Origin of the sequence: Myxococcus sp. AM011 (assembly GCF_013372595.1) — a bacterium.
In the GTDB taxonomy this organism is placed as follows: domain Bacteria; phylum Myxococcota; class Myxococcia; order Myxococcales; family Myxococcaceae; genus Myxococcus; species Myxococcus eversor.
Genome location: NZ_JABXEM010000032.1, coordinates 1 through 57,403, shown reverse-complemented (window position 1 = coordinate 57,403; position 57,403 = coordinate 1). Strand labels below are relative to the sequence as shown.

The following is a 57,403-nucleotide window of genomic DNA, read 5'->3' as shown; positions in this document are numbered from 1 at the left end:
TAAACCTATTAAGTCGTCGGCAGCGTCAGATGTGTATAAGTGACAGGGAGCACCCCGCCTCGCCCGCCGGTCAGGACTCCAACGCCGGGCGCACGGCGCGCGAGCACCCCGCCACGGCCATCGGCAAGGAGCGTGACGCACAACAAGACGACGCGCCCCGGAGGCGGCGACGGGCCCACGTGCCCTCGAGCACGGGCATCGTCGGCGTGGGCATCGCGGGGGCCGCGGCCTCCTCGTCCCGGCTGAACGCCACCGCCCGCGCCGAGCGCCGACGAGATGAGCCCGTGCCGCTGCTGGTGCGCCTGGGCGCGCAGACGGACTGGCTCAAGGATGGAGGCGCCATGAGCGTCTTCATGGCCATGGAGGGCCGGCGCATGGGGTTGGACACCCGCATCACCGGCATGACGCTCGACGCGGACGACGGCTCCGACAAGGTGGACCGAATCACGCTCCTGAGCGCGCGGGTGACGGCGGCCTTGTGGGCCAGCTCCCGGGGACGCATGCGCGTGGAAGCGGGCCTGACGAGCGCCCACGCCGCCAACATCATCTTCGTGGGCCCCAGCTTCGGCGCGTCCGTGGAGGCCTGCATCGGCGCCTCGCCGATTGACCTGGAGGCGCGTCTGAACGCCACGCCCTTTCCGCACCGCCAGGTGGACGCCCAGGCGGGCCTCGCCCTGCACCTGGGCACCTTCAACCTGCGCGGCGGCTGGCGCGCGCTGTACCTCAACGACGCCGGACACGTGGACGGCGTCGAACACGAGGAAGGCTTCGGCGGGCCGTACTTCGGCCTGGGCCTGACCTTCTAGCAACACGGCGGGCCGGAGCCGCCCACGACAGGGAGCCCCGGCCCTCCAGCTTCTACTCGTCAGATGCCGCGGCCATGGGGACCGAACCGCCCCCACCGCCAATGTCCGCCACCGTGGTGAGCCCCGAGGACGGCCGCTTGCCGGTGCCTCGGCGCTTGGGAGGCGGCGCCAGCTTCGGCTCCGAGCCGAACAACCGCTCGTACGTCTCCGGCCCGTTGATGTTCACAATCACGCCCGGGTCCTTCAGCGGCACCCGGCGCACCTTCATGTTCTTCAGCACCGCCTCGAGCTGCTCGCCCGACTCCGCGCGCAGCCGCTCCGCCGCCGCACGCGACAGCAACACCGGCCAGCCAGGTGCCCCTTCGAACTCCGGACGCAGCGCCTCCTCCGCTTCCCCCATCAACTTGAGCAACGACTTCACCGTGGTGGCGCGGAGCGCTGGCATGTCCACCGGATGCAGGAGCACGACGTCCGCTCCGGCCTCCATCGCCGCGTCCAACCCCACCTTCACCGAGACCATCTGGCTGTCCTTCCACTGCTCGGACTCCACCAGGTCCAGCCCCGGATGCTGCTCGCGCACGGCCTCAGCATCCTTCCCCACCACACCCAGCACACTGCATCCCGCCTTGCCAAAGGTCGACGCCAGCGACTGAAGGAAGCTCTTGTCGCCTTCGTGCAGGATGAGCGCCTTGGGGTGGGCCATCCGCCGGGCCTCGCCCGCTGCGAGGATGATCGCCACTGCCTTCATACCAAGCCTCCTCCGTCCCCCGGGGAATCGAGTGCCAGCTGGCCCGGGGCCACCGGGAACAGGCTGTGGCCTCCCCGGTGGTTTTTGAGCCCACCCCCCGGTGCTAGCCGTCAGCCGGTCCCCAGTCACTTCGCGAGCCTCCTGAGAGGAGCGCGAGGGCGCGCGAGCGGTGCCGGAAGGAGCACGGGCCGCCTGCTCGTTCGTACCACCCCGGAGGCTTGCCTCCTGTGTCCCCCGGCCACCTGCTCGCGCGCGGCTCAATGCAACCACCGTTGCGCGGGCGCGTGGAGCAGCAGCGCCGAGGCCGGTGTGGACACGGCGGTCTTTTCTTCCGTGCTCGCCAGCGCCTTGGCGGTCAGAATTTCAGCCAGCCGCGCCAGCGGCGCGAAGGCGGACAGGCGATGCAGCTCGTGCTGCGACACCTCGCCCAACCACGCTCCGTTGTGGCCATCCACCACGGGGAGCGCGTGCACCCCGTGACGGTGCATCACCTGAAGCGCCGAGAGGACGGTGTCCTCCGGGAAGAGCGTCACGGCATGGGCAACGAGCATCTCGAACTCAGGGCTGCGGCACATCGTCACGGAAGGCCTCCAGAAAAAGCAGGCGTCAGGCGCCTCTGATCCATCCCTAAGCAAGGGCCTTGCCGGGCCGATGCGACTTCCGAAAGGCGACACACAACCCGGGACGCCTCCCGCGCGATAATCCCCAGGCAGACCGCCACCCCCCTCGACGCGTCCCCCCGTGGAGCCTCCGCGATGAGCATCAAGACCCCGCCTTCCTCCACGCCGTCCGCCGCACCGCGTCGAGCCCCGGAGCCCGTGCAGCCGCAGAAGGCGGAGGCCCCCAAGCCCAACCTGCTCGAGCGGATGGGCCAGGGCCTGCAGAACGTCGCCCGCGCGGCCAACCAGGTGGTGGACCGGTTCGAGGCGAAGCTGCCGGACCTGTCCAAGCTGGGCCTGCCCCAGCTCGCCGGCACCGGCGGCAAGCCCTGGGAGGGCATCACCCTCACCGGCAAGCCGCTCCAGATTCCGCTCAACAAGCTGCTGGACGTGGACCTGGGCGACCTTCGCAAGGTCCTCGAGCGCGTCCTGCCCCCCAAGATTGACGACAAGCAGGGCAAGCAGCTCGTCGAGCAGACCCAGCAGTTCCGCGACACGCTGGGCCAGGTGCGCTCGCTGTCGGCGCAGCTGGACATGCTGCCCTCCACGCACCCGCGCTACGCGCAGGTGAAGGCGGCGCTGGAGAAGGCGGAAGGGGCGCTGACGCAGCAGACGGGCTACACGCGGACCACCGCGCCGCGCCCGGGCTCGCTCTGGTTGGACCCGCAGTTCCTGGCGAAGGAGCTTCCCAACGGCCAGGTCCACGCCAGCCGCTTCCCCACGGGCACGCCGGTGACGAAGCCGCCCGCGGCGCTGGACATCGTCGCGGGGGGCGACGCGAAGAAGGCCGCCGAGTACACCGCCTCCGTCGCCCAGAACCGCGCCGAGGCGGGCATGCCGGTGCAGGGCGGCGAGCCCATGGGCGTGCACCTGAGCCTGGAGGGCGGTGGCGGCAAGGGCAAGCGCTACGCCGCGATGCTGACGGAGATGCGCGAGATGGGCGTGGTGCCGGTGAGCCTCACGGGCACGTCCGCCGGCTCCATCGCCGCCGCGTTCGCCGCCACGGGCGCCACGCCGAAGCAGGTGGAGGACGTGGCCAAGGATCCGCGCCTGGGCAAGCTGTATGACCTCGACCTGGACATGAACGACGGTGGCCTGCTCAACGGCCAGGCCGCGTATGACCTCTTCGACCAGAAGCTGCGCGAGCTGACCGGAATCACCGACCGGCCCGTGACGTTCGCCGACCTCAAGATTCCCCTCCAGCTCGTCGCCGCCAAGGCCTACGACAGCGCCGTCCCCAACGGCGGCTTCAAGAGCGCGCAGGACCGCATCTTCGTCTTCAGCCAGGAGACGACGCCGGACACGCCCGTGGCGCTCGCCATGCGCGCCTCCATGGCCATCCCCGGCGTCTTCGAGCCCGTGCAACTGGTGGACCCCGTCACCGGTCGGCAGATGCACCTGGTGGACGGCGGCACGCTGGACAACCTGCCCATGGGCTACAACAAGAACGACCTGCCGCAGATTGGCGCGTCGCTCCAGACGCGCGGCGGCACGCACCCGTCCAACGGCACCGCCCAGCCCAAGCCCCTGCCCACCGGCCAGCTCGACACGGATGACGTGGTGTGGAACGGCTTCAACGGCCTGGCCCTGCTCAAGGACAACGCCACCGAGGCCCAGGACTGGCGCGACAAGGCGAAGCCGGGCGCCAACCAGTTCATGCTCAGCGTCCCCACGTGGAACCTGGACAACCCCAAGCAGTCCAACAGCGTGCTGGGCTTCGGCTACGACAACAAGGTGGACCCCATCCTGGATGGACAGACGCGCGAAGTGACGCGCGACTTCCTCCGCGAGTTCATGGACGACATGAAGGTCCCCGGCTCGCGCGGCACCAACATGGTGACGCAGGTCCCCAAGGACCTGAAGTTCAGCGAGCCCGTCGAAATCTGGGGCGAGAAGTTCCAGGTCACCTACAACGGCGGAGACACCGTCGTCGCCACCGCCGCCAATGGCAAACGTCACGAAGTGAAGCTCGGCCAGAAACAGATTGAGTCCATCTGGCTGGATGGCCAGGCGTTCAACGACTTCGGCGCCCAGCTGTCTCACACGCTGAGTGACGTGCGCAGCGTGCGTCCTTCCTGGTTCCCTTTCTGACACACCGTGCGGGGCTTGCGCCCCCGCTGCAAGGTTGAACCTCCAGACACCTTCACGCACCCGGGACGCCTTGAGGCGCACCCGGGTGTCGTCGTTACGGTGGCTCGCATACATCCCCCTGGGAGGTCTTGATGCAAGCGGAGCGAGGGCGGGCCTGGGTGCCCTGGCTGGTGACGGTGCTGGTGGTGCTGCTCGCGGGCGGAGTGCTGTACCTGGCGCACCGGGGCTCGGCGCAGGCGCAGGCCCAGGCGGAGGAAGCACGCAAGCTGGCGGACGAGGCCACGGCGCGCACGCGTGACGCGGAGGCCGCGCGCAAGCAACTGGAGGAGAAGTACGCCGCGCTGGAGGCGGAGCACGCGAAGCTGTCCTCGGAGAAGGAGCAGCTCAGCACGGAGAAGGAGCAGCTCTCCCAGACGGTGCAGGAGCAGGAGGCGGAGCTCGCCAAGCTCAAGGACACCTACGACGACCTGCAGGACAAGATGAAGGCCGAGATTGCCGAAGGCGCCATCAAGCTGTCTCAAGCCAAGGGCCGCATCCAGGTGGACCTGGTGGACAAGGTGCTCTTCGACTCCGGCGACGCGAGCATCAGCAAGCGCGGCCAGGAGGTCCTCAAGCGGCTGGGCGGCGTGCTGGCCAAGGTCGACGACAAGGCCATCCAGGTGTCGGGCCACACGGATGACTCGCCGCCGTCGCAGAAGCTTCAGGCCACCTTCCCCACCAACTGGGAGCTGTCCGTGGCGCGCGCCGTCAACGTGGTGCGCTTCCTGGAGGAACAGGGCGGCGTGCGCTCTCGCAGGATGATCGCCGCCGGCTACGGGGAGACGCGGCCGGTGTCCGCCAACGCCACCCCTCAGGGCCGCGCGCGAAACCGGCGCATCGAGGTGTTGCTGATTCCGGAGCTGCCCGCGAAGAAGGCCGCCCTCAAGACGGCCCGGGACACGCGCTAGCTACTTCTTCTTCACCGACTCCAGCAGCTTGCGGAAGGACTTCTCCGAGGCCGCCACCGTCTTCTCCGGGCCCGTCAGCTTGAAGAAGAGGGCGCCCTCGGGGCCCTCCACAATCGCCCCCAGCAGACGGAATCCGGGCTTCGGCGTGGAGGGGCCCATCATCGGCCCGCCGCCCATGTACGTGCCCTTCACGTCCACCGTCGTCACCGGCATCCCGTTGAGCTTCTCCGCCTTCGTCTTGGCGACCTTGTCCACCGGCTTGCCATCCGCCGTCTGGAACTGGCCCAGCCACCGCTTCACGTTGGCGTCCACCGCGCCGCCCTGCCCCTGCCCGAAGTAGAAGACCGCCAGCTCCCCGCCCTCCGCGTCCCCCTTCGCCGCCGGCAGCTTGTACGTCGCCGCGCGCATCGGTCGCTCACCCTGCGCCGCCCACTCCGCGGGCGCCGTCCACGCCAGTCCTCCGGCCTCCTCCGCGGACGCCGCCATCGCCATGCACATCACCAGCACACCCAGCAGTCGGTTCATCCGCTCAGCGTACCGGTGATTGGCGTCAGCGCAGTGTGTCAAAGACAGCCGGTGCCACTCGCGCGTACGCCGAAGCATGGGTGACACAACGCGTCAAGTCCCGTCGCTTCCGGCCAACCCAGGGACGTGGTACGCCACGCGACTGTCACCTAGTCCTGAAGTCCAAACTTGGACTCGGAGGGGGTTGTACCCATGAAAAAGGCGTTGTTCCTCGGGGCTCTGGCCCTGGGCACGGTAGCGTGTGATCCGGACATCATGCAGGACGACCCGCCGAATGCCGCGGACGTCGTCGTGGCGGAGTTCGACCCCTCGGCGTCTCCGGCTGTCGTGCCGTCTCCGAATGACTTGGCCATCGCCAAGTTGCCGGATGGCTCGAACATCGTCGCGGCGCCCATCAATCCGAATTCGCCTGCCGCCGAGCAGGAGTTCACTCGGGACTATCTCAATACGCTCAACGGCTTCCCGACGTCCGCCATCTCGACGACGACGGTGAAGGGCCTGAACGCGGAGACCGTCAACGCGACGACGGTCAAGTTCATCGACCTGTACGAAGGCACCCCGCTGGCGAAGCCCGTGACGCCGACCATCGGCTACCGCGAGGCCAGCAATCAAATCACCGTCATCCCGCCGCAGCCGCAGGGCTGGCCCAAGGGCGGCCGCTACGCGGTGGTCCTCGTCGGTGGCCAGAACGGCCTGAAGACGGCCGCGCCGAACAACAAGCCCATCATCGGCTCGGCCACGTGGTCCCTCGCCAGCTCGCGCCTGCCGCTCGTCAACTGTCCGGGCCAGGACCTGACGTCCCCCAACTGCACCCTCGCCACGGAGCTCATCCCCTCCACCAAGTCGGACCCGGCCGAGCGCCTGGCGGACCAGCTCAACAGCGCCAAGCGCCTGGAGCAGCTGCGCCTGGGCTACAAGGACGTCCTCGACCTGGCGGCGGCGAAGTTCTCCATCAACCGCGACGACATCGTCCTGGCGTGGACCTTCACCATCATGGGCCAGCCGGAGGCGACGTTCGACCCGGGCACCAGCACCATCCCCTTCCCCAACGACCTGCTGCGCGTGGCCGCGACGGGCACGACGCCCGCGCACCTGAACCTGCCCGTGCCCGCCGGCACCGGCACGGTGGTGGACCTCATCAAGGGCCTGAACACCCTGGATGGCTGGTCCACGACGGCGCCCATCATCTCCGAGAACAGCGTCACCCGCGGCGTCATCGACAATGACGCGAAGCTGGACATGAACACCGTCCGGCTGGGCCGCGAGCTGCTGTTCGTCAAGCTGACCCCGGGCGGCACCACGCCCAAGGTCAAGGTGTGCCTCAACTGCGCCTCCAGCACCAAGCGCGACGGCACCCCGGCGGACCCCGCGCCCCAGCAGTTGCAGATCATCCCCGAGGTTCCGCTCGACCCCGCCAGCCAGTACGCGGTGGTGCTGCTGCGCGGCGCCAAGGACGAGAAGGGCAACTTCGTCGCGCCCACCGGTCCCCAGGCCCTGCTGCGTCTGTCCGCGCCGCTGGCCATCGACGGCAAGAGCCAGGTCGCCGCCGTCCCGGACGGCAACGCCGTCGCGCTGGAGCCCATCCGCGCGGGCATGAAGCCCCTGTTCGACTCGCTGGAGGCCCAGCACATCGCGCGCAAGGACGTGCTGCTGGCGTGGGTCTTCACCACGCAGAGCACCCACTCCGTGCTCGGCGCGCTGAACCAGGCGCCCGCCCCGGTGCCGACCACGCCGCTTTACCTGGTGGACCAGACGCCCCAGCTCACCGGCGCCATGACGGCCAACGGCCTGGAGCACACCAACGTGGGCAAGGCCCTCGTCGGCGCGTTCCTGACGCCCAACCTCCTGGATGACACCAACGGCGCGCTCAACCCCGCGCGTCCCACCCGCCTGGACCACGTCCCGTTCTGGCTGTTCGTGCCCGCCTCGGCGCCTCCGGCCGGCGGCTACAAGGTCGTCGTCTTCGGTCACGGCCTGGGCAGCAACCGCACCTCCGTGCTCCCCATCGTCAACAAGCTCAACGAGGCGGGCTACGCGGTGGCCGCCATGGACACCGTGCTCCACGGCGAGCGCACCAGCTGCGCGGGCATCACCGCCGCGTCGGGCCTGGGCACCATCACCACTCCGGACCAGGCGTGCGCCGCCGGCTCCACCTGTGACGTGACGGTCAACAGCCCCACCTACGGCCGCTGTGTCGCTCCGGCGACGGCCAGCGCCTGCAACCCCGGGGCGGGTGGCGACCTGTCCTGCCAGGCGATGGGCCAGGGCGTGTGCAGCGTGACGACGGCCAAGTGCGAGGGCGGCGACTTCCTGCGCGCCAACGCGAACTCCCCGCCGGCCGTCTCCAGCTGGAACTTCCTCAACCTCACCAACCTGTTCGCCACGCGCGACAACTTCCGCCACCACGTGGTGGACTTCTCGCAGTTCACCCGCGTGCTGGCCAGCGACGGCCTGCGCACGCAGCTGGGCAACGTCGTCCCGGGCGCCACGCTCAACGCGGCCACCGTGGACTACGTGGGTCAGAGCCTGGGCGGCTTCCAGGGCGCGCTGTCCGCGTCCGTGAACACCCGCGTGCGCCGCACCGTCCTCAACGTCCCGGGCGGCGATCTGGTCGACGTGCTCCTGACGTCCGCCAACCCGACGTTCATCGCCCGCCGCGATGGCTTCCTGAACTTCCTGGGCACCGTGGGCCGCATCCCCGGCACCCCGGCGTTCGACGAGTTCATCGTGCTGGCTCGCACCATCCTGGACCCGGCCGCTCCTCGCAACTACGCCTGGAAGCTGGAGAACCTCGAGGGTGCTCCCGCCGAGCGCGAGGCGTTCATCCAGTACATCAAGGGTGACGAGGTGATTCCGAACCCGGTGACGCAGGGGCTCATCGCCGCGGCCAACCGCGACAGCACCCGCACGGTGCAGAACTACATGGCCGAGGTCGACCTGCTGCCCACGTCGACGCGGCACGTGTTCCTCCTCATCGCCGACCCGTCCGACCCGGGCAACCCGTTCCTGAAGTCCGTGCGCGACACGGCCCAGGCCCAGGTCGTCAGCTTCCTCAACACGGGCACCGCGGCCACTCCGTAACGGACAGGACTCAGGGGAATGACTCACATGAAGAAGACACTGTCCCTCGTAGCGCTGCTGGCCGCTGGCTCCTCCCAGGCCGCCGGCTTCCAGATCAACACCCAGAGCGCCCGCTCCACGGGCATGGGCAACGCGGCGGCCGCGTGGCTGGACGACTCGTCGGCCATCTACTCGAACGCCGCGAACATCCTGGGTGTGAACAAGCTGGACGTGCAGATTGGCGACACCGGCATCCTCCCCGGCATCAAGTTCACCCCGGTGAACGGCGCCGAGCAGGGTCAGAAGACGACGCTGTCGCCGCCTCCGCACCTGTTCGCCGTGTACAAGCCCTTCGACCGCTTCGCGGTGGGCGTGGGCGTGTACACGCCGTTCGGCGCGAACAGCCGCTGGGTGGATGACTTCGTGGGCCGCTTCAAGGCCCAGGAGTCGGCCATGGCCGTCTACAACATCAACCCCACCGCCGCGTTCCAGCTCCACGAGCGGTTCCGCGTCGGCGCGGGTCTGGACATCTACCGCGGCACGCTGGAGCTCAAGCGCGCGCTGGGCTTCGTCGAAAGCGAAGGCCAGGTGCACCTGGGCGGCGCGTCGTGGGGCATCGGCTACAACCTGGGCGTGCAGGCGGTGCTGCTGCCCAAGTACGTCACCATGGGCCTGCACTTCCGCAGCACCGCGGACCTGACCTTCAAGGGCAACGCGGACTTCCAGAACGTGCCCGCGGAGTTCCAGGCGCGTCTGCCCGACGGTCCGGTGGAGGGTGACGTCACGCTGCCCGCGACGGTGGCGTGGGGTATCGCCGTCACCCCGTTGGACAACCTGCGAATCGCCTTCGACGCCAACTGGGTGGACTGGTCCTCGTTCCAGGAGCTCGCCATCGAGTTCCCGGAGAACCCGGCCATCAACAACCCGCTGCCCAAGCGCTGGCGCGCGAAGTGGAACTACCACCTGGGCGCCGAGTACGGCGTGACGCCCGCCCTCCAGGTCCGCGCCGGCCTCATCCTGGACCCGGCCCCGGGTCCCGGTGGCACGCTGACCCCGGACCTCCCGGACGCGGACCGCTTCGGCGTCTCCGTGGGCGCGGGCTACCGCTTCGGCTCGGTGCGCGCTGACTTCGGCTACCAGTTCGTCAGCCTGGCCGACAACGAGAGCTCCGCGCCGGGCATCTCCGGCACGTACAACGGCTCCGCGCACGTGTTCGGCCTGACGCTCGGCTACTCGATGTAATCGCAGTCAAACGTCCGGCCCGCATTCATGCGGGTCGGATGTCCTCTTCGCCCGGGTCTCCCTCATGGGGGCCCGGGCGTCGTCGTTTCAGGGGTCCGGCTCAGACGCGCAAATCTCCATCATGCAGCACGCGGCCGGAGGCCAGCACGCGCGCGGAGTTCTGCAGCCGCTCCGTGCCCATGCGCATGAGCAGGCCCTTCGTGCCGGGCTGGCTGAGCAGGTGCTTCTCGAAGGCGGCGCGCGGCAGTTGCAGCACCACGCCCTTCACGTCGGCGCGCACCGTGGCGGACACCGGCTTGTCCAACAGGAGGGAGATTTCGCCGAAGACGTCCCCCTCGCGCAGCTCCGCCAGCGGCATGCGTCTGCCACCCGGCTGCTCCAACCACGGCGTGCACTTGCCACGCAGCAACACGTAGAAGGCATCCCCCGGCTGGCCCTGCGCCATCAGCACCTCGTCGGGCACCACGGCGCGCAGCCGGAAGTCGAGGGAGAGCGCCGCCTTCTGCTCCGCCGTCAGCCGACTGAGCAGCGGGTTGCTGCGGAGCAGGTTGTCCACCAGTCGGCGCCGGTAGAAGTCCTCCAGCACCTCGCCCACGCCAGGGTGACGCACCGCCACCGCCGTCAGGCTCGCGCGCGTCAACTCCAGCAGCACGGCGCGCTCGGTGGCGACGACGCTGGCCAGGCGCGGCCCTTCCGACACCAGCGCCAGCTCGCCGAAGAAGTCCCCGGGCACCACCGAGCCCACCACGCCGCGCTCGCCGTCCTCCAGCGCGCGCACCACCTCCGCGCGGCCTTCCACCAGCGCGAACATGGACGCGCCCGCCGCGCCCTCCTCCACCACCGCCTGTCCCGGGAAGAAGGCGCGCACCTCCAGCACTCCCACCAGGGCCACGAAGTCCTCGCGGCTCAGCCGGGAGAACAGCGGCACGGGGCGCTCCGCGACGACGCCAGGACACAGGGCGAAGCGCTCGGCCAGCGCCCGCGCGCAGCGCAGCCTCATGGCGTCGGTGGCGCCCAGCCGGGCGAGGGCGACACACGCGGCCACCGCGCGCAGGGGCTCATCCACCTTCGCCCACGCCAGCGCCGCCGTCTCGTGGGCCGCCGCGGCGTCGGCCTTCCTGCCCAGCCACTCCAGCAACTCCGCCACCCGCTGGTGCACGTCCGCGTCGTCCGGGGTGGACTTCGAGAGGCCCTGGTACTCGGCCAGCGCCTCCTCCAGCTTCCCCTGGCTCGCGAGCGTCACCGCCCGCTCCTTCCCCACGACGTGCATGTCCGCCATGCCGCCATCCTACCGCCACATGGAGTCCTACGCGCTCAACGCGCGCACCCGCTCCGCGAGGTTGTGGGTGAACAGCCGGTAGATGCGCAGGGCCGCGGCCTCGTGCGTGGCCAGGTAATGCTGGAAGTCCACGCGCGTCACCCTCAGCGCGCGGACGGACGAGCGTGAGCGCACGTGCGCGGACGTGGGTCCATCCAGGATGAGGGAGATTTCACCCAGCCAGGCGCCGGGCCCCAGCGTGTTGAGCTGGCGAGCGTCCAGCCCCGGCCCGGTGAATACGTCCACCGTGCCCTCCAGCAGCACCAGCAGGCCCGTGCCCCGCGCGCCCTTCTCCAGCACCGTGGTGTCCCCGGGGATGGCCACCTGCTGCGCCATGCGGAACAAGTCCTTCAAATCCTCCAGCGCCAGCTCGCCGAAGATGGGGATGGCCTTGAGGTACTCGTACCCGTCCGGCACGGCGCTCGCCACCGGCGCGGGCTCATGGAACGCGGACGTGCCGTCGCCCAGCCCCAGGTGGCGCAACAGGCGCAGGTGCTCGGCCTGGAGCACGTCGTCCTCGCGCGCGGCCGCCGACTCCTGCCGCGCATCCGCCAGCAGCACCAGCGCGCGCCAGGACTCTCCCTGCTCGTCGAGCAGCGCGCACATGCGCAGCACCGCCTCGCGACGCCGGGGATGCTCGGGCGGCACGCCGCGCAGCGCCTCCAGCTCCGCGTGCGCATAGCCCAGCGCGTGGTACAGCTCCGCGGCCTCCAGCGGGCGCTGCGAGCGCGTGAGGCACTGGGCCATGGACTCGCGCGCATGCAGCGCGCGGTACAGCTCCAGGGCCCGCTCCAACGCACCCGCGCTCTCGAAGGCCGCAGCCGCGCGGGCCCGCTCTCCGGCGCGCAGCCACGCCTCGGCCGCCAGCATCGGCGCGCCTGCCTGCTCATGCAGCGCCGCGGCTTCCGAGTCCGCGCCCTGCGCTTCCAGGAGCCGGGCCGCGCCCGCGAAGTCCCGCGCGCGCCGCAGCACGTCCACCAGCGCCGAGCGCGCCTGCGCGGGCACATTGCCGGACTCCTCCAGCACCCGCTCGCGCTGCACCGGGGACAGGTCCTCGTAGGACCGCACCGCCACGTCCACCGCACCCTGCATCAGTGCCTCCCACACCGCGCGGCCGGGGGCTCCCACGGGCACACCCCACCCCTTGGCGCCCTCATCCGGAATGAGGTCGGACACCTTCGCGGCCCCCGCCATGTCGTGCTCCCCCCTGCGGCAATGTCTCCCACGTCCGTAGCAGACCGGCCGCCAGGAGGCGAGCCCTCCGCGCGCGCCTCCTCCCGTCGACACGAAAGTGGTGGGTGCATGACCTTCCACGCACGGGATGTGGCGAAGCAACGCACCCGTGCTTCCACGCTCGCCGCTATATGTCGGCGGTCCAGGCGTTATCGTCCGGGATGGGCCGGCCCCCCACACCCCCTGGAGCCCGAATCATGACGACTCGCCACATGCGCCGCTGGAGCCTCGTCGCCACCCTGTGTGCCCTGGGTGTCGGAGGGACGGCGCGAGCGCACGCGGGCCTGCCAGAGACCTCCAACGTCACCCTGCGCCGAGGCCACCCGGAGGATTACTTCCTGGGCGCGACGTTCGGCGCGGTGATTTCGCGCGACAGCGGGAAGACGTTCCGGTGGATATGCCCGACGGCCATGGGCTACGGCGGCTGGAACCCCAACGCCTACCTGTGGCGTGAGGCGGGCGACATCCTCGCGGCCACCGGCAGCACGCTGCTCCGCTCGCCCGACGGCGGCTGCTCCTGGAACACCCACCCCTTCTTCAAGGACACCTGGGTGTCGGGGCTGGCCGCGCATCCCACCGACGACCGCATCCTCTACGTCGTCACCTCCCGGCACGGCAAACCCAACGGCGTCTATCGCTCCCTGGACGGCGGCGAGACGTGGGCCCCTTCTCCTCTCATGCGCCAGGGCCTGGTGCTCAACGCGGTGCGCGTGTCCCCGGCGAACCCCCAGCGCCTCTACGTGAGTGGCAAGGAGGAGAGCCGGTTGCTCCTGCTGCGCAGCGACGACGCGGGCGAGACGTGGACCGAGGTGGTCCACCCGCTGTCGGAGCTGCTCTTGCCGTACGACTTGCTCGTGGAGATGGCGGACCCGGTATCCGCGGACGTGCTGTGGGCGCGCGTGTCCTCCCAGGGCGCCACGTACCTGCTGCGCAGCGACGACGCGGGCCAGACGCTGAACATCGTCTCCACCATCAACGACGTCTTCATCAACATGGAGCTGTCCGCGGATGGGAAGAAGGCGTGGGTGGGGACGCTCAACCACTTCTTCCGGGGCCCTTCCACCGGACCGCTGGAGATGCTGTCGCTGCCCACGGGCAACGCGTGCGTGCTGCGCGACGGGCAGACGCTCTACGGCTGCGGCTCCACCTGGCTGCATGACTGGGCGCTGGCGCGCAGCACCGACGAGGGCAGCACCTGGCAGCCCCTGTTCGGCCTCTACGAAATCCAGGGCGCGCACCACTGCCCCCGAGGCACTCCCGTGCGAGAACTCTGCCCGGCCCAGTGGCCGCAGCTCGCGGAGCAGCTCGGGGCGCCGCTCTATCCGGCCGGCCCCGTCGAGGAGCCCCCCGTGGACGCGGGCACCCCCGACGCGGGCAGTCCCGAGGACGCCGGTACGGCCGAGGACGCAGGCACCACTCCCCAACCATTGCCTGCCCCCAAGGGCTCGGGCGGATGTGGGGCCATGGGTGGGAACATGGTGCCCGTCCTGCTGTTGCTCTCCACCCTCACCCTGCCGCGCCGTGGTCGGCGGCGCCAGAATTGAACAGGTCGCCCCATGAAGCCCCTCTCGCGAAAGACGCTCTGGACCACCTCCCTCGTCGCCCTGCTCTCCCTGACGACCACGGCCTGTGGCGACGACAAGGAGCCGGAGTCGAAGTGCGGCGAGCCCCTCTACGGCGGTGACGCCACCGACGAGGCCTGGCGCGCGCTCGTCGACGCGAAGGGCAAGCCCACGGACAGCACCGAGGCCGCGCAGCTGGCGCTGCCCACGCAGGGCACCACGTACTCCATCAACGACGCCCCGCCGAAGTGGACGTGGACCTCGACCCTGGCGAGCGCGCAGCCGCGCCCCGCGCCGGTGAGCCCCTTCGACACGGCCCGCTCCATGCTCGCGCGCGTGGGCGAGTGGGTGCTGCCCACGGCCCATGCGCACCTGCCGCCCTTCACCGGAGACATCCACTGGGTGCAAGTCACGGTGCCCGGCCGCGAGTGCCCGGTGGAGATGCTCACGTCCAATCTGGAGTGGCAGCTCGACGCCGCGACGTGGGACACCCTCAAGGCGAGCGCCGGACAGGACCTCTCCGTCCAGGTGGTGAGCGCGTACCTGCTCCAGAACCGCATCACCGAGGGTCCCTACACCCTGGCCCAGCCCGTCACCATCCGCCTCCAGGGGGCACCATGAGACACGCGTGGGTCTGTGCGCTGGGGCTCGTCTTCGCGGGCTGTAGTGACGACTCGAATCCCTTCGACGGCGTGAAGCCACCCGCGGACATCGAGTACGCGCACCCGGAGCCGTGGGGCGCGGGCTCGAGCGTGCCGCCTCCCGGGCCTGGTGGACGCGTCCTCATCACCAACAGCCTGGACGACACGCTGAGCCTGCTGGAGCTGGAGGGCGCGACGAGCGCGGGCTGGCGCGAGCTGGCGCGCGTGCCGGTGGGACTCAACCCGGTGGAGCTGGAGGGACCGCACCACACCGCCGTGTCGCCGGACGGGAGCCACTACTACGTCGGCATCTCCAACTACGTGCCGGGCGGCGGCTCGGGGCCCCATGGCGCGCACGGCAGCGGCGCCGATGATGGCTACTGCCTGAAGCTGGATGCGCGCGACAACCGGCTGGTGTCCTCGGTGCGAGTGGACCCGAACCCCGGCGACGTCATCGTCAGCAAGGACGGGAACACGCTGTACCAGACGCACTTCGACACGCTGAAAATCGCCGAGGTGGCGCGTCGCGGCGGCACCGAACGGGAGATGTTCGCGCGGCTGGCCATCATCGACGCGAAGACGATGGTTCGCAAAGCCATGGTGGACGTGTGCCCCGCTCCGCACGCCATCCGGCTGTCTCCGGACGAGCGCACGGCCTACATCGCCTGCTGGTCGGACGAGGTGGCCATCGTCGACCTCTCGGCGCCCACCACGGAGGCTCAACGCGTGAAGGTGGCCGCCAATCCGGGCACCGCCACGGCGCCCCGGCACCAGCCCTACGCGCTGACGATGTCGCCCACCACGGGAGATGTCTTCGTCAGTTCGATGGCGAGCCGCGAGGTGCAGGTGCTCGAAGCGCGCACGCACACCATGAACGCGACTCGGCGGATTCGCCTCGCGGGCTCACCGATGTTCGGTGACATCGGCGCGGACGGGACGACGTTGTACATGCCGTATCAAGGCGTGGAGGCGCTGGCCATCATCGACGCGGCCACGGGCTTCATCCGGCGCGAGGTGGACCTGGCGCCTTCGGGCTGTCTCAACGCGCACCAGGCCAGGCTGACTCCAGACGAGAGCCACGTGCTCGTGGTCTGCGAGGGTGACCACGTGCGCCCGGGCACACTGCACTCGGTGAACGTGGCGCAGGGCACGGTGGTGAACACGGTGCGGGTCGGCATCTTCCCCGACTCGGTGAGCATCCTCCGGGGGCAGCCATGAGCCACGCGGCCTGGAAGGTGCTGCCCTTCGTGGCGCTCGTCACCCTCGCGTCCGCCTGCGGTGACGAGGCGAAGCCGGTGAGCGCGGCGGAGTACGGCGAGCTGCTGTTCCGCGACGCGCGCTTCTCGGAGAGCCAGTTCAACGACTTCTCCTGCGCGACGTGCCACGCGACGACGCCCACGCCGCTCAACGGGCGGATGGACTCCGGCTACACGCTCTACAACGTGGCCTCACGGCCCAACTGGTGGGGCGGCTACGAGACGAACCTGCTGGACGCGGTGAACTTCTGCTACGTCAGCTTCATGCGCGGCGTGCAGAAGCTGCCGGAGGACTCGCCCCAGAGTCGCGCGCTGTATGAGTACCTGGTGAGCATCAGCCCGGATGCCACGGCCCCCGCGCTGCCGTACACCGTGGTGAAGGACATCCAGGAAGTGCCTCGCGGAAGCACGGAGCGAGGACAGGCCGTGTATCAAGCCGCGTGTCAGGAGTGCCACGGCGCCATTCACACCGGTGAGGGACGGCTGACGGAGATGGCCTCCATCCTCCCGGAAGTGACCCAGGACTACGATGAGCTGTTTCCGGGAATCCCCCACTCGCTCGTCGTCATCGAGAAGGTGAGACACGGCCAGTTCTTCCACATCGGCGGCAACATGCCCGCGTACAGCCTGGAATCCCTCTCAGACGCGGACATGGGAGCGCTGCTCACGTACCTGGGGCTGTAGTAAGGAAGCCCGCATATGGGTTTCTGGAAGAAGCTTTTCGGTCTGGAGAAGGCGGGTTCGGAATCATCGTCGAGCCCGCCTGAGTCAGTGAGCCCCCGCGAGTACCTGCGGCGCGAGGTGGAGGCGGCGCTGAAGTCCATCCCCCGGGTGACTGAAGTCACCCGGTTGCCGGATGACTACGGCCTGCGGTTCTTGAAGAACGGGGAGGTCGTCCAGATGTACCTGGACAACCTCTTCGCGGAGACGCGCGAGGTGTCTCCCGACGAGCGCGCCCAGCAGATCCGCCGCTTCCTGGCGGCCTTCACCGGGGACAGCGGAGGCAAGCTGTCGTGGGAGGAGGCGCAGGAGAAGCTCCTTCCCGTGGTGCGCTCGGCGACGTTCGGAATGATTGCGCCACCGGGAGAGTCCCGCCCGCGCCCCATGGTGGAGCGGCGCACCATCCCCTTCCTGCGCGAGCTGCTGGTGTTGGACCTGCCCGACGCCACCATGTACGTGCAGCAGCAGCACCTCCAGGAGTGGGGCGTCTCCGAGGAGGAGGCCTTCGAGTCGGCCTTCGCCAACCTGGACCTCATCCACGAGTCTGGCGTGGCGCTCCAAGACGAGGAGCCGAGCCCACTCTGGTCCGTGGACTCCAACGACACCTATGAGGCCTCGCGCCTGCTGCACCCGGGCTTCCTCGCGTCCTTCGCCGACCGCGTGAAGGGCCGCCCCATCGCCGTCATCCCCACGCGCTCCACGCTCCTCATCGGTGGTGATGGAGACCCGGCCATGCTCAAACGCCTGTGCGAGTTCGCCGAGCGCGAGCACGACGCCAGCACGCGCGGCATCTCCCCCGCGCTCTACACCGTGGACGACGCCGGGCGCGTGGTGCCGTACCGGCGCGCCGGCAACGACGAGCTCGCGCAGTTGGTGCGCCGGGGCCACCTGCGCTGCGCCATGGGTGAGTACGCCACCCAGAAGCAGATGCTGGAGGCGCAGCACGAAGCGGAGGAGGTGGACGTGTTCGTCGCCAGCTTCGGCGCCATGGGCCGCGAGAAGGACGGCCGCCCCATCAGCTGGTCCAGTTGGAGCAAGGACGTGGACACGATGCTGCCGGAGACGGAGGTCGTGGCCATCCAGGCGGGCGAAGAGGACTTCTTCATGGTGGCCTTCCCGGACGTGAAGCGGCTGGCCTCCGCGTACCTCGCGCCGATGCCGGAGCTGTGGCCGCCGCGCTACCGCACCACCGGGTGGCCGTCGGACGCGGTGGTGGAGCAATTGCGCGCCGCGCAGGTGGACCTGGCGGAGTACGACGCCGACTGAGGCCCTTCGCGACGTCAGCCGACCGAACGCCTCCGCGTCAGCCGGGGGCCGTTCTCCCGAGGAGATGACGATGCTCGCCTGCGTGGACGTGGACTACCGCGATGACGTCACCGTGGCCGCGTGCGTCCTGTTTCGCGATTGGACGGATGCCTCGGAGACCGCGCACCACGTGGACCGGGGCCCTCCCGCGGCGGCCTATGAGCCCGGCCAGTTCTACCGCCGCGAGCTGCCGCACCTCTTGCGCGTGCTCGCACTGGTGCCGGAGCAGTTGGAGGCCATCGTCGTCGACGGCTATGTGTGGCTGGGCCAGGACAAGCCCGGCCTGGGTGCGCACCTGTACGAGGCGCTCGGGCGCGCGGTGCCCGTCATCGGTGTGGCGAAGACGTCCTTCCACTCCAGCGACGTGGCCCTCCCCGTGCTGCGCGGCCAGAGCCAGCGCCCTCTCTTCGTCAGCGCCGTGGGCCTGAGCACCCCCACCGCCGTCGAGTACATCCAGCGCATGCACGGCCCCTCCCGCATGCCCACCCTGCTGGGCCGCGTGGACCGGCTGTGCCGCGAGTCGTGAGCCCTCCTCACCCCTGACACGCGCGTCGCGCTCGCGCGGGTGTCCGGCTCGCCCGTGGGTCCGCTTCCCTCTGAAGACAGAGGCCATACCCCTGGTACGGGCCTTGCTCTCAGGGTCCACCCCATGCGCCCACCCCGCGTCCAGCGCCATCACCTCCTCACGGGTCTGCTGCTCATCCTCGTCATCTCGGCGTGCCCTCCAGAGCGCCGTCCGCTCACCCGCGAGGAGGTCGCCTCCATCACCTTCACGCGGCTGGAGCGCTTCGAGTCGGAGCAGGCATTCGACGCCCACGTGAAGCAGCTCCAGGCGATTCGCGAGAGCCTGTCGAGCGGCGGTGGCCCCGTGGTCGGCTGCGGTGGCACCAGCGCGGACGGCGAGCCTTCGCCGCAGGAGCCCGCACCGGCGGACCCCTCCATCACCAACAACCAGGAGGCCGGCGTTGACGAGGGCGACATCGTCAAGGCCGTGGGGGACTGGTTCGTGGTGCTGCGCCGGGGCCGCCTCTTCACCGTGCGCCAGGTGCAGGGTGCGTTGGAACCGGCGGAGCAGGCGGACGCCTACGCGCCGGGCTTCACGCACGGCACCTGGTACGACGAGATGCTCGTGTATGGCCGTCGCATCATCGTCATCGGCTACAGCTATGACTTGAGCGCGACGGAGGTCAGCCTGTTCCGCATGGATGACGCGGGAGCGCTGACGCATGAGAGCACCCACTTCCTGCGCTCCAACGACTACTACTCCAGCCGCAACTACGCGAGCCGGCTGGTGGGCGGCACCCTCGTCTTCTACATGCCGTACCACCTGTCGGGGAGCGAGCTGTCGTTGCCGTCCACGCGCAACTGGGTGCGCGGCAACGAGACGACCTCGTGGCAGCCCATCCTCACGCGCATGGACGTCTTCAAGCCCGTGCAGACGACGCTGTGGCCCGCGCTGCACACGGTGGTGCGCTGTGATTTGGACTCGCCGGAGTTCACCTGCACGGCCCGCTCGCTGATGGCGCCGCCCGCGCGGACCTTCTACGTGTCGCGCGACGCGGTGTACCTCTGGGTCTCCCCGGGCTACGAGTCGTGGACGGTGGAGGGCGAGAAGTACGACCCGAAGAAGCCGCGTGACTCGGTGGTGTACCGGCTGCCGTTGGACGGTGGCGAGCCCGGGGCCCTGCGCGCGCGCGGCGGTCCGGTGGACCAGTTCTCCTTCCGGCAGAACGAGGACGGGCACCTGGATGCGCTGCTCGTGACGTCGGGCCAGGGGGATTCGATGTGGGGCCCCGAGGTGACCCGGGGTGACGGCCGCTTCGCGCTGCTGCGCGCGCCGCTGGACGCGTTCTCTCCGGAGCTGACGGGCCTGCGGTCGGAGCACTTCACCCTGCTGCCCGGGCCCGTCGAGGGCACGCTCCAGAATCGCTTCGTGGGCCACCACGTGCTGTGGGGCTCGGGCGAGGGGTTCGACGACGACTCCAATCGGGGTGAGCGCGCCGTCTGGGTGACGGACGTGCGGGCTCCGCTGGATTCACATCGGCTGGCGCTGGGCCACACGGTGACGCGCCTGGAGCCGCTGGGCACGGGCGGCGCATTGGTGGTGGGCGAGAACAGGGCGGGCCTGCGGCTCACCACGGTGGCGCTCGGAGAAGGAGGCCCGGAGTTGAGGGGCACGCTGCTGCGCGCCGGAGCGACGCAAGGCGAGTCGCGCAGCCATGGCTTCTTCTTCAAGCCGGATGGCGCGGGCGGCGGGGTGATGGGGCTCCCGCTGCGGTACGAGGGTGGGGAGTGGAGCTCGCTGCGCTACGGCTCCGCGGAGGTGTCCTTCATGCGGGTGGACCCGACGCTGGAGTTGACGACGCTAGGCTCGCTGGGCGCTTCAGTGGAGACGGGCGATGACGCGTGCAGGAAGTCGTGCACGGACTGGTACGGCAACGCGCGCCCCATCTTCTACCGGGAGCGCATCTTCGCGCTGATGGGCTACGAGTTGGTGGAGGCCCACGTCACCGGGAGCACCGTGGAGGAGTCCTTCCGAGTGAGCTACCTGCGGTCGGGCCGCTGAGCCCGGTTGCTCGGAGTGGAGGGAGGCCGGGGCCAAAGTCCATCGGCTCGTGACTCCGAAGCGCTTCCCCTGGAGCGGGACCTGCGAGACAAAGCGGGTCATGCACCGCCGTCACTTCCTGCGATTCTCCGCCCTGGGGGGCAGCACGCTGGCCCTGGGGAGCCTCGGTTTCTGGCGCAACGTGTACGCCGCGCCGGCCATGCCGAGCACGCCGGGCTCGGTCACCGGGCCCTACGGACCGATGGCGGAGAGCCCGGATGCCCAGGGGCTCCGGCTGCCGCGTGGCTTCACGTCTCGCGTCATCGCTCGCACGGGTGACGTGGTGCCGGGGTCGGATTACGCGTGGCACATGGCCCCGGATGGTGGGGCCTGTTTCGCGCAGCCGGACGGCGGTTGGATTTATGCGTGCAACAGCGAGACGTCACCGGACGGTGGCGTGTCCTCGGTGCGCTTCGACGCGAAGGGGAACATCACCGGCGCGTGGCGCATCCTCTCTGGCACGCACGTCAACTGCGCGGGAGGTCCCACGCCGTGGGGGACCTGGCTGTCCTGCGAGGAGCACCCGAAGGGGCTCGTCTGGGAGTGTGAGCCGTCGCGGCCGGGACAGGGCGTCGCGCGACCCGCGCTGGGGGCCTTCACGCACGAGGCGGTGGCCGTGGACCCGATGGGCCGGCGGCTGTACCTCACGGAGGACACGCCCACGGGCCGGTTCTACCGCTTCACTTCCGCGAAGTGGCCCTCGCTCGAGGAGGGCACGCTGGAGGCAGCTCGCGTGACGGGAGACCCTCGCACGGGCTTGAAGGTGCAGTGGGTGCCCGTGTCGCCGCAAGCTCCGGCCGCGATGCAGGCGGCGGGGCGGGAGACCACGGCGTTCCCTGGAGGTGAGGGCTGTTGGTACGACGGCGGCGTGGTGTACTTCACCACGAAGCACGACAACCGCGTGTGGGCGCTCACGCCGCTGACGGGCCGGCTGGAGGTGCTGTACGACGCGGCCACGTATCCGAACGCGCCCCTGCGCGGCGTGGACAACGTCACCGTGTCGCAGGCGCGTGAGCTGTTCATCTGCGAGGACGGGGATGACATGCAGATGTGCCTGCTGACGCAGGACAAGAAGGTGACGCCGTTCCTCCAGGTGATGGGACACGCGGGCTCGGAGCTGGCGGGCGCGGCGTTCAGCCCGGATGGCAAGCGGCTCTACTTCAGCTCCCAGCGCGGCTCGGACAGGCGCGGTGTCACATACGAAGTGAAGGGCCCCTTCCGCACCCGGCGCGGCTAGGGACGATTCGTGACAAAGCATCAGCGCTTCGTCGAGACCATCCACACGTCAAGGCGTTGCACGTCCGCCGATCTCCGGGAACCGTGCGTAGGCACGCAGGAGCGCGTCCAGGTGGGCGGGATTGTCCAGGTCGAGCGGCGCGTCCGTGAGCTGCACGACCCACCCGCCCGATGCCGTGCGCCGCGCCCTTGAAAGCAGCTCCGCATCCCGGGCCAGGTCCGGGAACCCAATGGCCTGCGCGGCAGCGGCGGACCAGTAGTTCAGCCACCCGAGGCGATGTGGAATTTCAGGCGAGAGAATCTCCCTCGACGGCTTGAGTGCTGGCAGCCCTCGGGGTGGAGAAGATGGGCCGGCCCCTGTTGGCGCCGTCTGTTCGGCGATCTCCGCCCCCGCGTTGAACGGCGTTGCATGCCCCCAGAAACCGCGGGCACCTTCTCCCATGGCCGCCAACACATCCGCTGCCGCCACGATGGTGGCTGCGTCCAGGTGCACTGAGCCATGAACTTCCAGATGCGACGCCCCCCCTGCTGAAAGCCCGTTCGGGTTCTCCCAACCGGAGAGCGTCACTGGGCGACTTCTGTCGTCGTTGCAAACAAACGGGAACCCATTGTCCGCCCTGTCTGCGGCGACCCACTCATCGCGATGGTGCAACGCGACGAACTCTTCCTTTTCAGAATACGTCCAGTCCAGCCGCAGACCAGGAAGTGCGCCTTCCATGCCATGGACGATAGCAAGAGAGCGCCTGTCATCGCCCTCGAGCGGAGGGGCGTAGATAACGATGCCGAGTTCATCAGGAAAGACTGACATCCTAGCACCAGTCCATGACAACGACATCCAGGTTGGGATCCAGCCGCTTCAGAGCAGCCTTGTGAGCGGGACTTCGCACACCTACGGAAAAGCCATAGCCACAAGCCTCCGCAAGCCTTTCTCTCTCTGTATTTCTGGCAGCTTCACCCTGGCGAAGAACGCCTGAGAATGAGGAGAATGTTTATCAAAGGCATCTGTCTTGACCTCCCACAGCGTGCGCGTGGCGAGTACCAGCCCATCGAAGCTCTTCCCATTGACGAGCACATTCAGCCCGGGGAAGTTGTTGCCCGGGATTCTGTCCGCGCACTCGTTATGGGGATCATTCCCTCCACGGGGCGGCCCCGGAATCGGCCTGCACTCCTGGCGGCGCTCGCGCTCTCGCGGCTCGGTCGGCACCGGGGGGAACCAGTCCTGCCCTGATGGCTCCGGCGTGGGCTTTCGATTCGTGGAGGACTCCTGCGAGGAGAGCTCGGTCCGAGGCGCGGGCTCTACCTCCTCGGAAACACTCCCTCGTAGCTCATATGCATCCAGCGCTTCCTTGATGGCGATCCCCACCACCATCACGCCAACGACGACCACCGTGCCCACGACGATCTCCGGTGCCGCCAGAATACAGAGGCCGACTCCCAGGGTCGCCGCGCCCGCCGAGGCAACGGTACATCGTCCTGTCCGGTCCTTGAACCGGACCCGGTCATGGTCAAGGGCCGCAAAGCACCGCTCCGCCAACACGGGCCAAGGCTGGGAGGCCTCACGGACGACACACCGCCCCCCGTCACTCCACGGCAGCATTGCTGCTCGCTGGAGGTTGACCAGGGTCGGGTTCAGAGCCGTTGACTCTTTTCGACCAGGCGCCGACGTAGCGCAGGCCGAGAGGACGAACAGAAGTGCGATGCAAGCCAGGAGACGCATGGGCACGTCCTTTCGTCCTTTCAATCAAGGGTGATGCCATGGGTCAAGGCTCGCTCGCATGGGGACATGCCAGCACCATCTGACGGCCATGGTGTTCGGGGGTGTATCGAAGTGCGGCAGCACAACCCGGAGCGACCCATCGGCGCCATGAAACTCGGGCCCGATGGGACCCGCTAGGGAGCAACTCAGCTCACAGGAACCAGCGTGGCGGGCGCGGCGGCTCGTCACGCTTTGGGACTCCCCCCGTGTTGGATGATGACCGGGCGAAAGAGCGTTCCCCTGGAAACCGCCCCTCCGGAGACATACCTTCGGGGAGTCATGGGCGTTCCCTCCTCACAGCTCGGGCTGTTCGACACGGTGCGGACCGAACGGCCCGCGTCGACGTCCCAACCCGAGCGAGCACCGGAACCCGCTCCCGAGCATCGCTTCACCGAGGATGACGCGACGACCACCGAGCCTCACTTCACCGAGCACGACGAGCCCGCTCCCGAGCGCCGTCTGCCCGAGCGTGAGGAAGCGCTGCTCCAGGCCGCGAGCCTCGCCCGCCGCCTGGCCGTGGAACTCGGCGCCCCCGTCCACCTGCGGCTCACCGACAACCGCGCCACGCTGGTCAGCTTCCGCCGCGTCGCCCAGGGCCTGCGGCTGCGCGTGCACCACCTCTTCCTCGAAGCCCCCGACGAAGTCGTGCGCGCCATCGCCCGCTATGCCGTCCGGTCCGACGCGAGCGCCGGCACCCTGCTCGAAGCCTACGCCCACGAGCGCCAGGGCCTCGTGCGTCGCGAGCGCCGACCCGGCAAGGCGCTGCGCACCCGAGGCCGCTGCTTCGACCTGCGCGCCGTACACACGCGCCTCAACACGGACTGGTTCGACGGCCGCGTGCGCGTGGACATCGGCTGGGCACGCCGCCCCACCAAGGGACGTCGGCGCACCATCCACCTGGGCGGCTACGACGCGCGACTGCGCGAGATTCGCATCCACCCCGCCCTGGACCGCCCCCACGTCCCCGCCTTCGTCGTGGACTACCTCGTCTTCCATTCCATGCTGCACGCCGACCTCCACGAAGAGGGCGACTCCAGCCTCGACGGCGAGGGCCGCTGCGCTCCGGGCCACTCGCCCGCGTTCCTCGCGCGTGAAGACACCTTCCCGCTGCGAGACACCGCCCAACGCTGGCTGCAGGACAACCACACCTCCCTGCTGCGCGGCTGAGCGTCGTCCCGTCTTCACACGCGCGCGCACTCCGTGCGGTTGTCCCCGCTCCGAAAAACGAGCGATGGCGGCGACACGGCGGAGCACTGCATGCTCCACGGCCATGCGCTACTTCAGCGTGGACGAAGCCAACCGACTGGTGCCGCTGCTCAGCCGCACCTTCGAGCACATCCGCCCTTGGGTGGAGCGCGTGCAGCAACTCGTGGAGACCCTCGGCACCCCCGAGGGCAAGGCCCTGTCGAACCAGGAGTCGCTGCGCGAGGAGCGCGACGCCCTGCTCGAGAAGGTCCGCCTGGAACTGCACCACTTCCACGAGATGGGCCTGGAAATCAAAGGCGCGCTGGGGCTCGTCGACTTCCGAGCCCACCGCGGCGATGAACCCGTCTATCTGTGCTGGCGCATCGGAGAAGCCGCCGTCTCGCACTGGCACGGGATGTACGACGGCTTCTCGGGGCGACGTCCCATCGACAGTCCGGAGGAGTTCGCCCCCACCTACCTCAGCTGAAGTCGCGCTCCACCACCCCCGCGCGCTTCAGCCTCCGGTGAAGCTCTTCTGCAACAGCGCCAGCTTGTTGCGCGCGGACAACAACTGCTGGCGCAGCGAGTCCGCCTGCCGGGCGATGTCGTTGAACTCGCTCTGCTCGGCCGCCTGGGAGAGCGACTGCGCCTCGTCGGCCACCTCCGACATGCGGTCCTGGAGCGACTGGAACGTCACGCCCAGCGCGGCCTGCTCCTCCGGAGTCTTCGCGCTCTGGCGCTGGGCGGCGAACTCCTGCATCCGCACGTTCAGCTCGGCGGCGCTCTGCCCCAACGCGCCGTAGCGCACGAGCAGGTCCTTGAAAATCTCGGTGCGCGCCTGGAGCTCCTGCGCGCGCACGTGCACGGCCTCGGCCTGGGCCTGCTGCCTGTCACGCACCTGGGAGATGGCTCCCACCAGCGCGGAGACGCGGGCGCGGAGCTGCTCGTCCATGTCGGCCAGGGCCTTCAGGGTGGAAGAGGCGCGCTCCAGATGCTTCTCCGCCTGGAGGGGGGCGTCCTGGAGTTGTTGCGCCAGGGCCTCGAAGCGCTCCAGTCCCTCATCGAGGGAGCGGGCGGCCTCGACCAGCGCGGAGTCCTGCGGCTTGTCTCGCTTGCTCATGGGCGGGCGGGAACATGGCACGCGCGAGGGGCCGACGGGGCGAGGACTTCACGGGCGATACATCCAGGGCCCGCCTGCCCTCCTGCCCGGCGGGCCCGGCCATGGGCACGGGCGGCCCCTTTCCCGCGCTCGCCAGCGACTCCCATCGTCCCCAACTTCCCGACATCCCACAGACCCGTCTGTCGCGAGGTTCACACATGCCCAGGGCCCACTCCCTCTCCGTGCTCGTCACAGGCGCCACCGGCAACCAGGGCGGCGCCGTGGCACGCCAACTCCTCCACCGCGGGCATCGCGTCGTCGCCTATGTCCGCCAACCCCAGTCGCCCGCCGCGCGCTCGCTGGAGTCGCTGGGCGCCGAGCTGGCCGTGGGTGACTTCGACGACGTGGACGCGCTCGCCCGGGCCGCGGAGAGCGTGGATGCGTTCTACGCCATGGCCACGCCCTTCGAGTCAGGCGTGGAGGCGGAGATACGCCACGGCATGAACCAGGTGGACGCCGCGCGGCTCGCCGAGGTGAAGCACCTCGTCTACACCTCGGTGGCGGGCGCGGACCGGCTGACGGGCATCCCCCACTTCGACAGCAAGCACCGGGTGGAGCTGCACGTGCGCCGCAGCGGCCTGCCCTTCACCATCCTCGGCCCCACGTTCTTCATGGAGAACCTCACCAGCCCCATGTTCGAGGAGGGCCTCAGGGCGGGAGTGCTCGCCTTCGGACTGCCCGCCTCGCGAGGGCTCCAACTGGTGTCGATAAACGACCTGGCCGCCTTCGCGGTCCGGGTGCTGGAGGACGCGGAGCGCCACGAGGACCTGCGCATCGACGTGGCCTCCGACGAGGTGACGGGCCAGCAGGCGGCGGGCCTCCTGTCGATGGTGAGCGGCCACCGCATCCACTTCGAGCAGCTCCCGCTGGACTTCATCCGCGAGCGCAGCGAGGACCTGGCCGCCATGTACGAGTGGCTGGACAGGGTGGGCTACCACGCGGACATCCTCACGCTGCGCCACAGCTATCCGGACCTGCACTGGCACACGTTCGAGGACTGGGCGCGCAAACAGGACTGGAGCGCGCTCACCTCTCCCGCCTGGCCGCACGCCGCCGCCGAGCCCACCCCGCCTGGCGGACAGTGAGGCCCCGCGCCCCCTGGTGACGTCCCAGGGTGGCGCCGCTTGCGCCGCACCCCGCGCATTGCCGCTGCCTACCTTCGAACAGAAGGAGGCCTCTCATGCGCGCGCTCGTGCCCGTCGCCACGCTTTTGCTGGCGGCAGGCTGTGTCACTGAATCGAAGCTGAAACCCTCCCTGGACGCCCAGGTCCTCCAGGGAGACAAGGACACCGCCATCGCGAAGTCCTCGGGGGTGACGCTGGTGGCGGATGGCGCCGCGTGGAAGGGCAGCCCTTCCAACCTGGAGCGCACCCTCACGCCCGTCTTTGTCCGCCTGGAGAACCAGAGCGGCAGGACGCTGCGCATCCGCTACGAGGACTTCTCGCTCGTCGGCACCGAGTCGCGCTTCAGCTACTCCGCGCTGCCGCCCTTCACCCTGCGACAGTCGATGGTGTCGTCCTCGTCGACGCAAGGGACGCTGGAGGGCACGGGCGGCTCGGGAAGCGGCTCGGTGTACATCGGCGCGGGACCCGGCTGGCGCTCCGGCTACGGCTACGGGCCGCGCGGCGGGTGGGGCAATCCCTTCTACCCGGGCTACGGCTGGGGGGGCTACCCGGGGCCCTACACGACCTACCAATGCGAGGAGCCCCTGCCCACGCGGGACATGCTCCAGAAGGCGCTGCCCGAAGGCACGCTGGCGGACGGTGGCACCGTGCAGGGCTTCATCTACTTCCAGGTCGTCACCGGCCGGGAGAACGGCGTCGTGCTCCGGGCCAACCCCGTGGACGCGAACAGCGGCGAGTCGCTGGGGACGCTCGACATCCCCTTCCAGGTGGGAAAGGGCTGAGCGCCTTCGCCGCGGGCCGCTCGTCAGTGAAGCAACATGTCGGCGCGAGAAGTCGCGCGCCGGTGGCCGTTGAGCAGCGAGGCCTCCTCGGGGACACCCAGCCGTCGGCGAACCTCCGAGCCGCGCATGGGGAGGCCGAAGAGCGGCCCCAGCACCACCAGGTCCAGGGACGCGGCGACCAGGGGCCCCAGTCCCAACAGGGCCACCGCGGCGCCCCGGGAGGTCCCGGCACGCAGCCCGCCCAACACCAGACAGGAGCCCGTCACGATACGCAGCCAACGTCCCGCTCGCGATGCCATGAAGCCGACGACCATGCGCACCTCCCCAGGGCGAAGATGGACACGCTCCGGCGAGCGACCACTGGCCCGGCTTCTTTGTCCGGACGCCAGCCGAGCACCCGGGCAGGCGCTTCCTCAGTGGAGCGCCGGGGCCTCCGACTCGACGGACGGGAGCGAGGCCTGCGCGGACCCGCGCGCTGCCTCACCCTGTCGTCGTGACGACAGCAGGGACTCCAGGGCGACCGCCGCGAAGTCGCGAGCCTCCTCGGGCGGACGCCGCTGCTCCAGCGCGCGGACCGCGGAGAGCTGCGCGCACGAAGACACCAGCGCCATGTGAGTGAAGGCCTGGGGGAAGTTGCCCAGCGCCTCACCGGTGACGGGCACGGCCTCCTCCGCGTACAGCCCCACGTCGTTGGCGAGGCCCAGGAGCCGCGACAGCAACGCCTCCGCCTCCTCCCATTTCCCCTCATGGGCCAGCACGTCCACCAGCCAGAAGGAGCACAGCAGGAAGGCGCCCTCTCCTCCCGACAGGCCATCCGGCGCGAGGTAGCGATACAGGAGCCCGCCCGACTCGAGTCGCTCGCGCACCTTCTGGACCGTGCCGCGCACCAGCGGATGCCCCAGGGGAAGAAAACCCAGCGCGGGAACCAGCAAGGTGGATGCATCCGCCGCGCTGGAGCCCCGGGCCTGGGGAAACCACCCGTCCACCGCGCACTCCATGAGGTAGCGCCGCAACTCCGCGCGCTCCCGAGCCCAGCGCACCAAGGGCGCCGGCAGGTTTCGCTCCCGCGCCAGGCGCAGTCCCCTGTCCAACGCCACCCAGCACAGGAGCTTCGAGTGGATGAAGTGCCGAGGCTCGTCCCGCATCTCCCACAGCCCCTGGTCCGGCTGTCGCCAGCGCCGACACACCTCCTCCACCAGTCCGGAGAGGAAGGCCCAGTTGGTGGGCGTCACCAGCCCGCCCGCGCGCGCGTACAGCCAGCTCGCCTCCAGGAGTTCACCCGACACGTCGAGCTGGAGTTGTTTCGCCGCGCCATTGCCGATGCGCACCGGCCGCGAGCCCGCGTGTCCGGCCAGGTGGCTCAACTCCACCTCGGGCAGCAGGCGGTGGCCCTGGATGCCGTACATGATTTGCACGTCCTCCGCGCGCCCCGCGCTGGTGCGCCGCAACCAGTGTCGGAAGGCATCCGCCTCTTCGCGGTAGCCCGTCACCAGGAGCGAGATGAGCGTCAGTGACGCGTCCCGCAACCAGGTGAAGCGATAGTCCCAGTTGCGCGTGCCTCCCAGCTGCTCGGGCAGCGACGTGGTGGGCGCGGCCACGAGCGCTCCGGTGGGAGCGTACGTGAGGGCCTTCAGCGTGAGCGCCGAGCGTCGCACCGCCCTCAAGTGCGCGCCCTGGTACGAGCAGCGGCCAATCCACTGCCGCCAGAAGGTGAGCGTGTCCTCCAGGCGGCGATGGAAGTCGTGGAGGTCCGGCGCCTTCTCGGGCGCCCGCTCGACGAAGGACGGCGTCCACGCGGCTTCAATCCACGCCTCGTCTCCGGCGCGCAGCAACCAGCGGGCGCGCAGGGAGGACTCCTGCGCCATGAGGGGACGCGTGGACGACACCCACAGCGCGTCCGCGCCACCGACGACTTCAGCGGTGCGCCAGGACGTCAGCCGCACGCGAGGGGTGAAGGAGCCATACTCGAAGCGCGGAGCCACCACCACGCGCACGTGGACCTCGCCCGCGAGGCAGCGCACACGTCGCAGCAACGCATGCCGTGTACTCACGCTCGTGCCGCTGGAGGCGCCGCTGGCCGACACGGGCATGCAGTCGGTGACTTCCAGCACTCCGCGCGGCGTGGTGAAGGTGGTGGCCAGGACGTTGCTGTCCTCCACGTAGGTGCGCGTGGAGGTGAAGTGGCCCACCGGTGCCAGGCAGAAGCTGCCGCCCCGCTGCTCATCCAGGATGCGGCAGAAGACCGAGGGCGCATCGAAGCGAGGGAAGCAGGCCCAGTCGATGGAGCCATCCAGTCCCACCAGCGCCGCGGAATGACAGTCACCCAGGAGGGCATAGTCGGCGATGCGTCGCATCCACGCTCCCTTCCCGGGAAGGCTCATCCTGTTTCAACCAACACCCTTCACCGATGGGGACGGGCGAGCGCGAGCGCAACCGGAGGCTCGCGAGCGGACGCATTCCCCATGGGATGCGCCGGTCGCCTGCCTCCTCCGGCGCGCGTCATCACCCGCACGGCCGGGCGCCGAGTCGCGGGGGCAGCCGTCTCCCGCAAAGTCCCCGAGGGGCCGTTTCACCGTGCGGGTGCTGCGGGAGACGAACTCACTCCCCAGCTTCGCGCGGAGGGGCCTTTCCCACGCGCGCCCCCAGGGAGCTCCCATGTTCAGCCGAGCGGAGATTCACAAGGGAATGAAGGTCCGCGGCAATGATGGCCATGCCATCGGCCGCATCATCGACATCACCGAGAAGGAGCTCATCGTGGAGAAGGGCCTGCTTCGGCGACACGACTTCGCGGTGTCCTTCGACGACGTGACAGAGGTCCTCCACGGGGAGGTGGTGTTGCGCCATGGACGCGACAGCCTCTTCTCCGCGCCCCGCGAGGTGCCCCCCGTCGAGCACTGAGCCCTCTGTCACTCCGCGCTCGCGGCCCCGGGAGCGGCGGTCGTCAGCGGGACGTCATTCCAGCCCGCGCGAGCCTCCGCGTCGCGCGCCGCGCGCCGGCCTGTCTCCACGTCCACGCGCCACAACACCGCCGCGCCCGCGCCGAAGAAGGCGAGCAGGGACAGCACCGCCAGGCGACTGGAGCCCGTCAACTCCACCGTGGCCGCGAACACCAGCGGGCCCGCCACCGCCGTCACCTTCTCGAAGACGCTGAACAGGCCGAACATCTCCCCCGCGCGGTGCCGGGGAATCAGCTGCGCGAACAGCGAGCGGCTCAGCGCCTGGCTGCCGCCCTGCACCATGCCCACCAGCAGCGCGAGCGCGAAGAAGTGCGCGGGCGAGCTCATGAAGTAGCCCAGGAACGTCACCACCACGTACACCGCCAGCGCGAACATCAGCGCCGGCTTCGCGCCGACCTTCGACGCCGCCCGGCCGAACAGCACCGCGCACGGCACGCCCACCGCCTGCGTCAGCAGGAGCGCCCCCATCAGCGCGCCCTGGCCGATTCCCAGCTCCGTCCCATACAGCGTGGACAGGCGGATGATGGTGCCGATGCCGTCGCTGTAGAGCAGATACGCCACCAGCAGCAGCATCGCCTGTCGGTACTTCCGCAGCGTGCGCAGCGTCTCCGCGAGCTGGGAGAAGACGCCGGTGAGCGACAGTCGGGGCGGGGGCGCGCCACTCTGGGGGCGAGGCTCGGGGACGCGCAGGAACAGCGGCACCGAGAACGCGCCCCACCACAGCGCCACCGTCACGAAGGACACGCGCGAGGCCGCCGCCGCGTTCGGCAGTCCGAACCAGCCGGGCTTCACCAGCAACACGAGCTGCGCGGCCAGGAGCAGCCCGCCTCCCAGATAGCCCAGCGCGTAGCCCGCGGTGGACACCCGGTCCAACTCCTCGTCCTTGGCGATGTGGCGAAGCAGCGCGTCGGAGAAGACGATGCTGCCCGTCACCCCCACGTTGCCCACGCCGAAGCACACCAGCGCCCAGACCCAGTCACCCTGCCCCACGCCCGCGAGTCCCAGCGTGGACAAGAGCCCCAGCGTCAGGAACACGCCCAGCAGCGTCTTGAGCCGGCCCGCCCTGTCGCTCAGCGCGCCCAGCACCGGCGACAGCACCGCCACCGTGCCCAGCGCCACGGCGGTGACGGCGGCGAAGCGGCTGGTGGCCACCTCGCGCTCCAGCCCCTTCGACGCGACGGAGGCGTAATAGATGGGGAACACCACCGCGATGACGGTGGTGACATAGGCGGAGTTCGCCCAGTCATACATCGCCCACGCGCGCAGCTCCGGCCGCGTGAGCCCCAGCCGCGACATGAGCGAGTCCCAGACCCTCATGCGCCGAAGTCCATGCCGTGGATGGTGTCATCTCCCTGCGCGGCTTGGAACACGTGCCACGCGGCGGCCAGGTCCTGGAAGGGCAACCCCACCGCGCCGAACACCGTCACCTCGTCCGGAGAGGTCCTCCCCGGCTTCAGTCCGGCGAGCACCTCGCCCAGCTCCGCGTGGATGGCGTCCTCGCCCAGCCCCACGTTGCCCACCGCGCCGCTCGCGACGGACAGGCCCCGGTGGTCGCAGATGAAGCGCGCCTGCCGCAAGAGCTCCGCGGAGACCTCCGCCTTGCCCGGCTCGTCCGCGCCCAGCGTGGTGATGTGCGTGCCCGGCCTCACCATGCCGGCGTGGAGGAAGGGCTGACGGCTCCACGTCGCGGCGATGACGATGTCCGCGTCCTCCACCGCCTCCGCCACCGAATCCGCGGGCCGCACCGGCAGGTTCAGCTCCTGATACATCCGCGTGGCGAAGGCGAAGGCGCGCGTGGGGTCCGTGTCGTGGACGCGCACGTGGGACAGCGAGCGCACCAGTCGCAGCGACTTGAGTTGCATCACCGCCTGCGCGCCCGCGCCGATGATGGCCACGCGGCTCGCGTCCTCCCGCGCCAGCACGTCCGCCGCCAGCGCGCCCATCACCCCCGTGCGCACCGCCGTCAGGTGTCCGGAGTCCATCACCGCCAGCAGCTCGCCAGTGACGAGGTCGTTCAGGTGCACCACGCCCTGGATGGCGGGCGTCCGCGCGGGGAACTTCGCGTGCACCTTCACCGTGTACGCGGGGATGCCGGGCAGACAGCCGGGGAGCATCGCCAGCGCGGTGCCCTCGGCGTGCAGCGGCGCGCGCACGCGCTGGGGCGCCACGGTGCGAGCCAGGGCGTCGGTACGGAAGGCCTCTCGCAAATCCTCCAACAGGGTGAGCGCCTGGAGGTTGCGAGACACATCGGAGCGGGTCAACAGGAGGGTGCGCATCTGCGGCCCACCCTAACCGAGCGCGTGCGCTCCGCCAGCCCTCGACTTCGCCCCCGGGGGCCAAGCGATTGACGGTGGACGGACGCACACCTCGTCCAGCGGGGAGCGACGAACGACTCCGGCGAGCGCCGCGCGGTCCCCTCGGACGACGAGGGTCCGGAGTGGCCCTCGGGTCCGCGTCTCCCGCCAAATCGGAGGCTCGGACATACATACAACTGCCCACGTGCCCACATTGAAGACGGGGACGGCACGGGCGGGCGGGGCCTCAGGAGGTCGGTGATGCTGGAGCCGGAAACACGCTCCACGAAGCGCGATGAGCCCGAGCGGGAAACACCGCTCAGGGCATCGGACTTCCTGCGCGCGAATCGAGAGGAGCTCCTGACGGAATGGGAGCACGCGATGCACGCGCTGCACATCGGCGTGCGGGAGAAGCCCTCGTGGCTCCTGGACCACATGCCAGGACTGCTCCTCGCGCTGGCGGACACGCTGGAGCAGGGGGACCAGGGCGCCGACCTCGCGCTGGCAGACGAGCACGCGCTGGTGAGGCTGGACCAGGGCTTCGACCTGGGCGAGGTGGTGTCCGAGTTCGCGCTCCTGCGCAAGTGCGTCCTCCGGCGACTGGAGGCGTGGCCCCAGCCCCTGGCTCCTGGAGAGCTGGAGCGCCTGGAAGGCGTGTTGGACCGGACGGTGGTGCGCACGGTGCAGCGCTTCGCGGAGGAGCGGCAGCGGAGCCTCCAGGCCCTGGACCGCATGGCGCAGGCCACGCTGGACGGCCCTCCCGTGGACGTGCTCCTCGCGCGCCTGCTCAACGTGGTGATGGAGTCGACGCTCTCGGTGGATGCCGCGGGCGTGTTGATGCTGGAGGGCACTCAGCTGGTGGTGCGCGCCGCGGTGGGGCTGGGCGGCGACACGGCCCTGGGCAGCTCGGTGGCCCTGGGCCAGGGCCTCGTGGGCGAGGTCGCCGTGAAGCGCGAGGCGATGGGGGTGCGCTCGGCCTCCACCGACGCGCGCGTGGTGTTGCCGGTGCTGCGCGAGGTGGGCCTGCTCGCCGTCTATGGCGTTCCCCTGGTGGAAGGCACGCGGCTGTTGGGCGTGGCGTATCTGGGCTCGCGCACGTCCTTCGGCTTCTCCGACGCGGACCTGCTGTTGTTTCGCACCATGTGTCAGCGCGCCGGCGCGTACATCCTCCAGGCGCGGCTGCAGGACCTGGAGCGCGACGCGCGCGTGGAGGCCCAGCGCTCGCTGGCGCTCTTGGACGCGCTCCTGGAGGCCACGCCCATGGGCATGGCCTACCTGGACCACGAGCTGCGCTACCTGCGCATCAACCAGACACTGGCGGACATCAATGGCTTCCCACCCGAGGACCACCTGGGCCGGACCTTCCGGCAGATGCAGCCCCCGGAGGTCGCCGACCTGATGGAGCCCCTGCTGTGGCGGGTGCTGCGGACGGGCGAGCCCCTGCAGGCCTTCGAGTTCGCCACGCCGCCCGCGCTGGTGCCCAAGAAGGGCCGGCACATCTGGCAGGTGACCTTCTATCCGGTGCGTGAGCCCACGGGCGCGGGGTTGCTGGGCATGGGCTGCGTCGTGGTGGACATCACCCAGCACAAGCAGGCGGAGGCCGCGCTCCAGCGGGCGGTGGACTTCCGGGAGCAGTTGCTCGCCGTGCTGGGGCATGACCTGCGCAATCCGCTCAACGCCATCAGCGCCTCCGCCTTCCAGCTCGCGCGCGCGGAGGACCTGGAGGCGCCAGAGCGCCGCGCGGTGGAGCGCATCCGCAAGTCCGCCGGGCGCATGGGACGCATGATTACGGACATCCTCGACTTCGCGCGCAGCAAGCTGGGCGAGGGCATCCCCGTCTCGCCCCAGCCGATGAACCTGGCGGACGTGTGTCAGGCGACGCTGGAGGAGCTCCAGGTGAGCCACCCGGGGCGTCCGCTGCTGTTCGAGTCCTCGGGAGACACGTCGGGCGACTGGGACCCGGACCGGGTGGCGCAGGTGCTGGGGAACCTCGTGTCCAACGCCCTCCAGCACGGCGGCGGCGACACGCCGGTGCACACCCACGTGCGCGGAGAGGCGCACGACGTGTTGCTGGAGGTCCACAACCGGGGCGAGCCCATTCCCCCGGAGCTGCTGCCGCGCATCTTCGACCCGTTCAAGACGCCAGTGGCGACGTCAGAGTCCACGTCGACGTACCAGAAGCAGCGCAGCCTGGGCCTGGGCCTCTTCATCGTCCACCAGATTGCCCGCGCGCACGGGGGCCGCGTGGAGGTGCGCTCCTCGGAGGAAGAGGGCACCACGTTCCGCGTGTACTGGCCTCGCGCGAAGGGCGCACTCCGGACGTAGCCGTCACTTCTCCGCGCTGGCGGCGGGCGTGAGGGCCAGCGTGTGGACGGCCTCCGCGAGCATGCGCGTGCCCAAATCCAGGCTCTGCAGCGAGATGGACTCGTCGGGCGCGTGGCCGGTGTACTCCTCGCCCGGGAAGCCGGGGCCGAAGTCCACGGCCCTGGGGAACAGGCGCGCGTAGGTGCCGCCGCGCACGGACGTCGCCTTCGCGTCCGGGACGTTCTTGTGGCGCTTGTAGATGTCCAGGAGCGTGGTGACGAGCGGCCCGGACGTGTCGGCCACGTGCGCGTCTCCCACGTAGCGCTCGCCTGCCTCCTTCACGCGGCCTCCGGAGTCCTGGCTCACGCGCGCCGCGGCATGGTCCAGCGAGGCATTGAACTCCACCGCGTCCTTCCCCCGGGGACGGCGCATGTTGACGCCCAGGCTCACCTTGCCATCCGCCACGCGCAGCACGGTGGGCGCGACGATGAGCGTCCCCATCAGCCCGTCATCCGAGTACACGAGCCCCAGCTTCTCTCCGTGGTGGTCGTGGTCGAAGCGCGTGGCCAGGACGTGCAGCATGGCGGCGATGCCGTTGTCCTCCATGAGCAGCAACGACGCGACACCGGACAGGCCCCACAGCGCGTTGTTTCCCTCGTCGGCGATGGAGGCATGCACCGCCTTGCCGTGGACGGTGAGCACCACCGCCCCACCCTCCTCCTTCACTTCCGCCTTCAGCCCGGGGCGCGTCTGCTGCTCATGGGCAACGGCGCTCCGGACGGTCTCCAGGGCAACGGCGAGCGAGCCCTCCTCACCGGGCAGGAGCTTCAGCGTGGCCGTGCCGGGCACCTGCGTGAGGAACTCGCCGGCCTTCACGTCCACCGGCCGCAGCGCGACCTTGGAGGACTTCCCAGCCGGCCCCACGGGCGCGACGAGGTTCCACGCGACGAAGCCGGACTGCGCGGCGACGACGGGGTAGCCCGAGTCCACGGAGATGACGTGCGTGGGCTTGGGCTCGGTGGCCGCGTACTTCGTCATGCCGGACCAGTCGCTCTCCTCGCCGTTGCCGACGATGACCAGCACCTTGCCCTGGGGCTTCAGCCCGAGCTTCTTCGCGAAGTCGAGCGCCACCAGCGCCGACGCGAGCGGCCCCTTGTCGTCCTCCACGCCCCGGCCGAACAGGCGGCCGTCCTGGACATAGGGCTCGAAGGGCGGGCGCTTCCACTCGTGCGCGGGTGCGGGGACCACGTCACCGTGGAAGACGAGGCCGAGCGTGGGCGCGCCCTCGCCCCAGGCAATCTCGAACACGTCGTTGCCGCCCACGGCGCGGTACGCCATCCCATGGGCCTTGGCCCACTTCTGGAGGAAGCGGCCCATGGCGGCGATGTCGGGGCTCTTCGCGGGCGGCACCTCGCTGCTGACCGTCTTGAAGCGCACCAACTGCCTGGTCAGCTCCACCACCTCATCGAGCGCACATGCCTGCACATACGCGGCATGACGCGCCTGGGCGGAGGCGCCCTTCATCTCCTGCTCGGAGAAGCGGCTGACGCGGCAGCGGGAGTCCGCGCCAGCAAGCGCGAGGGAGGGGACGAGACACAGCAAGGCCGTGGCGGTGGGGAGGTGCATGTGGGGGGAGACCCTATTTCAGCGGGGCAGGCGGTCCTACCCTGGCGGAGGGCCTGTGACCCCAACACCGCCTGTTTGGCCGCCTGCTCCTTCTAGGGGTGAAACCAGACGGGCGGGGGGCTATTCCTAGGGGCATGTTCTTCAACTCCACCAAGAAGCAGCGGATGCCGTCCCCGGCGGAGGCACTGCCGGGCCGTACGGAGGAGATGTCCGTTCCCACCAAGCACGAGGTGCTGGGCACACCGCTGAAGGGGCCTGTTCCGGAGGGCCACGAGGTCGCCATCTTCGGCCTGGGCTGCTTCTGGGGCGCCGAGCGCAAGTTCTGGCAGACGCCCGGCGTCTACAGCACGTCCGTGGGCTATGCGGGAGGCCTGACGCCCAACCCCACGTACCGCGAGGTGTGCAGCGGGATGACGGGCCACAACGAGGTGGTCCGCGTGGTGTTCGACCCGAAGAAGCTCAGCTACGAGCAACTGCTGCGCGTCTTCTGGGAGAGCCACAATCCGACGCAGGGCATGCGCCAGGGCAATGACGAGGGCACGCAGTACCGCTCCGGCATCTACACCACCAGCGAGGCCCAGAAGCGCACCGCCGAGGCCAGCCGGGACGCGTACCAGAAGGCGCTCACCGCGAAGGGGCTGGACACCATCACCACCGAAATCATCCCGGCGCCCGAGTACTACTTCGCCGAGGACTACCATCAGCAGTACCTGGAGAAGAACCCCGGCGGGTACTGCGGCCTGGGTGGCACGGGCGTGAGCTGCCCCATCGGCGTGGGCGTCAGCGCCTGAGCCGCGGGGCCGTGACGTAGAGCACCGGGAGGCACCTCACGTGCCTCCCGGGTCCCGCGCTTGAGCCGTCCTAGCGCGTCGGCAGCTCGCGGAACGTGATGCCGTCCAGCTCCAGGCGGCGCACGACGTCCACGAAGCGTTCCGTGCCGATGACCATCGTGGCGAAGTTGCCCACTCGGAACAGGTCCAGCTCCAGGGGCAGGGATGCCGCGTCGAGGAGGGGTTCCTCGGGCCACCTGAACGATTGTCGGTCGCAGGTCGGGCACGGCGGGGGCACGCCAGGGGGAATGCAGTCTGGGTGCAGTCGCCCATGCGGTTCAATCTGGAGCTCCAGCAACTCGGGCTGGTTCTTCTTGCGGAACTGAAGGTCCGTGCGGCAACCCATGAGCCCGCGCACTCCCTCCGCCTGGAGACGCTCCAGCGCACCGCCCCGCATCAGAAGCTGGATTCGTCCCAGCCAGGCAATGGGGCCCAATTCCCCAACGGCGCGTCCCTTCAACGGGCCGAAGTTCGTTCCCGGCGGCAGCGCGGAATTCCTCGGTGCACGGGGCCGCACCAGCTCACGCAGTCGAACGAACTCGGAGAAGGGCTCAGGTCTGGGCTTCTCGAACTCGTGACGCTCCGGAAGTTCGGAGAGGTCGACGGACGGGTAGTCGTGCCCCACGTCGCTCCATGTGGCGCCGCACGCATGGCACCGCACGCCGGGAAGGCCCCACGTGTGACTCGCGTCGATGTAGCCACCATGCTTCTCGGCGGTTTCTCTGTCCTCGCCCAACAGGAAAAACTGGCTCATTCGCGCCTACGCTCCTGGACGAGAATAGTACGGCTGAATGGGGCCACCGATGAGTTCGAACCGGTGAATCAGCTCCCCTGCGTGCCGGAAAATCTCCGCCGGGGAGGCCCTGGGATTGGTTTGCACGAACGCTCTCCATGCGTCGTTCCATTCCCCTCCACGCCCGGTGCCGTCATGTATCCGCCGATGGACGGAAAGAGGAATGGGCATTGTGTAGTCATGTATCTTCACGCCCTGGCGGTCGAACCACCGCGCGAGGTCTTCGGATTGGGGAAAGATGTGGTGCTTTTCCCAACGCCCACGCGTGAGCTGGCGTGAAGGCGGGATGACCTTCTCAGGGGCGCCGTTCCAGTTGGGGAACGTCATCACCGCGCCCTTGGGCAGATTCTGTGCTCCACCCCAATTCCTCCGAGGCCCGCTGCCCGGTGCCGCGGCAGCCGCTGGCGGGCGCGAGGGTGGGAAGCGCGCGAGTTCGATTTCTCCGGGAACGTCCTCGCAGAGATAGAAACCGCAGGCGTCACCCAGACACAGCAGGGAGACACACCGGTCCTCCTCGTGGGCGGTGCATTCCACCTCCGCCTCTTCCCATGCCGTTTGCACCGGGGGCCTGGCGACGGTGGAACAGCCCAGCTTGGCCACGGCGAACAGCGCAATCCAGAACGTCTGAAGGGTTCGCATAGGCAGCAAGGCCTACCACTCCAGTCTGTCGCGGCGCGGCCCTGCCACCGTTGGCACCGAAGGCCGATGAGTTCCGCGCGTGGGTGGAGTCACGCACGCCCGAAGTCGCCGCGTGGGCGAAGCGGCACGACACGCGCGAGCCCCAGCTCGAAGCACCCCATGTCGACAACGCAACGCGGCACCCGCGTAACCTGATGAAACTTCAACACGGCGCCCGAGGCACCGCCCGCACGCTTTCCACGACTTGCCGCGTTATCGGTCCTTGGTTTGACTTTCTTTGCCGTCCGAAGAAATAGAATCGTGGCTTGAAAGGAAAGGACCGCTCGGACGCAGCACCGTCTCGGTATGCGCTGGCTCACCCCCTCCCCTACTTTCTCCAGCGGCCCGCTTTTCGTCCCCATGCGATTACCAACCCCTCTTGTGCAGGCCACGCACCGTGTCAGGAGTCTCCTGACGCGGGCGTGCGCGGTGGCAGTAGCAGTGGGTGTGATGGCGTTCGGCTCGGACGCGAACGCCCAGGCCGGAAACATCGCCCTCAACCGGCCGACAGTGACGTCCTCCTCGCAGGAGGGCATCACGGGCAACTACGCGGTGGATGGAGATGGAGGCACCCGGTGGGGCAGCCTCTTCACCGCGAACGAGTGGATCTACGTCGACCTGGGCGCGAGCACCACCATCAGTCGCGTGGTGCTCACGTGGGAGACGGCGTACGCCATCGGCTACAAAGTCCAGACGTCACCCGACGCGGCGACCTGGACGGACATCCGCACCATCACCGACGGTGACGGCGGGGTGGATGACCTGACGGTATCTGGCACCGGTCGCTACATCCGCATCCTCGGCACGGTGCGCGGCGCGGTGGACTACGGCTATTCGCTGTGGGAGTTCGCCGTCTACAGCGGCACGACCGCCACCGGCGACCTGGCCAAGAACCGTCCCGCCACGGCCTCCACCGTGGAGGGCAACGCGGCCCACCTCACGCCGGGCTACGCGGTGGACGGCAACACGACGACGCGCTGGTCCTCGGACCCGCTGGATGGCCAGTGGATTCGCGTGGACCTGGGCTCGGCCAAGACGCTCGGCAAGGTGGTGCTGAACTGGGAAGGCGCCTATCCGTCGAGCTACGCGATTGAAGGCTCGACGAATGACTCCACCTGGTCTCCGCTCGCGACGAACGTCACCGACGGCGCGCCGGGCCGACGCGAAGTCACCGTGTCCGGCTCCGCTCGCTACGTGCGCATCCGGAGCATCACCCGAGGCACGGGCTACGGAATCTCCCTCTGGGACTTCGAGGTGTACGCGCCCGGTGAAGGACCGCAGGAGCCGCCGCCGCAGACGACGAACCAGACCATCAAGCTGATGTTCCCGGAGCTGGCGTACGCGAAAATCAACGTCTCGCCCGCCCCCATCAGCGTCACGCCCACGCCCGAGGAAGGCAACACCACGCCGTCGGTGCGCAACCCGCCCGGGCCCTTCACCTACAACCTGACCTTCGCGCCCAACACGACGATTACCCTCTCCAAGAACCAGTTCTCGCCCACCGCGCCCAACACGGACATCCGGCTGGCGGTGACGACGTCCAGCGGCACGGTGCTGCGCGGCCAGAGCGTCACCTCGCTCGCGGTGCAGGGCGCCGAGTGGAAGGTCGAAATCTTCACCACGGGCGGGCCTCCGGACGGCAGAGACCGCACCATCATCCCGGACCCGTACCAGGCCCCCGCGCCTCCCGCCATCGCCGGTGCGTTCGCCGTCGTGGCTCCGGCCAACAACGCCATGGTGACGAACACCCGCCGTCCCACGTTCCAGTGGGCCGCCGTCGCGGGCGCGGCCAACTACAAGCTGTATCTGAACATCAGCCGCGTCGACTACGACTGGATGGCCGCCGGCAGCCTGCTGGACCGCTACACGCTGATGACCACGACGACGGGCACGTCCTTCACCCTGACGCAGGACCTGCCGGACCGCTGGACGTACAAGTGGTACGTCGTGGCCACGCAGGGCAGCGGCGCCACCAGTCGCTCGGACCTGCGCCAGTTCAGCGTGTACCTGCCGGTAGTCGAGACGGCGGCGGACGGCGTCGCGCTCATCAACGGCATGCGCGACTTGAACAAGAACGGCGTCATCGACCCGTACGAGGACTGGCACAACCCCATCGCCACCCGCGTCAACGACCTGATGGCTCGCATGACGACGCGCGAGAAGGCGCTCCAGATGTTCTACGAGGCCAAGACGTTCCCCGAGGCGGGCTTCACCATGGGCCCCCTGAGCCCGGAGGACATCGTCAGCTTCCAGCGCGCCTCCGCGGGCACGCGGCTGGGAATCCCCAACGTCGACGCGGGTGACTCCATCCACGGCTACAAGACGAGCTGGCCCACGCAGCCGGCGCTGGCCGCCTCTCGCGACTTGGACACCGTCTACGAGCTGGGTGACATGCAGCGCCGCGAGCAGCTCGCGGTGGGCAGCCGAGGCACCCTGTCGCCGCTGGCGGAGGTGGGCACCAAGGTCCTCTATCCGCGAATCCAGGAGGGCAACGGCGAGGACGCGGACCTGTCGGCGGGCCTCACCCGCGCGCTCATCGCGGGCCTGCAGGGCGGCCCCGAGGTGAACCCGCACTCCATCTGGGTCACCACCAAGCACTGGCCCGGCCAGGGCGCGGGCGGCGAGGCCGGCATCACCTATGACGGCACCACCATCCACTACCACATGCGTCCGTGGCACGCGGCGCTGGAGGCGGGCACCAGCGGCATCATGCCCGGCTACGCGGGGAGCTGGCTGTTGGGCCCGGAGGGCTACGGCGCCGGTGACAGCGTGGGCATCCTCAACTACCTGCGCGTGAATCTCGGCTACCAGGGCGTCATCTGTTCGGACTGGCTGCCGTCGGGTGCGTGGACGCGCTCGGCGACGGCGGGCTCGGACGTCATGGGCGGGGCGAACCCCGCGCAGATGGGCGACTTCGAGACGGCGGTGCCCATCGCTCGCATCAACGACTCCGTGCGCCGGATTCTCGACCTCAAATTCCGCCTGGGCATCTTCGAGGACCCGTATCGCAGGGGCCTCGCGGGCACGTCCGAGTGGCACACGGCGGACCACAAGGCGCTGGCGCGGCGCGCGGCGCAGAACGCGCTGACGCTCTTGAAGAACGACGGCGCGCTGCCGCTGCGGCTGGGCGCGGGCTCGAGCATCGTCATCGCGGGGCCTTGCGCGGATTCGGGCCCCTGCATGGTGACGTGGCGGTCGGACTTCCACGGCACGGAGTTCGGGGACCTGACCATCTACCAGGCCATCAAGCAGCGCGCCGAGGCGGCCGGCATCACCGTCTACAAGGACAACGCTCCGGCGGGAGTCACGCCCAACGCGGCCATCGTCGTGGTGGGCGAGAGCTACTTCACCCACGGCACCGAGTGGGACAAGGAGAAGCCCTACCTGCCGGGAGACCCGATTGGCCCGGCGCATGATGCCAAGTGGGGCAACCAGTACGGCCTCATCACCGGCTTCCGCGCGCGCAACATCCCCACGACGACGGTGCTCATCCTGCCGCGTCCGTACATCCTCACCAACGTCGTCCCGCAGACCAACGCGCTGCTGGCGGCGTACCGGCCTGGCGACTCGGGAGGCCCGGCCGTGGCGGACATCCTCTTCGGCGACGTGTTCCCTCGAGGCAAGCTGCCGTGGCAGTTGCCGCGAGGCATGGACCAGATTGGCACCGACGTGGAGAACAACCAGTTGGAGCAGTGGGACCTGCCGTTCGACCTGGGCGCCACCGCCGCCGAGCGGGCGACCATCAAGTCCCGCATTGCCCAGGGCCTGCCGATTCTTCCCATCTACGGCAACCCGCTGTTCCAGTACGGCGCGGGCATCCAGGGCTTCGGGTTGACGGACGCGACGCCGCCCACGGCCTTCACGTTGCTGACGCCGGCGCCGGGCTCCACCATCACCACGCGACCGAACTTCACGTGGACGGCGAGCAGCGACCCGCAGACGGGCATCCACCGCTACGAGGTGTTCCTGGACGGCAGCCCCTTCCCCGTCGCCACGACGCGCACGAACTCCGCGCCCGTCATCAACGCGGCGCTGGGCAACGGCGCGCACACGTGGTTCGTGAGGGCCTACAACTGGGCGGGTGGTGTCACGCAGTCCGCCACGGCGACCTTCACGCTGAATGACACGGCGCCTCCGGCGGCCTTCGCGGCGCTGGTGCCCGCGGCGGGCGCGGCGGTGCCGGGAGCGTCCACGACGTTCATCTGGGAGCAGACGACGGACGTGGGCGCGGGCGTGTCCAGGTACGTGCTCGTGGTGGACGGCGCGGACCGTACGCCGGATGTCACGCCGAAGGCCTACGTGGGCCCGACGACGAACCTGGCGCTGGGGAAGAACGTCTCCGCGACGTCCTCGGAGTTCGGCAGCCCCAACGACGCGGTGGACGGCAACATCACCGCCACGCGCTGGTCCAGCCGGAACGACGTGGCCAATCCCGACACGGAGTCCATCACCGTGGACCTGGGCGGGGTGTACTCCATCAAGCGGGTGAACCTGTACTGGGAGGCGGCGTTTGGAAGGCAGTACGCCATCGAGGCCTCCGTGGACGGAACGACGTGGAGGGCCGTGTACACCGAGGCCAACGGCAACGGCGCGCAGGATGACTTGCTCAACCTGAGCGGCGTGGGTCGCTACGTGCGCATGCGGGGCATCCAGCGCGCCACGGGCTACGGGTACTCGCTGTGGGAGTTCGAGGTGTACGGCGTCGGGACCGAGCAGACGACGCTGACGGGCCTGGCCACGGGCAGCCACACGTGGCGGGTGCGGGCGGTCGACGGAGCGAACAACAGCACGCTCTCCAGCGGCCCCATCACCTTCACCAAGTAGTTCGCCCGCACCGGGCAGAGGGGAAGACGGCGGCTGACCTCCCGTCCGTCTTCCCTTCGAGTCTCGGGGCCAACATGGGCCCCGGCATTCACAACACGGCTGGGCAATCCCTGACGGCGCGATGCCGTGGCGTCTTGTCGGACGCCATGGCCTGTCAGGCACGGGGAGCATGCTGTGCCTGGCATTCCGCCGATTCACGTCAGGAGCACCCGGTCATGCAGTTGCCTTGGTTCGCCCGCGCCGCGCTCGCGGTCCTTGTCTCCACCCCCGCGCTGGCGGAAGAGTTCCATCCGCTGACGCCGGCGACGTGTCACACCAACGTCGCGCCGCTGTTCACCACGGGGGGCCAGTACCTGGACCCGAACAACGGCGTCCGGCAGGACGCGTGGTCCATGCTGATGCGCTGGCAGGGCATCAACGCGTCGGACCCCGTCTCGTACAACGTGGGGGCCTTCACGGGGCTGAACGTCCCGGCTCCCTATTCCTCGTGGCAGCGAGGACAGCAGCCGGAGAGTTCGTTGGGGACGGCGGCGGCGCAGGTCAGCTGCCACGACGCGGGTATGGTGCTCAACACGTGGACTTCGCCCCGGACTTTCGTCGAAGGCGGCGGCTTCAATGACATGTATGGCTACGCCTGGAGCCCGCCGAACAGACCCCGTGCGTTCAATCGGCTGAAGTGGGTGGGTGAACTCCCGGTGCGAGTGCCCACGGAACTGGTCCTCCAGGGCACCATGGCGGTGCCCGTGGTGACAGGCTGGAACCAGGCCCACGCCAGTGCACCCTGGAATGCCATCAGCAACCCGTCCGGCCCGACGGATGTCTTCAACTCCGGCGCCGCGCAGCTGAGCATGTTCACCTACTTGCGAGACACGTCCCACCCCACACTGAGGCCCATCGGAGTGCTGGGGGGCGTGTATGCGAACAACGCCGTGCCGCCGTGCCCCTCGAGTTGGGGGAACATCGGCTATGACTATCCAGCGGGCGCCTGGTTCACGGGGAATGGACTCTGCAACACGGACCTGTCGACGGTGCGCTACACGGGCGCGCTGACGACGAACTCCCTGTTCTCCGACCTGCGCTTCTTCCGGATGCACGTGACGCGGCAGAACCTGGTCAACCTCATCAACCGCATCAACGGCCAGGCGTGCCGGATTGGCGCGAAGGGCCCCATCACCGATAGCTGTCTCTGTTCGCCCGGGCAGACTTGCCCGGCCGTGGGCTATTCAACGAACCCCGATGACTACGTCGTCGAATACACGGGAGTGCTGGGGGAAATCATCCAGTGTCACCAGACCCCCACGGTGACGTGCAACACGACCCTCACGGACCGCCAGATTTCGATGGCCGCGCGCATCCAAGGCTTCGGCGCGTTCGCGTACACCCCCTGACGGTTCGCTGTCCCCATCGCGCGGCGTGACAACCTGTCACGACACCCTGTCACCCGTGAATCCGCGCCGAGTGACAGGAGTGGCCTTCTCGAGCCCGCATGACGGCGCTGGCCCTCCCAGGCGCGACGCCGTCTCCGAGTGAAGCCAGACACGCGCACGGCCCTGGCATCGAGCTTGCTCTTGTCCCGTTCACCCCTGAGGGGGAGGAGGCAGGACATGATGAAGCTCGACATCTTTCCGAAGTCCGTCTGGTTCGTGGCTGGCTTGCTCGTCATGGCGGGGTCGGTGGCCGCCGCATTCGCGTTCCATCACTTCACCAGGCGCCCGTTCAACGACTTCCACTCCAGCGTCGACATCCGCAGCGTGGGTGAGAACGCCTACGAAATCACCAGCAAGGACCCGCTCGTCGACTCCTTGCACGCGAAGCACGCGAGTCACTCGGAGGCGGCGATGCAGGCGCGCATCGTCCCCGCCTTCAAGGATGGCAAGGCACAGGGCTTCAAGCTCTTCTCCATCCGGGAGGGCTCGCTCTACGACAAGCTGGGCTTCCAGAACGGCGACGTCATCCAGCGCGTCAACGGCATCTCGCTCGACACGCCGGAGAAGGCGCTGGAGACCTACGCTCTCTTGAAGACCGCCCGCCGGCTGGAGGTGGACCTGCACCGCGACGGAGCCCCGCTGCGCAAGGTCTACGACGTGAAGTGAGCGGACAGACAAAGGCCCGATGCCCCAGGCTCTCGTGCCCGAAACTCACCGCCGGAGCCGACGGCCCCACCGCTGCAAAGTGCCGGTCTCCCACGGCAGCCAGACGGCCTCCTCGTCATACAGGAAGGGTTCGAGGACACGCTCCAACTCCCGATATGGGAGAGGGACGGGCTGCTTTTCCATGTCGAGGGCTTCGGGCCACTCGTCCAAAGCCACCAGGATTCGCTCCTCGTCCAAGGGTTCGACCCGCACGCCAGGAAGGTCGACCTGGCGCTCCACGGCCTCGCGCCCTCCGAGCTGGGCAAGCAACGGCGGCCCCATGAACGTGAGCCAGTACGCGCCCCGCGCCTGGGTTCCCATTCTCCGACTGGTCCCTCCCAGGCGAGGGAGGTCCAGTCCCAGGTAGCGCTGGAGCACCTCCTGAACTTGCTGCCGGACGCAGAACCAGACCCCTGGATGTGAGAGGAGCGCTGGGCTGGCGTAACCAAAGCTGAACGGCAGCTCACGCGCGATGTCGAGGGCCAGCGCGCGAAAATGCTCAGGGCCATGCGTCAGGAGATACTCGGTGGGAAACGAGAAGCAGAGGCCGCTCGTTGCGCTGTCATCCCGGGAGAATAACGGTTCATCGAGCTTTCGACCGTCATAGTCGACGTGGTAGCCGCCGACCTTGTCAGGCAGCTCGGTCAACTCAACAATCCACTCGCCCCCCCATGGACGTTCGACGATTTGATGGCGGATGTGGGCCCACCCCGCTTCGTCCAGAGGAAGCGTGTCGCCATCGTCTGAGCCATACCAACCCAGCGCATGAGGAGGGATGGCACGTCGGTACTTCTCCAGAGCACCCCAAACCCTGTCGGCCACGTCCCTGTGTGAGTGACGCATGTAGAAGCAGAGAACAAGCCCATCACGGACCACCACGTCTCCGCCCTCGCTCATCAGGCGGATGACCGGAAGCGAATGGCTCATGGGGTGATTCCCCGCAGAGGCGAGACGAGGACCGCCTCTCCTTGCAGGGCATCCTTGTAGATTTGTCCCTGGGAGTAACCAGCATAGGCACTCTTGTCCCCGTAGCGCGTCCACCGAGGTGCATTCGAGTCGGGGCAAGGGAACTTGAAGTCCAGGGTGAGGACAGAGCGCAACAGGTCGGGGTCGGAATGCAGGACCACGTCCGGTTTGATGGTGCGCCACAGTTCCTTCGTACAGCCCTGGGCGAGGAGGCGAGCCTCTTCGCTGCGGCTGATGCTCTCCAGAAACCTTGCATGAGGATAGAAGCGGTAGCGCTGCTCGATGCTGAACGGCGCGGGCCAGAGCCGCTCCAACACCTCACGGGCACATTGGAGCGCCAGCAGATGCTTGCGCTGCCCAAGCATCATGGCGCGGGTGACGACTTCACCGCAGCCGTCCACCTCCACCTCCTCGCCGCACTCGCTTCGAGTCGGGGCGCGTCCACCGAAGAACTCAGCGTTCACCCGGAGCTCCGCCTGACGGGCACACTCCACGAGTTGCTCTCCGAGCTCTCCTACTGCGTTATCGCGCTTCAGCAGGGTTGCCAGCACGGGTGCGATGCCGACAAGCGTGGCGGATGCAGCGCGGGTGGAGGCCGGTGCCAGCCCCCTCCCCACCGCGGCGGCGTGACGCATACGCGCGGCGGTGTCCGTATCGACGAACCGCAACTCCTTGGACGCCGCGTGATGTGCATCCCCAGCACAAGCCATGAGCGAGGCCGTGGCCAGGAGCAGGAGTGCCCGCTTCAGCTGAGGGTTCCAAGGAGCAAGCACGGGTACCTACGGGTGTTGGGAAGGATTGCTGGAGCGGGAACAGCGAAGGCCCGGTCACGGGGACGCTCACGAGGAGCGCCCACACCGTCCCGGGCCCCAAACCCACTCAGCCCAGATTGTGGAAGACGCGCTGCACGTCGTCGTCCTGCTCCAGCGAGTCCACCAACTCGAGGACCTCGTTGGCCTTGTCCTCGGGCAGCTCGATGAGGTTCTCCGCGATGTACTCGGAGTCGGCGGAGATGGGCGTCAGCCCCTTGGCCTCAATCGCCGTCTGCAGCTTGCCGAAGTCGGAGAAGTCGCAGCGGATGATGAGCTGCTTCTCGCCCTTCTCGCCGGTGCCCTCGCCCAACTCCTGGAGCCCGTGGTCGATGAGCTCCAGCTCCAGCTCGTCCTGGTCGAGCCCCTCCGGGTGCAGGCGGAAGACACCCATCCGCTTGAACATGAACGCCACGCTGCCCGCGTTGCCCATGTTCCCGGAGTACTTGTTGAAGCGCATGCGCACGTTCGCCACGGTGCGCACCACGTTGTCCGTGGCCGTCTCCACCAGCAGTGCGATGCCGTGGGGCGCATAGCCCTCGTAGAGGACGATTTCGTACTGCGTCGCCGTCTGGCCGCTGGCGCGCTTGATGGCGGCCTCGACCTTGTCCTTCGGCATGTTGGCCGCGCGGGCATTCTGGAGGACCCGGCGCAGCGTGGAGTTGGTGTCCGGATTGGGCCCGCCGGACTTCACCGAGATGGCGATGTCCTTGCTGATGCGCGTGAACACCTTCGCCATCTTGTTCCAGCGGGCCATCATCGTGGCCTTGCGCGTCTCGAAAATGCGTCCCATGGGTCGAAGCGGCTCTTTGGAAATAGGGGGGCGTTACAACGTTGCGACCAATCTAGCGCAACTCGGGTGAGGCGCCCGCGCTTCGTGTGCGGGGCGGCGACCTGGCTGGCGCTCGGTCCACGAAACGGAACGGGCGGCGACGACCTCAAGGGGCCACCGCGCCATTCCCATCCCAGGGCCCCGCGAGTGACTTCAGCGCGCCTGCTGCGCGGAGGCCTGGGGCTGCGCCTGCTGCGCGGGCGTGAGGCTGTTGGCCCCCGTCCCCTGCGCGCCGTTGGCGAAGGCCCGCTCCATGTGCGCGTCGAGCTGGCCCACCGCCATCAACCCCGCCATGCGGAAGTCGGAGATGAAGGACCAGAGCGGGTACTTGAAGCTCGCGGGCTTGTTGCGCTCGATGAAGAAGTGGCTGAACCACGCGAAGCCGTAGGCGGCGACCAGGGCGGCGGGCACCAGGGCCCCCCGTCCGGTGACGACGGCCGCCACGCCCGTGGCCAGTCCCAGGCTGGTGCCCACGAAGTGGAACCGCCGAGTCACGGGCAGCGAGTGCTCGCGCAAGTAGAACGGCCAGAACTCGCCATAGGTCTGGATGGGCTTGGGCATGGAGTGAAGTTGTGTCCAGGCAGGGGCATCCCGTCAACCCGCTCCAGGTCTGAGCGTGAAATCAGGGCCCTCACGGCCCCCGAGGGCACGGCCAGCGAGCGGGCAAGCGGCCCCATGGGCCCCCTGGCGCGCATTTCCCGACAGGTGGGCCCCCTCCCGGCCGCCAGGGACGTCCAGGCTCCGAGCTCCGAGCCCGGGGCTACTTCTTCTTCACCTTCTGCGCGGCGGTGCGGAAGCACGCCTCGAACTTCTTGGTCTTGCTCTGGACCAGGCCCAGGTGCTTCATCATCGCCATCGTCGCGGAGCTGCTCCTGTCGCGGATCTCCGTATCCATGCACGTCATCGCCTCGTCCCAGCGCGTGCACATGCCCGTGTCGCTGAAGAGGTTCTTGCCCTGGATGCACTTCTCGAGGAGCGGCATGAACCCCTTGGCCGTCGACCGGGCACACGGCATCAGGTGCTTGTCGAAGCAGGCCGACGCCTCCTTGAGGAAGCGCTCCGGGAGCGGCTTCTCACCGATGACGGCGCACACCTTCGCCCGGTCCTCTTGAATCGTCTTGAAGAGCGCCAGCGTGGTGGACATGGTGGGGTCCGGCATCTCGGGACATTCCTCCGCCTGTCCGCGCAGTGGAAAGACGGCGACGACGACGGCGACGACGAACAGCGCTCCCGCGAATCTCGACATGTCGTGCTCCTGGTGCCCCGCCCACCAGAGGATGCCGCCGTGGACGTCCGGGCGTTTCACCCGGGGTTCTAGCGCCAGGGACAGCACCAGAAAAAGTCGGAAAACCAGTACCTCTGGCGCAAGGGCTCGCGGCCTCTCGGGACGGCTTCTCGCGAGCCTCATCGCCCATGGTGCATGCCGTCGCTCCACAGTTTTCCGCTCGTCATGCATCTCGAAACGAGGGCCACTCCTCCTCGTACACGGGTCGTGGGAGACTCGGAGCTGATGACGGATTGGATTCCCAAGCCGAACCCCCAGGTGGACCTGCGCACCCTGGTGCTCAGCGCGGAAGAGGGCTTCGTGCTCTCGCGGCTGGACGGAGCGACCGCGGCGAGGAACCTCCCCGCCCTCACGGGTCTGCCTCCCGAGCGACTCCAGGGCATCCTCACGCGGCTCTTGTCCCAAGGCGCGCTGCTCCCCGCAGCCCAGGGCCCGGCCCCCGCCGCCGCGAGGAATCCCGTCGCAACGAGCCCGACGACAGGCGCCGCGTCTCCGAGCCCCTCCCCGGTCGGTGGACCGGGCCGCTCCCCTCCACCCGTCAACACCTCGCCCTCCACGGTGAGCCCGGGCTACGAGCCCCTCGCGGCCTCCACGCCTGAGGAGGAGTTGCCGATGCTCGACCTGCTGCCCCAGGACGCGGAGGAGCACACCTCTTCGGAGTCAGGAGCCGACGCGGTCGAGTCCCCGGACGAAGAGCCCGCCGTGGACGACGAGCCCGAAGTCGCCCTGGGCAACTTCCGCCAGCTCTTCGAGACGCGACTGCATCCGCAGACGGAAGACCAGCGCGTGGCCTTGGCGCGCGCGTGCGAGGACCCGGAGCTGTCCGCGCTGTGCTTCGACCCGCTGCCCGCCGTCATCAAGGCGGTGCTGGAGAACTCGCGCGTGGGGCTCGCGCACGCGCGGCTCATCGCTCGCAACCACCGCAACCCCGTGGGCCTGGAGGCGCTGTGTGGCCGCGCGGCCTTCACGGCGGACACGGGCGTGCGCCGGTGGCTGGTGCGCAATCCCCAGCTCCCAGCGGGACTCTTCCGTCGCCTGTGGAGCACGCGGCGGTTGATGGAGCTGTACAAGGTGACCATCGACCGCGACGTGCCGGAGTCCACGCGGCGCTCGTCGCGAGAAGTCTTTCGTCAGCGCTTCACCACCGGCCCCGCCGAGGAGAAGGTGGAGGTCATCCTCAACACGGAAGGCCGAGCCCTCGCGTCGCTCATCGGCATGTCCGTGGATGGCAAGACGGCGTCGCTGTTGTGCGGGCGCACCTACCGCTCACCGATGCTCATCCAGAACATCGCCCGCTGGAGCGCGGCGCCCCCGCCCCTCATCGCGCATCTGCTGAAGCAGGAAGCGGTGCGCCGTCAGCCGCAGCTCCGCATGCTGCTCGCGCGCCACCCCAATGCCCCGGCGGACGTGAAGCGCGGCGGAGGCTGAACCTCACGGCCTGCGAGCGGTGAGGATGGGCTGGTGGAAGCCCGTCTCGTCGGACGAGTACCACCGTGTATCCATCAACCCCGCGCGAGTCAGCGCGCGCTCCACCTCCACGCGCTGGAGCGCGCGGTAGACGGCGGTGTGCTCCGTCGCCTGCCAGCCTCCACCCTCGGGACGGAGGATGAACTGGTGCACCTTGTACGTGCGGCCGTCGGCGGCCCAGTCCCAGACCTGGAACAGAATCCGTCGTCCCTCGGGCGCATCGAGCACGCGCTCCGAGGTGAAGCGAGGCTGCTGCGCCATCAGCAATTCATAGTCGCGCACGCCCAGCGCCAGCATGCCGCCCGGCGTCAGCTTGGAGGCCATGGCGTGCGCGGCGGCATCCAGGTCCTCGTCGGTGAGCAGGTGCGGCACGGCGTTGTCGAAGGCGAGCACCAGTTGGAAGGTGCCTGACACCTGCGTGTCCAGCTTCCGCATGTCGGCGACGCCGGTCGTCATGGAGACGCCCAGGGTGCGCGCTTCGCGCTCCGCGCGGGCCACGGCGGCCGGGCTCAAGTCCGTGGCGTGGACGATGTAGCCCCGGCCCGCGAGCCCCAGGGCCTGGGTGCCGATGCCACACGCGCAGTCGAGCACTCGCCGGGGAGGAGGCTCGCCGCAGCGGCGCAGCAGCGCATCCAGCGCGGCGCCCTGCCGCTCCACCGACTGGGCCCAGTTGGCGAAGAGCAGGTGATACTCCTCGGCCAGCCCTTCGTGGAAGCCCAGCACGGAGTCACTCATGTCGCGAAGGACCGTCCCTCCACGGCCTCGATGGCGGCGCGCAGGTGCGCGGGCACGGGGACTGTTTCATTCGAGAGGTAGTTGAGGGTGACGATGACGGCGATGCCCTTCGTGTACAGCACGCCGTCCTCCTCGCCGAACACCGCGTGCTCCAGCGTGACGGACGTCGTGCCGATGCGGGAGACGCGGGCACAGGCCACCAGCCGGGCCGGGAAGACGACGGGGCGCACGTACTCGGCCTGGGTGGCCTTGAGGATGGGGCCGATACCGCCCGGGGCGCGCGTCTCGCCAGAGCCCGAGGGGCCCGTCATGCCGATACGCACCAGGTAGGAGATGCGAGCCGACTCGAACCACGTGAAGGTCCGGGCGTTGTTGGCGTGGCCGAACGCGTCCATCTCACTCCAGTGGAGGGTGAAGGGGACGGTCACGGGGAAATCTCGGGGGGTGAAATCCGCCATGTCGGGCAGGGTGCCCCAGTCGAGGCCGTGAGGGAACGAAGAACACCGCCTGCCTGCTCTCCAGTCAGGGGCCGTGGCCGTGATAATCCAGCAACACGATGAGTCCACGACTCCTGCTTTCCGCGCTGGCCCTCATGGGGCTCGGTATCGCTCCTCCCTCCTGGGCCCGCGAGCCCGCGCCGAAGCCAGCACCCGGTGCCAGCTCGCCCCGTCCGCCTGTCGACACATCGAAAGACACCACCGCCGTGCGCCACCGCGTCACCACGGCCGAGGCCCCGCGTCACATCATCGCGGGAGGCAAGGGTCGCGCGACGCTGTTCCTCAACGAGGGCACGGGCGCCACCGCCGCCTCGCTGACGCTGCTGGAGTTGCAGCCCGGAGGCGAAGTCCCCGAGCACACGCACGACGCGAGCGTCGAGATTCTCTACATCGAGGAAGGCGCCGCGGACATGACGGTGTCGGGGCAGACATTGCGCGTGAGCAAGGGGGACGCGGTCTACATCCCCGCGGGAGCGAAGCACTCGGCGCGAGTCATCACGCCGGGCGCGCCCTTCAAGGCCGTGCAGGTCTACGCCGGCCCGGGCCCCGAGCAGCGCTTCACGCAAGGCCCGAGGGAGACCCCGCCCCATGGCAAGTGAGCGGGACGGGGCGGCGGCGCGCAAGGACAGCGAAGCTCCCGCGAAACAGTCCAACAAGCTGACGACGGGTGAGCGTCCGCACCTCGTGGAGTCGAGGAACGAGACAGCGCTCATCTCCGAGAGCGGCACCGCGACGAAGCCCCAGAAGCACGCGGGCATGGTGCGCTGGCTGCATCCGGCGCAACTGCTGCGCACGGGCCTGGACGCGCTCGTGGCGGCGGTGTTCGGCGCGCGCGCGGACCATCGCCTCATCGAAGCGGTGGTGCGTCCGCAGGAGCCCTACTTCGACTACTCGCAGGAGACGCTGCCCGACGGAGACTTCTGGCTCGACTACGTCGCGGACACGGGAGACGGCTGGGACTCCACGTACACGGTGGCGCGGCTCCTGGCCCTGCCGGAGCTGAAGCTGCCCGTGCGCGGCCAGCCGAGGGCGGGCGAGCACGAGACGAAGCGTGGACGCGTGCTCGTCTCCGGTGGCGACGGCGTCTACCCCGGCGCCAGCCGCGAGACATACGAGGAGCGGTTGATACAGCCGTACGAGGCGGCCATGCGCCGCTCCGTCGCGCCCAATCCGGACCTGTTCGTCATCCCGGGCAACCACGACTGGTACGACGGCCTGTCCTCCTTCATGCGACTGTTCTGCGCGAACCGGTGGATCGCGGGTCGGCGGACAAGACAGAGCCGCAGCTACTTCGCGCTGAAGCTGCCGCATCGCTGGTGGCTCATCGGCACGGACGTGCAGCTCAACAGCGACATCGACGTGCCGCAGGTGGAGTACTTCCGGCAGATGGCGGAGAGCATGGGCCCGGATGACCGGGTCATCCTCTGCAACGCGGAGCCCGCGTGGATTCTCGCGGCCACGCAGCGGCGCAAGGGCAGCTACCTGGAGAACAACCTGGAGTACCTCCAGGAGAAGGTGCTCGGCCGGCGCATCAGCGTGTTCCTCGCGGGGGACCTGCACCACTACCGGCGCCACGAGGACGCGGCGGGCCGGCAGAAAATCACGGCGGGCGGAGGCGGCGCCTTCCTGCACCCCACGCACGCGCCCAAGGCCCACGTGCTGCGCGACGGGTACAAGCTGGAGAAGAGCTTCCCGGACGAGCGCACGTCGAAGAAGCTCGCGCGGAAGAACCTGTTCCTCATCCGCTACAGCCCGCTGTTCGGCCTGATGACGGGCGCGCTGTACCTGCTGCTCGCGCTGGCGGCCTACGCGGAGGTGGGCTCGCTGGGCGTGTCCAAGCTCGGCGACGTCGTCATGGCGGTGGCCAACAGCATGGTGAGTCGTCCGTGGACGATGGTGCTGGGACTGGGCACCATCGGCGGGCTCATCGGCCTGGCGGACTCGGCGTTCGGCAAGTGGCGGTGGCTGGCGGGAGGGCTGCACGGAATCGCGCACATCCTCACGGCCTTCTTCGTGGCCTGGGGAGGCACCTACGTCGCGGTGAGCGGAATGGGCATCTGCCCGGACCTGACCCCGGACGGGCTCAACTGCACGGCGGGCTGGGCGCACCTGGCGGGCAAGTTCCTGATGTCCTCGGGGCTGACGTTCCTGGGCGGCTTCCTCGTCGGCCCGTTCGTCATGGGGCTCTACCTGTGGCTGAGCGTGAATGTCTTCGGGGCCCACTCCAACGAGGCGTTCATCTCGCTGGCGCTGCCGGATTGGAAGAACTTCGTGCGCCTGCACATCAACGAGGAGGGACACCTCACGGTGTACCCGGTGGGAATCGAGCGGGTGCCGCGCAAGTGGAAGCAGGTCCACGCGGGCCCTCACGCGCCCGCGTACGAGCCGGACGACGCGAAGGCCACGCCGCCCGCGCTCATCGAGCCGCCCCTCCGCGTCTAGGCCGTTTTCCCGGGTGACGGCCGTGCCACCTCCGAACGCGGCCGTCCCACAAGCGCACAGTGGCCGAGTCCCTCGTGACGACGCACGTCGTCACTCCGCCCGCATGAGTCGCGGCGCCGGGTTGGCACGCGAATGGCTTTGAGGAGGCGCATGCCTTCATTCCTTCAGGACCTGCGCCACGGCGCCCGCTCGCTGCGTCGCAGCCCCGGCTTCACGCTGGCGACGGTGCTGGCGCTGGCGCTCGGCATTGGCGCGAACACCATGCTCTTCAGCGTGGTGAGCGCGCTCCTGCTGCGCCCGCTTCCCCTCCCTGGTGCGGACAGGCTGCTGTCGGTGTGGGGGCAGGACTCGCATGAGGCGGGCCGGAACTCGGCCCTCTCCCGGCTGGACGCCGAGGATTTGCGGCAGAAGGTGAAGTCGTTCGACGGCTTCGCGGCCTTCGACGTCAACGGCGTCACGCTCACCGGGCCGAACCTGGAGCCCGAGCGGGTGGAGAGCGCCGGCATCTCGGAGGACTTCTTCCGCATCGTCGGGGTGAAGCCCCTGCTCGGCCGGGTGCTCACCGACGAGGAGTTCCTGCTCAACGGTCCGCGCGCGGTGGTGATTTCGCACGGGCTGTGGACGCGCCGCTTCGGGGCGGACCCGCGCGTCCTGGAGCGCATGGTGGAGATGGAGGGCAACTCCTATCAAGTCGTCGGGGTGATGCCGGAGGGGTTCGACTTTCCGAAGGAGGGCTCCAACGAGCCGCTGGGACTCTGGGCGTCCCTGTCGTCGCAGGACTTCATCCGGGACAACTGGGACAGCCGAGGCACGCACATGCTGGTGGGCCTGGGGCGGCTGGCGGCTGGGGCCACGGTGGAGCAGGCGAACGCGGAGGCGCGCTCGGTGATGGCGGCGTTGTCGCAGGCTTATCCGGACAGCAATCCAGGCAACAGCGTGACGGTGATGGGGCTTCAGGACAGGCTGTCACAGGACACGCGGCGTCCGGCGTTGTTGCTGTTGGGCGCGGTGTCGTTGCTGCTGCTCATCGCCTGCGTGAACGTGGCGCAGCTCCTGCTCGCGCGGGCGTTGGCGAGGCAGCAGGAGTTCGCGGTGCGCACGGCGCTGGGGGCGGGGAAGCTCGCGCTGGCGCGGCAGCTGTTGGCGGAGGGCGCGCTGCTGGCCGTCTCGGGTGGGGCGCTGGGGTTGTTGTTGGGGACGTGGGGCACGGACGCGCTGAGCGCGGTGTTGCCGGAGTCGGTGCAGCAGGTGCAGGCGGTGCGCGTGGATGGGCTGGCGCTCGCCTATACGGCGGGGTTGGTGTTGGCGGTGACGCTGTTGTGTGGACTGGCGCCGCTGGGCACGGCGGTGAGGGCGAGCCTGGGTGGGCTGCTGCAGAGCACGCGAGGCACGAGCGCCAGCAAGTCGGCGTTGCGCTGGCGCGCGGTGCTGGTGTCCACGCAGGTGGCGCTCGCGTTGGTGTTGCTGGTGGGCGCGGGGTTGTTGGTGCGCAGCGCGCAGCGGTTGGCCTCGGTGGACCCGGGTTATCGGACCGAGAACGTGACGCTGATGCGGTTCAACCTTCCGGCGGCGCGCTACACGAGCGAGACGATGGCGTCGTTCTACGCGCGCTTGTTGGAGCGGGTGCGCGCGCAGGCGGGGGTGGAGGCGGCGGCGCACGTGACGCCGGGCGTGGTGACGGGGGGAGGCATCAGCCTGACGTTGGAAATCCCTGAGCGGCCCACGGCGCCGGGCGAGCAGCGGCGGGACACCGCCTATCGCGCGATGAGCGACGGTGCCTTCGCGACGCTGGGGATTCAATTGAAGCGGGGGCGGGACTTCACGACGCGGGACACGTTGACGTCGCCGCAGGTGGTGGTGGTGAACGAGTCCTTCGCGCGGCGCTTCTTCCCTGGGGAGGAGGTGCTCGGCAAGCGGGTCATGATTGGTTATGGCTGCCTCTTATACACATCTGACGCTGCCGACGACTTAA

The 57,403-nt window shown here is 69.2% G+C and carries 46 protein-coding genes and 1 pseudogene; 25 read left to right on the top strand and 22 right to left on the bottom strand.

Annotated elements, in window-relative coordinates; all coding sequences use genetic code 11:
* Nucleotides 1–858 precede the first annotated feature (858 nt).
* Together HUW62_RS09380 and HUW62_RS09375 are read right to left on the bottom strand one after the other, a co-directional pair.
* Complete coding sequence (locus HUW62_RS09380; protein ID WP_163869924.1) at nt 859–1,554, bottom strand: NTP transferase domain-containing protein; 696 nt, start codon at nt 1,552–1,554, stop codon at nt 859–861.
* Nucleotides 1,555–1,811: 257 nt separating this feature from the next.
* Nucleotides 1,812–2,129 carry a CBS domain-containing protein gene (locus tag HUW62_RS09375; RefSeq protein WP_176434227.1) on the bottom strand — a complete coding sequence of 106 codons (318 nt, stop codon included), beginning with the start codon at nt 2,127–2,129 and terminating at the stop codon, nt 1,812–1,814.
* 180 nt (nt 2,130–2,309) lie between these two features.
* On the opposite strand from HUW62_RS09375, the gene HUW62_RS09370 reads away from it, so the two are divergent.
* Both HUW62_RS09370 and HUW62_RS09365 read left to right on the top strand, forming a co-directional pair.
* The gene (locus tag HUW62_RS09370) at nt 2,310–4,304 is read left to right on the top strand and encodes a patatin-like phospholipase family protein (RefSeq protein WP_176434222.1); all 1,995 of its coding nucleotides are present in this window, start codon (nt 2,310–2,312) and stop codon (nt 4,302–4,304) included.
* 131 nt (nt 4,305–4,435) lie between these two features.
* Nucleotides 4,436–5,251: a flagellar motor protein MotB gene (locus HUW62_RS09365; RefSeq protein ID WP_163869922.1), complete on the top strand. Its 816-nt coding sequence runs from the start codon at nt 4,436–4,438 to the stop codon at nt 5,249–5,251.
* On the opposite strand, the gene HUW62_RS09360 is transcribed toward HUW62_RS09365, so the two are convergent.
* Nucleotides 5,252–5,776, bottom strand: coding sequence for a hypothetical protein (locus tag HUW62_RS09360; RefSeq protein ID WP_176434221.1), 525 nt, complete (start codon nt 5,774–5,776; stop codon nt 5,252–5,254).
* Between the two features lie 192 nt (nt 5,777–5,968).
* Between HUW62_RS09360 and HUW62_RS09355 the strand changes: the two genes are divergently transcribed.
* Entirely contained in the window at nt 5,969–8,857 is a 2,889-nt protein-coding gene (locus tag HUW62_RS09355; RefSeq protein ID WP_176434220.1) for a hypothetical protein, read from the top strand.
* A gap of 27 nt (nt 8,858–8,884) precedes the next feature.
* Nucleotides 8,885–10,078, top strand: a complete 1,194-nt coding sequence (locus HUW62_RS09350) for an OmpP1/FadL family transporter (RefSeq protein ID WP_163869920.1) — start codon at nt 8,885–8,887, stop codon at nt 10,076–10,078.
* Between the two features lie 100 nt (nt 10,079–10,178).
* Here the strand turns inward: HUW62_RS09350 and HUW62_RS09345 are convergent, their stop codons facing one another.
* Complete coding sequence (locus HUW62_RS09345; protein ID WP_163869919.1) at nt 10,179–11,357, bottom strand: cyclic nucleotide-binding domain-containing protein; 1,179 nt, start codon at nt 11,355–11,357, stop codon at nt 10,179–10,181.
* 27 nt (nt 11,358–11,384) lie between these two features.
* Nucleotides 11,385–12,590 (bottom strand): cyclic nucleotide-binding domain-containing protein, encoded by a 1,206-nt coding sequence (locus HUW62_RS09340; RefSeq protein ID WP_163869918.1) that lies wholly within the window; start codon nt 12,588–12,590, stop codon nt 11,385–11,387.
* Between the two features lie 236 nt (nt 12,591–12,826).
* On the opposite strand from HUW62_RS09340, the gene HUW62_RS09335 reads away from it, so the two are divergent.
* From HUW62_RS09335 to HUW62_RS09300, 8 genes are all read left to right on the top strand, one after another.
* A complete protein-coding gene (locus HUW62_RS09335; protein WP_176434219.1) occupies nt 12,827–14,173 on the top strand; it encodes a hypothetical protein in 1,347 nt (448 codons plus the stop codon).
* A gap of 12 nt (nt 14,174–14,185) precedes the next feature.
* Entirely contained in the window at nt 14,186–14,812 is a 627-nt protein-coding gene (locus HUW62_RS09330) for a hypothetical protein (protein WP_176434218.1), read from the top strand.
* Entirely contained in the window at nt 14,809–16,050 is a 1,242-nt protein-coding gene (locus HUW62_RS09325; RefSeq protein ID WP_163869916.1) for a YncE family protein, read from the top strand. The genes HUW62_RS09330 and HUW62_RS09325 overlap by 4 nt, the downstream gene beginning before the upstream one ends.
* Nucleotides 16,047–16,772 (top strand): c-type cytochrome, encoded by a 726-nt coding sequence (locus HUW62_RS09320; protein ID WP_163869915.1) that lies wholly within the window; start codon nt 16,047–16,049, stop codon nt 16,770–16,772. Before HUW62_RS09325 ends, HUW62_RS09320 begins: the two co-directional genes overlap by 4 nt.
* Before the next feature lie 15 nt (nt 16,773–16,787).
* Nucleotides 16,788–18,074, top strand: coding sequence for a DUF1444 family protein (locus tag HUW62_RS09315; protein WP_163869914.1), 1,287 nt, complete (start codon nt 16,788–16,790; stop codon nt 18,072–18,074).
* A gap of 64 nt (nt 18,075–18,138) precedes the next feature.
* Nucleotides 18,139–18,639 carry an endonuclease V gene (locus HUW62_RS09310; protein ID WP_255203328.1) on the top strand — a complete coding sequence of 167 codons (501 nt, stop codon included), beginning with the start codon at nt 18,139–18,141 and terminating at the stop codon, nt 18,637–18,639.
* 123 nt (nt 18,640–18,762) lie between these two features.
* Complete coding sequence (locus HUW62_RS09305) at nt 18,763–20,679, top strand: beta-propeller domain-containing protein (RefSeq protein WP_176434216.1); 1,917 nt, start codon at nt 18,763–18,765, stop codon at nt 20,677–20,679.
* A 100-nt stretch (nt 20,680–20,779) separates the two neighbouring features.
* Entirely contained in the window at nt 20,780–21,955 is a 1,176-nt protein-coding gene (locus tag HUW62_RS09300; RefSeq protein ID WP_163869911.1) for an alkaline phosphatase PhoX, read from the top strand.
* Nucleotides 21,956–22,003: 48 nt separating this feature from the next.
* Here HUW62_RS09300 and HUW62_RS09295 read toward each other — a convergent pair whose 3' ends face one another.
* Both HUW62_RS09295 and HUW62_RS48590 read right to left on the bottom strand, forming a co-directional pair.
* The gene (locus tag HUW62_RS09295; protein WP_176434215.1) at nt 22,004–22,762 is read right to left on the bottom strand and encodes a DUF5953 family protein; all 759 of its coding nucleotides are present in this window, start codon (nt 22,760–22,762) and stop codon (nt 22,004–22,006) included.
* A gap of 1 nt (nt 22,763) precedes the next feature.
* A pseudogene (locus HUW62_RS48590) lies at nt 22,764–23,551 on the bottom strand (DUF6310 domain-containing protein).
* Nucleotides 23,552–23,989: 438 nt separating this feature from the next.
* Here HUW62_RS48590 and HUW62_RS09285 point away from each other — a divergent pair.
* Complete coding sequence (locus HUW62_RS09285; protein ID WP_255203327.1) at nt 23,990–24,877, top strand: hypothetical protein; 888 nt, start codon at nt 23,990–23,992, stop codon at nt 24,875–24,877.
* Nucleotides 24,878–24,980: 103 nt separating this feature from the next.
* Nucleotides 24,981–25,382 carry a DUF2203 domain-containing protein gene (locus HUW62_RS09280; RefSeq protein WP_176434214.1) on the top strand — a complete coding sequence of 134 codons (402 nt, stop codon included), beginning with the start codon at nt 24,981–24,983 and terminating at the stop codon, nt 25,380–25,382.
* Between the two features lie 27 nt (nt 25,383–25,409).
* On the opposite strand, the gene HUW62_RS09275 is transcribed toward HUW62_RS09280, so the two are convergent.
* Nucleotides 25,410–26,015: a hypothetical protein gene (locus HUW62_RS09275; RefSeq protein ID WP_163869907.1), complete on the bottom strand. Its 606-nt coding sequence runs from the start codon at nt 26,013–26,015 to the stop codon at nt 25,410–25,412.
* Between the two features lie 197 nt (nt 26,016–26,212).
* Here HUW62_RS09275 and HUW62_RS09270 point away from each other — a divergent pair, with 197 nt between their 5' ends.
* Both HUW62_RS09270 and HUW62_RS09265 read left to right on the top strand, forming a co-directional pair.
* Nucleotides 26,213–27,139, top strand: coding sequence for an NmrA/HSCARG family protein (locus tag HUW62_RS09270; RefSeq protein WP_163869906.1), 927 nt, complete (start codon nt 26,213–26,215; stop codon nt 27,137–27,139).
* 95 nt (nt 27,140–27,234) lie between these two features.
* A complete protein-coding gene (locus tag HUW62_RS09265) occupies nt 27,235–27,960 on the top strand; it encodes a hypothetical protein (RefSeq protein ID WP_176434213.1) in 726 nt (241 codons plus the stop codon).
* Between the two features lie 23 nt (nt 27,961–27,983).
* Here the strand turns inward: HUW62_RS09265 and HUW62_RS09260 are convergent, their stop codons facing one another.
* Nucleotides 27,984–28,274 (bottom strand): hypothetical protein, encoded by a 291-nt coding sequence (locus HUW62_RS09260; protein WP_240357063.1) that lies wholly within the window; start codon nt 28,272–28,274, stop codon nt 27,984–27,986.
* 99 nt (nt 28,275–28,373) lie between these two features.
* Nucleotides 28,374–30,314: a glycoside hydrolase family 15 protein gene (locus tag HUW62_RS09255; RefSeq protein ID WP_163869904.1), complete on the bottom strand. Its 1,941-nt coding sequence runs from the start codon at nt 30,312–30,314 to the stop codon at nt 28,374–28,376.
* 301 nt (nt 30,315–30,615) lie between these two features.
* Here HUW62_RS09255 and HUW62_RS09250 point away from each other — a divergent pair, with 301 nt between their 5' ends.
* Nucleotides 30,616–30,858, top strand: a complete 243-nt coding sequence (locus tag HUW62_RS09250) for a hypothetical protein (protein ID WP_163869903.1) — start codon at nt 30,616–30,618, stop codon at nt 30,856–30,858.
* 8 nt (nt 30,859–30,866) lie between these two features.
* Here the strand turns inward: HUW62_RS09250 and HUW62_RS09245 are convergent, their stop codons facing one another.
* Together HUW62_RS09245 and HUW62_RS09240 are read right to left on the bottom strand one after the other, a co-directional pair.
* Nucleotides 30,867–32,234, bottom strand: coding sequence for an MFS transporter (locus HUW62_RS09245; protein WP_163869902.1), 1,368 nt, complete (start codon nt 32,232–32,234; stop codon nt 30,867–30,869).
* A complete protein-coding gene (locus tag HUW62_RS09240) occupies nt 32,231–33,193 on the bottom strand; it encodes an ornithine cyclodeaminase family protein (RefSeq protein ID WP_163869901.1) in 963 nt (320 codons plus the stop codon). The genes HUW62_RS09245 and HUW62_RS09240 overlap by 4 nt, the downstream gene beginning before the upstream one ends.
* 279 nt (nt 33,194–33,472) lie before the next feature.
* On the opposite strand from HUW62_RS09240, the gene HUW62_RS09235 reads away from it, so the two are divergent.
* Nucleotides 33,473–35,536, top strand: coding sequence for an ATP-binding protein (locus tag HUW62_RS09235; RefSeq protein WP_176434212.1), 2,064 nt, complete (start codon nt 33,473–33,475; stop codon nt 35,534–35,536).
* A 3-nt stretch (nt 35,537–35,539) separates the two neighbouring features.
* Here the strand turns inward: HUW62_RS09235 and HUW62_RS09230 are convergent, their stop codons facing one another.
* Nucleotides 35,540–37,141 (bottom strand): Sapep family Mn(2+)-dependent dipeptidase, encoded by a 1,602-nt coding sequence (locus HUW62_RS09230; protein WP_176434211.1) that lies wholly within the window; start codon nt 37,139–37,141, stop codon nt 35,540–35,542.
* A 134-nt stretch (nt 37,142–37,275) separates the two neighbouring features.
* Between HUW62_RS09230 and msrA the strand changes: the two genes are divergently transcribed.
* Nucleotides 37,276–37,932, top strand: a complete 657-nt coding sequence (msrA, locus tag HUW62_RS09225) for a peptide-methionine (S)-S-oxide reductase MsrA (protein WP_163869898.1) — start codon at nt 37,276–37,278, stop codon at nt 37,930–37,932.
* Between the two features lie 70 nt (nt 37,933–38,002).
* On the opposite strand, the gene HUW62_RS09220 is transcribed toward msrA, so the two are convergent.
* On the bottom strand, nt 38,003–38,725 hold the full coding sequence (locus HUW62_RS09220) for a double-CXXCG motif protein (protein ID WP_176434210.1): 723 nt from the start codon (nt 38,723–38,725) through the stop codon (nt 38,003–38,005).
* 6 nt (nt 38,726–38,731) lie between these two features.
* The gene (locus tag HUW62_RS09215) at nt 38,732–39,403 is read right to left on the bottom strand and encodes a TIGR02269 family lipoprotein (protein ID WP_176434225.1); all 672 of its coding nucleotides are present in this window, start codon (nt 39,401–39,403) and stop codon (nt 38,732–38,734) included.
* A gap of 489 nt (nt 39,404–39,892) precedes the next feature.
* Between HUW62_RS09215 and HUW62_RS09210 the strand changes: the two genes are divergently transcribed.
* The 3 genes from HUW62_RS09210 (at nt 39,893) to HUW62_RS09200 (ending at nt 46,359) form a co-directional block, all read left to right on the top strand.
* The gene (locus HUW62_RS09210) at nt 39,893–44,266 is read left to right on the top strand and encodes a discoidin domain-containing protein (RefSeq protein WP_255203326.1); all 4,374 of its coding nucleotides are present in this window, start codon (nt 39,893–39,895) and stop codon (nt 44,264–44,266) included.
* Nucleotides 44,267–44,481: 215 nt separating this feature from the next.
* Nucleotides 44,482–45,654 carry a hypothetical protein gene (locus tag HUW62_RS09205; protein ID WP_176434208.1) on the top strand — a complete coding sequence of 391 codons (1,173 nt, stop codon included), beginning with the start codon at nt 44,482–44,484 and terminating at the stop codon, nt 45,652–45,654.
* 216 nt (nt 45,655–45,870) lie between these two features.
* Nucleotides 45,871–46,359, top strand: coding sequence for a hypothetical protein (locus tag HUW62_RS09200; RefSeq protein WP_176434207.1), 489 nt, complete (start codon nt 45,871–45,873; stop codon nt 46,357–46,359).
* Between the two features lie 45 nt (nt 46,360–46,404).
* On the opposite strand, the gene HUW62_RS09195 is transcribed toward HUW62_RS09200, so the two are convergent.
* The 5 genes from HUW62_RS09195 to HUW62_RS09175 all read right to left on the bottom strand — a co-directional run bounded on the left by HUW62_RS09195 (nt 46,405) and on the right by HUW62_RS09175 (nt 50,251).
* Complete coding sequence (locus HUW62_RS09195) at nt 46,405–47,325, bottom strand: type VI immunity family protein (protein ID WP_255203325.1); 921 nt, start codon at nt 47,323–47,325, stop codon at nt 46,405–46,407.
* Nucleotides 47,322–47,828: a hypothetical protein gene (locus HUW62_RS09190; RefSeq protein ID WP_255203324.1), complete on the bottom strand. Its 507-nt coding sequence runs from the start codon at nt 47,826–47,828 to the stop codon at nt 47,322–47,324. Before HUW62_RS09190 ends, HUW62_RS09195 begins: the two co-directional genes overlap by 4 nt.
* A 415-nt stretch (nt 47,829–48,243) precedes the next feature.
* Nucleotides 48,244–48,966: a YebC/PmpR family DNA-binding transcriptional regulator gene (locus tag HUW62_RS09185; protein WP_163866219.1), complete on the bottom strand. Its 723-nt coding sequence runs from the start codon at nt 48,964–48,966 to the stop codon at nt 48,244–48,246.
* 192 nt (nt 48,967–49,158) lie between these two features.
* Complete coding sequence (locus HUW62_RS09180) at nt 49,159–49,566, bottom strand: DUF962 domain-containing protein (protein WP_163866218.1); 408 nt, start codon at nt 49,564–49,566, stop codon at nt 49,159–49,161.
* A gap of 199 nt (nt 49,567–49,765) precedes the next feature.
* Nucleotides 49,766–50,251, bottom strand: coding sequence for a hypothetical protein (locus HUW62_RS09175; protein ID WP_176434205.1), 486 nt, complete (start codon nt 50,249–50,251; stop codon nt 49,766–49,768).
* A 264-nt stretch (nt 50,252–50,515) separates the two neighbouring features.
* On the opposite strand from HUW62_RS09175, the gene HUW62_RS09170 reads away from it, so the two are divergent.
* The gene (locus tag HUW62_RS09170; RefSeq protein ID WP_176434204.1) at nt 50,516–51,718 is read left to right on the top strand and encodes a hypothetical protein; all 1,203 of its coding nucleotides are present in this window, start codon (nt 50,516–50,518) and stop codon (nt 51,716–51,718) included.
* Nucleotides 51,719–51,721: 3 nt separating this feature from the next.
* Here the strand turns inward: HUW62_RS09170 and HUW62_RS09165 are convergent, their stop codons facing one another.
* Complete coding sequence (locus HUW62_RS09165; RefSeq protein ID WP_163866215.1) at nt 51,722–52,492, bottom strand: bifunctional 2-polyprenyl-6-hydroxyphenol methylase/3-demethylubiquinol 3-O-methyltransferase UbiG; 771 nt, start codon at nt 52,490–52,492, stop codon at nt 51,722–51,724.
* Nucleotides 52,489–52,950, bottom strand: a complete 462-nt coding sequence (locus HUW62_RS09160; RefSeq protein WP_176434203.1) for a thioesterase family protein — start codon at nt 52,948–52,950, stop codon at nt 52,489–52,491. The genes HUW62_RS09165 and HUW62_RS09160 overlap by 4 nt, the downstream gene beginning before the upstream one ends.
* Nucleotides 52,951–53,048: 98 nt before the next feature.
* Here HUW62_RS09160 and HUW62_RS09155 point away from each other — a divergent pair, with 98 nt between their 5' ends.
* Nucleotides 53,049–53,588, top strand: a complete 540-nt coding sequence (locus tag HUW62_RS09155) for a cupin domain-containing protein (RefSeq protein WP_176434202.1) — start codon at nt 53,049–53,051, stop codon at nt 53,586–53,588.
* 157 nt (nt 53,589–53,745) lie between these two features.
* Nucleotides 53,746–55,431 (top strand): metallophosphoesterase, encoded by a 1,686-nt coding sequence (locus HUW62_RS09150; RefSeq protein ID WP_240356428.1) that lies wholly within the window; start codon nt 53,746–53,748, stop codon nt 55,429–55,431.
* The last annotated feature ends 1,972 nt before the right edge of the window (nt 55,432–57,403 follow it).

Coding starts and splice junctions, on each gene's coding strand:
- HUW62_RS09380 (WP_163869924.1), bottom strand. CDS start 1,554: ATGAAGGCAGTGGCGATCATCCTCGCAGCGGGCGAGGCCCGGCGGATG.
- HUW62_RS09375 (WP_176434227.1), bottom strand. CDS start 2,129: ATGTGCCGCAGCCCTGAGTTCGAGATGCTCGTTGCCCATGCCGTGACG.
- HUW62_RS09370 (WP_176434222.1), top strand. CDS start 2,310: ATGAGCATCAAGACCCCGCCTTCCTCCACGCCGTCCGCCGCACCGCGT.
- HUW62_RS09365 (WP_163869922.1), top strand. CDS start 4,436: ATGCAAGCGGAGCGAGGGCGGGCCTGGGTGCCCTGGCTGGTGACGGTG.
- HUW62_RS09360 (WP_176434221.1), bottom strand. CDS start 5,776: ATGAACCGACTGCTGGGTGTGCTGGTGATGTGCATGGCGATGGCGGCG.
- HUW62_RS09355 (WP_176434220.1), top strand. CDS start 5,969: ATGAAAAAGGCGTTGTTCCTCGGGGCTCTGGCCCTGGGCACGGTAGCG.
- HUW62_RS09350 (WP_163869920.1), top strand. CDS start 8,885: ATGAAGAAGACACTGTCCCTCGTAGCGCTGCTGGCCGCTGGCTCCTCC.
- HUW62_RS09345 (WP_163869919.1), bottom strand. CDS start 11,357: ATGGCGGACATGCACGTCGTGGGGAAGGAGCGGGCGGTGACGCTCGCG.
- HUW62_RS09340 (WP_163869918.1), bottom strand. CDS start 12,590: ATGGCGGGGGCCGCGAAGGTGTCCGACCTCATTCCGGATGAGGGCGCC.
- HUW62_RS09335 (WP_176434219.1), top strand. CDS start 12,827: ATGACGACTCGCCACATGCGCCGCTGGAGCCTCGTCGCCACCCTGTGT.
- HUW62_RS09330 (WP_176434218.1), top strand. CDS start 14,186: ATGAAGCCCCTCTCGCGAAAGACGCTCTGGACCACCTCCCTCGTCGCC.
- HUW62_RS09325 (WP_163869916.1), top strand. CDS start 14,809: ATGAGACACGCGTGGGTCTGTGCGCTGGGGCTCGTCTTCGCGGGCTGT.
- HUW62_RS09320 (WP_163869915.1), top strand. CDS start 16,047: ATGAGCCACGCGGCCTGGAAGGTGCTGCCCTTCGTGGCGCTCGTCACC.
- HUW62_RS09315 (WP_163869914.1), top strand. CDS start 16,788: ATGGGTTTCTGGAAGAAGCTTTTCGGTCTGGAGAAGGCGGGTTCGGAA.
- HUW62_RS09310 (WP_255203328.1), top strand. CDS start 18,139: ATGACGATGCTCGCCTGCGTGGACGTGGACTACCGCGATGACGTCACC.
- HUW62_RS09305 (WP_176434216.1), top strand. CDS start 18,763: ATGCGCCCACCCCGCGTCCAGCGCCATCACCTCCTCACGGGTCTGCTG.
- HUW62_RS09300 (WP_163869911.1), top strand. CDS start 20,780: ATGCACCGCCGTCACTTCCTGCGATTCTCCGCCCTGGGGGGCAGCACG.
- HUW62_RS09295 (WP_176434215.1), bottom strand. CDS start 22,762: ATGTCAGTCTTTCCTGATGAACTCGGCATCGTTATCTACGCCCCTCCG.
- HUW62_RS09285 (WP_255203327.1), top strand. CDS start 23,990: ATGGGCGTTCCCTCCTCACAGCTCGGGCTGTTCGACACGGTGCGGACC.
- HUW62_RS09280 (WP_176434214.1), top strand. CDS start 24,981: ATGCGCTACTTCAGCGTGGACGAAGCCAACCGACTGGTGCCGCTGCTC.
- HUW62_RS09275 (WP_163869907.1), bottom strand. CDS start 26,015: ATGAGCAAGCGAGACAAGCCGCAGGACTCCGCGCTGGTCGAGGCCGCC.
- HUW62_RS09270 (WP_163869906.1), top strand. CDS start 26,213: ATGCCCAGGGCCCACTCCCTCTCCGTGCTCGTCACAGGCGCCACCGGC.
- HUW62_RS09265 (WP_176434213.1), top strand. CDS start 27,235: ATGCGCGCGCTCGTGCCCGTCGCCACGCTTTTGCTGGCGGCAGGCTGT.
- HUW62_RS09260 (WP_240357063.1), bottom strand. CDS start 28,274: ATGGTCGTCGGCTTCATGGCATCGCGAGCGGGACGTTGGCTGCGTATC.
- HUW62_RS09255 (WP_163869904.1), bottom strand. CDS start 30,314: ATGCGACGCATCGCCGACTATGCCCTCCTGGGTGACTGTCATTCCGCG.
- HUW62_RS09250 (WP_163869903.1), top strand. CDS start 30,616: ATGTTCAGCCGAGCGGAGATTCACAAGGGAATGAAGGTCCGCGGCAAT.
- HUW62_RS09245 (WP_163869902.1), bottom strand. CDS start 32,234: ATGAGGGTCTGGGACTCGCTCATGTCGCGGCTGGGGCTCACGCGGCCG.
- HUW62_RS09240 (WP_163869901.1), bottom strand. CDS start 33,193: ATGCGCACCCTCCTGTTGACCCGCTCCGATGTGTCTCGCAACCTCCAG.
- HUW62_RS09235 (WP_176434212.1), top strand. CDS start 33,473: ATGCTGGAGCCGGAAACACGCTCCACGAAGCGCGATGAGCCCGAGCGG.
- HUW62_RS09230 (WP_176434211.1), bottom strand. CDS start 37,141: ATGCACCTCCCCACCGCCACGGCCTTGCTGTGTCTCGTCCCCTCCCTC.
- msrA (WP_163869898.1), top strand. CDS start 37,276: ATGTTCTTCAACTCCACCAAGAAGCAGCGGATGCCGTCCCCGGCGGAG.
- HUW62_RS09220 (WP_176434210.1), bottom strand. CDS start 38,725: ATGAGCCAGTTTTTCCTGTTGGGCGAGGACAGAGAAACCGCCGAGAAG.
- HUW62_RS09215 (WP_176434225.1), bottom strand. CDS start 39,403: ATGCGAACCCTTCAGACGTTCTGGATTGCGCTGTTCGCCGTGGCCAAG.
- HUW62_RS09210 (WP_255203326.1), top strand. CDS start 39,893: ATGGCGTTCGGCTCGGACGCGAACGCCCAGGCCGGAAACATCGCCCTC.
- HUW62_RS09205 (WP_176434208.1), top strand. CDS start 44,482: ATGCAGTTGCCTTGGTTCGCCCGCGCCGCGCTCGCGGTCCTTGTCTCC.
- HUW62_RS09200 (WP_176434207.1), top strand. CDS start 45,871: ATGATGAAGCTCGACATCTTTCCGAAGTCCGTCTGGTTCGTGGCTGGC.
- HUW62_RS09195 (WP_255203325.1), bottom strand. CDS start 47,325: ATGAGCCATTCGCTTCCGGTCATCCGCCTGATGAGCGAGGGCGGAGAC.
- HUW62_RS09185 (WP_163866219.1), bottom strand. CDS start 48,966: ATGGGACGCATTTTCGAGACGCGCAAGGCCACGATGATGGCCCGCTGG.
- HUW62_RS09180 (WP_163866218.1), bottom strand. CDS start 49,566: ATGCCCAAGCCCATCCAGACCTATGGCGAGTTCTGGCCGTTCTACTTG.
- HUW62_RS09175 (WP_176434205.1), bottom strand. CDS start 50,251: ATGTCGAGATTCGCGGGAGCGCTGTTCGTCGTCGCCGTCGTCGTCGCC.
- HUW62_RS09170 (WP_176434204.1), top strand. CDS start 50,516: ATGACGGATTGGATTCCCAAGCCGAACCCCCAGGTGGACCTGCGCACC.
- HUW62_RS09165 (WP_163866215.1), bottom strand. CDS start 52,492: ATGAGTGACTCCGTGCTGGGCTTCCACGAAGGGCTGGCCGAGGAGTAT.
- HUW62_RS09160 (WP_176434203.1), bottom strand. CDS start 52,950: ATGGCGGATTTCACCCCCCGAGATTTCCCCGTGACCGTCCCCTTCACC.
- HUW62_RS09155 (WP_176434202.1), top strand. CDS start 53,049: ATGAGTCCACGACTCCTGCTTTCCGCGCTGGCCCTCATGGGGCTCGGT.
- HUW62_RS09150 (WP_240356428.1), top strand. CDS start 53,746: ATGGTGCGCTGGCTGCATCCGGCGCAACTGCTGCGCACGGGCCTGGAC.